Annotated in this window: 50 protein-coding genes (2 of these 50 cut by a window edge); 37 read left to right on the forward strand and 13 right to left on the reverse strand. The window is 72.6% G+C overall.

The window, feature by feature from the left end; translation table 11 throughout:
• A protein-coding gene (locus tag ABFX55_RS02265) for an aminotransferase-like domain-containing protein (RefSeq protein WP_346117103.1) crosses the window boundary here: on the forward strand, positions 1–480 show its 3' portion. It extends 933 nt beyond the left edge of the window; the window shows 480 of its 1,413 coding nt (coding positions 934–1,413); the start codon falls outside the window, past its left edge; it ends in the stop codon at positions 478–480.
• 108 nt (positions 481–588) lie between these two features.
• Here ABFX55_RS02265 and ABFX55_RS02270 read toward each other — a convergent pair whose 3' ends face one another.
• The gene (locus ABFX55_RS02270; RefSeq protein ID WP_346117105.1) at positions 589–1,350 is read right to left on the reverse strand and encodes a class I SAM-dependent methyltransferase; all 762 of its coding nucleotides are present in this window, start codon (positions 1,348–1,350) and stop codon (positions 589–591) included.
• Positions 1,351–1,516: 166 nt separating this feature from the next.
• On the opposite strand from ABFX55_RS02270, the gene ABFX55_RS02275 reads away from it, so the two are divergent.
• The 5 genes from ABFX55_RS02275 (at position 1,517) to ABFX55_RS02295 (ending at position 6,576) form a co-directional block, all read left to right on the forward strand.
• Positions 1,517–2,161, forward strand: coding sequence for a Type 1 glutamine amidotransferase-like domain-containing protein (locus tag ABFX55_RS02275; protein ID WP_346118279.1), 645 nt, complete (start codon positions 1,517–1,519; stop codon positions 2,159–2,161).
• A 221-nt stretch (positions 2,162–2,382) separates the two neighbouring features.
• Entirely contained in the window at positions 2,383–5,145 is a 2,763-nt protein-coding gene (locus tag ABFX55_RS02280) for a glycoside hydrolase family 2 TIM barrel-domain containing protein (protein WP_346117107.1), read from the forward strand.
• Positions 5,146–5,213: 68 nt separating this feature from the next.
• Positions 5,214–5,651, forward strand: coding sequence for a hypothetical protein (locus tag ABFX55_RS02285; protein ID WP_346117109.1), 438 nt, complete (start codon positions 5,214–5,216; stop codon positions 5,649–5,651).
• Positions 5,648–5,977, forward strand: a complete 330-nt coding sequence (locus ABFX55_RS02290) for a transcriptional regulator (RefSeq protein WP_346117111.1) — start codon at positions 5,648–5,650, stop codon at positions 5,975–5,977. The genes ABFX55_RS02285 and ABFX55_RS02290 overlap by 4 nt, the downstream gene beginning before the upstream one ends.
• Positions 5,978–6,054: 77 nt before the next feature.
• A complete protein-coding gene (locus ABFX55_RS02295) occupies positions 6,055–6,576 on the forward strand; it encodes a snapalysin family zinc-dependent metalloprotease (RefSeq protein ID WP_346117113.1) in 522 nt (173 codons plus the stop codon).
• 58 nt (positions 6,577–6,634) lie between these two features.
• Here ABFX55_RS02295 and ABFX55_RS02300 read toward each other — a convergent pair whose 3' ends face one another.
• Together ABFX55_RS02300 and ABFX55_RS02305 are read right to left on the reverse strand one after the other, a co-directional pair.
• Entirely contained in the window at positions 6,635–7,279 is a 645-nt protein-coding gene (locus ABFX55_RS02300; RefSeq protein ID WP_346117115.1) for a hypothetical protein, read from the reverse strand.
• 67 nt (positions 7,280–7,346) lie between these two features.
• Positions 7,347–7,688: a DUF5713 family protein gene (locus tag ABFX55_RS02305; protein ID WP_346117117.1), complete on the reverse strand. Its 342-nt coding sequence runs from the start codon at positions 7,686–7,688 to the stop codon at positions 7,347–7,349.
• 164 nt (positions 7,689–7,852) lie between these two features.
• Between ABFX55_RS02305 and ABFX55_RS02310 the strand changes: the two genes are divergently transcribed.
• Positions 7,853–11,197 carry a protein kinase domain-containing protein gene (locus tag ABFX55_RS02310; protein ID WP_346117119.1) on the forward strand — a complete coding sequence of 1,115 codons (3,345 nt, stop codon included), beginning with the start codon at positions 7,853–7,855 and terminating at the stop codon, positions 11,195–11,197.
• 111 nt (positions 11,198–11,308) lie between these two features.
• The gene (locus tag ABFX55_RS02315) at positions 11,309–12,217 is read left to right on the forward strand and encodes an SMP-30/gluconolactonase/LRE family protein (protein WP_346117121.1); all 909 of its coding nucleotides are present in this window, start codon (positions 11,309–11,311) and stop codon (positions 12,215–12,217) included.
• On the opposite strand, the gene ABFX55_RS02320 is transcribed toward ABFX55_RS02315, so the two are convergent.
• Complete coding sequence (locus ABFX55_RS02320) at positions 12,214–15,405, reverse strand: GH92 family glycosyl hydrolase (protein ID WP_346117123.1); 3,192 nt, start codon at positions 15,403–15,405, stop codon at positions 12,214–12,216. The two genes, ABFX55_RS02315 and ABFX55_RS02320, sit on opposite strands and share 4 nt — an antisense overlap.
• Before the next feature lie 185 nt (positions 15,406–15,590).
• On the opposite strand from ABFX55_RS02320, the gene ABFX55_RS02325 reads away from it, so the two are divergent.
• Positions 15,591–17,021, forward strand: a complete 1,431-nt coding sequence (locus ABFX55_RS02325; RefSeq protein ID WP_346117125.1) for an acyl-CoA carboxylase subunit beta — start codon at positions 15,591–15,593, stop codon at positions 17,019–17,021.
• Between the two features lie 51 nt (positions 17,022–17,072).
• Here the strand turns inward: ABFX55_RS02325 and ABFX55_RS02330 are convergent, their stop codons facing one another.
• The gene (locus ABFX55_RS02330; protein ID WP_346117127.1) at positions 17,073–19,784 is read right to left on the reverse strand and encodes an AAA family ATPase; all 2,712 of its coding nucleotides are present in this window, start codon (positions 19,782–19,784) and stop codon (positions 17,073–17,075) included.
• A gap of 131 nt (positions 19,785–19,915) precedes the next feature.
• Positions 19,916–21,664: a 2-isopropylmalate synthase gene (locus ABFX55_RS02335; RefSeq protein WP_346117129.1), complete on the reverse strand. Its 1,749-nt coding sequence runs from the start codon at positions 21,662–21,664 to the stop codon at positions 19,916–19,918.
• Between the two features lie 283 nt (positions 21,665–21,947).
• Between ABFX55_RS02335 and ABFX55_RS02340 the strand changes: the two genes are divergently transcribed.
• The 3 genes from ABFX55_RS02340 (at position 21,948) to ABFX55_RS02350 (ending at position 24,675) form a co-directional block, all read left to right on the forward strand.
• Positions 21,948–22,850, forward strand: coding sequence for a UbiA family prenyltransferase (locus ABFX55_RS02340; RefSeq protein ID WP_346117130.1), 903 nt, complete (start codon positions 21,948–21,950; stop codon positions 22,848–22,850).
• A 321-nt stretch (positions 22,851–23,171) separates the two neighbouring features.
• A complete protein-coding gene (locus tag ABFX55_RS02345; RefSeq protein ID WP_346117132.1) occupies positions 23,172–24,017 on the forward strand; it encodes a sensor histidine kinase in 846 nt (281 codons plus the stop codon).
• Positions 24,007–24,675 carry a response regulator transcription factor gene (locus ABFX55_RS02350; protein ID WP_346117134.1) on the forward strand — a complete coding sequence of 223 codons (669 nt, stop codon included), beginning with the start codon at positions 24,007–24,009 and terminating at the stop codon, positions 24,673–24,675. Before ABFX55_RS02345 ends, ABFX55_RS02350 begins: the two co-directional genes overlap by 11 nt.
• Here ABFX55_RS02350 and ABFX55_RS02355 read toward each other — a convergent pair.
• On the reverse strand, positions 24,651–25,613 hold the full coding sequence (locus tag ABFX55_RS02355; protein WP_346117135.1) for an aldo/keto reductase: 963 nt from the start codon (positions 25,611–25,613) through the stop codon (positions 24,651–24,653). The two genes, ABFX55_RS02350 and ABFX55_RS02355, sit on opposite strands and share 25 nt — an antisense overlap.
• Positions 25,614–25,891: 278 nt before the next feature.
• Here ABFX55_RS02355 and ABFX55_RS02360 point away from each other — a divergent pair, with 278 nt between their 5' ends.
• Both ABFX55_RS02360 and ABFX55_RS02365 read left to right on the forward strand, forming a co-directional pair.
• On the forward strand, positions 25,892–26,590 hold the full coding sequence (locus ABFX55_RS02360) for a 4'-phosphopantetheinyl transferase family protein (RefSeq protein ID WP_346117137.1): 699 nt from the start codon (positions 25,892–25,894) through the stop codon (positions 26,588–26,590).
• A complete protein-coding gene (locus ABFX55_RS02365; protein WP_346117139.1) occupies positions 26,587–27,426 on the forward strand; it encodes a TIGR03621 family F420-dependent LLM class oxidoreductase in 840 nt (279 codons plus the stop codon). The genes ABFX55_RS02360 and ABFX55_RS02365 overlap by 4 nt, the downstream gene beginning before the upstream one ends.
• On the opposite strand, the gene ABFX55_RS02370 is transcribed toward ABFX55_RS02365, so the two are convergent.
• Positions 27,407–28,762, reverse strand: a complete 1,356-nt coding sequence (locus ABFX55_RS02370) for an NDP-hexose 2,3-dehydratase family protein (RefSeq protein ID WP_346118281.1) — start codon at positions 28,760–28,762, stop codon at positions 27,407–27,409. The two genes, ABFX55_RS02365 and ABFX55_RS02370, sit on opposite strands and share 20 nt — an antisense overlap.
• Before the next feature lie 160 nt (positions 28,763–28,922).
• Here ABFX55_RS02370 and ABFX55_RS02375 point away from each other — a divergent pair, with 160 nt between their 5' ends.
• From ABFX55_RS02375 to ABFX55_RS02385, 3 genes are read left to right on the forward strand one after another with little or no spacing between them, the layout of a single operon-like run.
• The gene (locus ABFX55_RS02375; protein ID WP_346117140.1) at positions 28,923–29,519 is read left to right on the forward strand and encodes a DUF1707 SHOCT-like domain-containing protein; all 597 of its coding nucleotides are present in this window, start codon (positions 28,923–28,925) and stop codon (positions 29,517–29,519) included.
• Positions 29,520–29,529: 10 nt separating this feature from the next.
• Positions 29,530–30,750, forward strand: a complete 1,221-nt coding sequence (locus ABFX55_RS02380; RefSeq protein WP_346117141.1) for a methyltransferase domain-containing protein — start codon at positions 29,530–29,532, stop codon at positions 30,748–30,750.
• Between the two features lie 4 nt (positions 30,751–30,754).
• Positions 30,755–31,351, forward strand: coding sequence for a dTDP-4-dehydrorhamnose 3,5-epimerase family protein (locus ABFX55_RS02385; RefSeq protein WP_346117143.1), 597 nt, complete (start codon positions 30,755–30,757; stop codon positions 31,349–31,351).
• Here the strand turns inward: ABFX55_RS02385 and ABFX55_RS02390 are convergent.
• Complete coding sequence (locus ABFX55_RS02390; protein WP_346117145.1) at positions 31,326–32,426, reverse strand: DegT/DnrJ/EryC1/StrS family aminotransferase; 1,101 nt, start codon at positions 32,424–32,426, stop codon at positions 31,326–31,328. The two genes, ABFX55_RS02385 and ABFX55_RS02390, sit on opposite strands and share 26 nt — an antisense overlap.
• A gap of 190 nt (positions 32,427–32,616) precedes the next feature.
• Between ABFX55_RS02390 and ABFX55_RS02395 the strand changes: the two genes are divergently transcribed.
• On the forward strand, positions 32,617–33,777 hold the full coding sequence (locus tag ABFX55_RS02395; protein WP_346118283.1) for a macrolide family glycosyltransferase: 1,161 nt from the start codon (positions 32,617–32,619) through the stop codon (positions 33,775–33,777).
• The gene (locus tag ABFX55_RS02400) at positions 33,777–35,216 is read left to right on the forward strand and encodes an AfsR/SARP family transcriptional regulator (RefSeq protein ID WP_346117147.1); all 1,440 of its coding nucleotides are present in this window, start codon (positions 33,777–33,779) and stop codon (positions 35,214–35,216) included. Before ABFX55_RS02395 ends, ABFX55_RS02400 begins: the two co-directional genes overlap by 1 nt.
• Before the next feature lie 51 nt (positions 35,217–35,267).
• On the opposite strand, the gene ABFX55_RS02405 is transcribed toward ABFX55_RS02400, so the two are convergent.
• Positions 35,268–37,007, reverse strand: a complete 1,740-nt coding sequence (locus ABFX55_RS02405; RefSeq protein ID WP_346117149.1) for an FAD-dependent oxidoreductase — start codon at positions 37,005–37,007, stop codon at positions 35,268–35,270.
• Between the two features lie 137 nt (positions 37,008–37,144).
• Between ABFX55_RS02405 and fabG the strand changes: the two genes are divergently transcribed.
• The 18 genes from fabG to ABFX55_RS02495 are packed head-to-tail and all read left to right on the forward strand — an operon-like array spanning position 37,145 to position 54,640.
• Positions 37,145–37,897: a 3-oxoacyl-ACP reductase FabG gene (fabG, locus tag ABFX55_RS02410; RefSeq protein WP_346117151.1), complete on the forward strand. Its 753-nt coding sequence runs from the start codon at positions 37,145–37,147 to the stop codon at positions 37,895–37,897.
• A 38-nt stretch (positions 37,898–37,935) separates the two neighbouring features.
• Positions 37,936–38,226 carry an acyl carrier protein gene (locus ABFX55_RS02415; protein WP_183644419.1) on the forward strand — a complete coding sequence of 97 codons (291 nt, stop codon included), beginning with the start codon at positions 37,936–37,938 and terminating at the stop codon, positions 38,224–38,226.
• Complete coding sequence (gene fabZ / locus ABFX55_RS02420; protein ID WP_346117153.1) at positions 38,223–38,699, forward strand: 3-hydroxyacyl-ACP dehydratase FabZ; 477 nt, start codon at positions 38,223–38,225, stop codon at positions 38,697–38,699. The genes ABFX55_RS02415 and fabZ overlap by 4 nt, the downstream gene beginning before the upstream one ends.
• Before the next feature lie 3 nt (positions 38,700–38,702).
• Positions 38,703–39,767: an aminomethyl transferase family protein gene (locus tag ABFX55_RS02425; protein ID WP_346117155.1), complete on the forward strand. Its 1,065-nt coding sequence runs from the start codon at positions 38,703–38,705 to the stop codon at positions 39,765–39,767.
• Between the two features lie 31 nt (positions 39,768–39,798).
• Entirely contained in the window at positions 39,799–42,075 is a 2,277-nt protein-coding gene (locus ABFX55_RS02430) for a beta-ketoacyl synthase N-terminal-like domain-containing protein (protein ID WP_346117157.1), read from the forward strand.
• A 5-nt stretch (positions 42,076–42,080) separates the two neighbouring features.
• Positions 42,081–42,800, forward strand: a complete 720-nt coding sequence (locus ABFX55_RS02435; protein WP_346118285.1) for a nitroreductase family protein — start codon at positions 42,081–42,083, stop codon at positions 42,798–42,800.
• Positions 42,797–44,041 (forward strand): FAD-dependent oxidoreductase, encoded by a 1,245-nt coding sequence (locus tag ABFX55_RS02440; RefSeq protein WP_346117159.1) that lies wholly within the window; start codon positions 42,797–42,799, stop codon positions 44,039–44,041. Before ABFX55_RS02435 ends, ABFX55_RS02440 begins: the two co-directional genes overlap by 4 nt.
• The gene (locus tag ABFX55_RS02445; protein ID WP_346117161.1) at positions 44,038–44,907 is read left to right on the forward strand and encodes an alpha/beta fold hydrolase; all 870 of its coding nucleotides are present in this window, start codon (positions 44,038–44,040) and stop codon (positions 44,905–44,907) included. Before ABFX55_RS02440 ends, ABFX55_RS02445 begins: the two co-directional genes overlap by 4 nt.
• An 18-nt stretch (positions 44,908–44,925) precedes the next feature.
• On the forward strand, positions 44,926–46,320 hold the full coding sequence (locus tag ABFX55_RS02450; protein ID WP_346117163.1) for an acyltransferase domain-containing protein: 1,395 nt from the start codon (positions 44,926–44,928) through the stop codon (positions 46,318–46,320).
• On the forward strand, positions 46,320–47,162 hold the full coding sequence (locus ABFX55_RS02455) for an ester cyclase (protein ID WP_346117165.1): 843 nt from the start codon (positions 46,320–46,322) through the stop codon (positions 47,160–47,162). Before ABFX55_RS02450 ends, ABFX55_RS02455 begins: the two co-directional genes overlap by 1 nt.
• Positions 47,163–47,181: 19 nt before the next feature.
• Positions 47,182–47,961 (forward strand): alpha/beta fold hydrolase, encoded by a 780-nt coding sequence (locus ABFX55_RS02460; protein ID WP_346117167.1) that lies wholly within the window; start codon positions 47,182–47,184, stop codon positions 47,959–47,961.
• Positions 47,958–48,437 carry a 4'-phosphopantetheinyl transferase superfamily protein gene (locus ABFX55_RS02465; RefSeq protein ID WP_346117169.1) on the forward strand — a complete coding sequence of 160 codons (480 nt, stop codon included), beginning with the start codon at positions 47,958–47,960 and terminating at the stop codon, positions 48,435–48,437. Before ABFX55_RS02460 ends, ABFX55_RS02465 begins: the two co-directional genes overlap by 4 nt.
• Complete coding sequence (locus ABFX55_RS02470; RefSeq protein ID WP_346117171.1) at positions 48,437–49,453, forward strand: right-handed parallel beta-helix repeat-containing protein; 1,017 nt, start codon at positions 48,437–48,439, stop codon at positions 49,451–49,453. Before ABFX55_RS02465 ends, ABFX55_RS02470 begins: the two co-directional genes overlap by 1 nt.
• Positions 49,450–50,388, forward strand: a complete 939-nt coding sequence (locus ABFX55_RS02475; protein ID WP_346117173.1) for an ABC transporter ATP-binding protein — start codon at positions 49,450–49,452, stop codon at positions 50,386–50,388. The genes ABFX55_RS02470 and ABFX55_RS02475 overlap by 4 nt, the downstream gene beginning before the upstream one ends.
• Positions 50,389–50,402: 14 nt before the next feature.
• Positions 50,403–51,569, forward strand: a complete 1,167-nt coding sequence (locus ABFX55_RS02480; protein ID WP_346117174.1) for an ABC transporter permease — start codon at positions 50,403–50,405, stop codon at positions 51,567–51,569.
• Entirely contained in the window at positions 51,566–52,717 is a 1,152-nt protein-coding gene (locus ABFX55_RS02485; protein ID WP_346117176.1) for an ABC transporter permease, read from the forward strand. Before ABFX55_RS02480 ends, ABFX55_RS02485 begins: the two co-directional genes overlap by 4 nt.
• Before the next feature lie 26 nt (positions 52,718–52,743).
• The gene (rfbA, locus tag ABFX55_RS02490) at positions 52,744–53,622 is read left to right on the forward strand and encodes a glucose-1-phosphate thymidylyltransferase RfbA (protein ID WP_346117178.1); all 879 of its coding nucleotides are present in this window, start codon (positions 52,744–52,746) and stop codon (positions 53,620–53,622) included.
• A gap of 16 nt (positions 53,623–53,638) precedes the next feature.
• Positions 53,639–54,640, forward strand: a complete 1,002-nt coding sequence (locus tag ABFX55_RS02495; RefSeq protein WP_346117180.1) for a hypothetical protein — start codon at positions 53,639–53,641, stop codon at positions 54,638–54,640.
• On the opposite strand, the gene ABFX55_RS02500 is transcribed toward ABFX55_RS02495, so the two are convergent.
• The 3 genes in view from ABFX55_RS02500 to ABFX55_RS02510 are tightly spaced (at most 7 nt apart) and all read right to left on the reverse strand, a layout consistent with a single transcriptional unit that may run on beyond the window.
• A complete protein-coding gene (locus ABFX55_RS02500; protein WP_346117182.1) occupies positions 54,627–55,808 on the reverse strand; it encodes a cysteine desulfurase family protein in 1,182 nt (393 codons plus the stop codon). The two genes, ABFX55_RS02495 and ABFX55_RS02500, sit on opposite strands and share 14 nt — an antisense overlap.
• Before the next feature lie 4 nt (positions 55,809–55,812).
• Positions 55,813–56,703, reverse strand: coding sequence for a hypothetical protein (locus ABFX55_RS02505; RefSeq protein WP_346117184.1), 891 nt, complete (start codon positions 56,701–56,703; stop codon positions 55,813–55,815).
• 7 nt (positions 56,704–56,710) lie between these two features.
• On the reverse strand, positions 56,711–57,034 hold the 3' end of the coding sequence (locus ABFX55_RS02510) for a condensation domain-containing protein (protein WP_346117186.1). 1,308 nt of this gene lie beyond the right edge of the window; the window shows 324 of its 1,632 coding nt (coding positions 1,309–1,632); its start codon lies beyond the right edge, outside the window; its stop codon occupies positions 56,711–56,713.

Below are 57,034 nucleotides of genomic sequence, written 5' to 3' on the forward strand. Positions count from 1 at the left end.
GCGCCGAGCCTGCGCATCGGCGCACTGGTGGCCCGAGGCCCGGTGATGGAACGCCTGCGCGCCACCCGCCTGGTCGACGACTTCTTCGTCACGCGCCCGCTCCAGGAAACAGCGCTCGAACTCCTCAGCTCTCCCACGTGGGAACGGCATGTCCGTTCTCTGGCCGCAGCCCTGCGGGAGCGGTGCGGAGCGCTGGCGGCCGCCGTCGCGCACGAACTTCCTGACTGGACCCTCGCCCGCGTCCCCACGGGCGGACTGCACCTGTGGGTCCGCCTGCCGTACGGCACGGACGACACCGTGATCGCCGACACGGCCCGTCAGCACGGCGTCGCCGTCAGCGCCGGCAACCGCTACTTCGCCACCGAACTCCCGGCGGCCTACCTACGCCTCGGCTTCGCCGCCACCGCCGACCGCACCGAGCTGATCGAAGCCGCACGCCGACTCGCATCCGTCCACGAGCACGCCGCCGGCACGCGCTGATCGAAGCCCCAGCACCACCCACACCGCCCGCAGACCTCCTGGCACTCCGCACGCTTCGCACGTGCAGGGGAGTTCGTCGCCACGCAGGTCAACGAGGCGCCGTTGGCATTACCCGCGCCGTTCGAGCGTGAGCAGCGGCTCGGACAACACGGGCGCCGGTGCGCCGGGATCTGCGGCAACCGCCTGCTCCAGGCGGCGGAAGCCGACCTCCAGCTCGTCGGGACCGAGCTGAGCGAAGAACGAAAGCGTGCGCAGGCGCAGCCGTTCGAGCATGTCACCGCGGGTCCCGGAGGACGGCTGGGTAACCGTGCCGAAGCTGGTGACGCGCCAGCCGTCCGACGTGAACATCGCGATGACCTCGTGCAGCGGCTGAAACAGCGAGACGTCCACCTCAAGGCCGCGGGGGAAGTGCTCCAGCCACCACGGCATGGGATGGTGGTCGCTGAAATTGGCGCGCAGGAGCAGCCGCCCGCCGGGCCTGAGCACCCTGGCCAGCTCCCGGGCCGCCCGCGGCTTGTCCTGGACGTGGTGCCAGGACAAGAACATGAGAGCGTAGTCGGCGCTGCCGGACGGCACCGGCATGTCCTCGGCGGAGCCTGCCAGATACCGCACACCGGGATGCGGGGACTGCGTCTGCGCTGTCTCGCGCATGCGGACCGACGGCTCGACGCCGGTCACCGGCCCGAACGCTCGCGCCAGCGCGGGGGTGAACCTGCCCGTCCCTGAGCCGACGTCCAGCCCCGCCAGAGGACGCCGCTCGGGCAGCGCCGCTCCGAAGGCGCTGATCCATGCCCGCAGCTGCTGCTCGGTGAGCGCACGGCCGCGCGCGTAGTCCTGGTACTGCTCCGTGTCGTAGTCGATCCGCCTCATCACAGCTCCCGTGTCAGCCGGGCTAGGGCAAACCATCGTTCCGATATATCAGCCGGATACATCGGGACGATATGCGCAGTCGCGTCATGCCGCAAGGGACCGCATCGACGCGCTCCCGCCGCACCGCAAGTTGAGAGCACCCACCGGCTAGGGTTCTTCGGTGCGCATGTATCTCTCCTCCTTCCGAATGGGCGATCGTCCAGACCAGTTGCTTGCCCTGCTGGACGGGCAGGGTTCGGCCGAAGTCGCCGTGATCGCCAACGCCACGGACGCCCAGCCCAAGGACGAACGCGCAGCCGGGGTCGAGCGTGAGACGAGCGCGCTCACCGCACTGGGGCTGCAGCCGACCGAGCTTGACCTGCGCCCGTTCTTCGACCGGCCTCACCAGGCCGTCGCGGCCGTGCTGGCCCGCTTTCCCATGGTGTGGGTGCGTGGCGGAAATGTGTTCATGCTGCGTTACGCGCTCGCCCGCAGTGGCGCCGACACCGCACTGACAGCCTTGATCCGACGGGACGCAGTGGTCTACGCCGGATACAGCGCCGGCCCGTGTGTGCTGGCGCCGAGCCTGCGCGGACTGGAGCGCTGCGACGACCCGCACGTCGTCCCCGCGACCTACGGCGAGCCGGTGATCTGGGACGGGCTGGGCATCCTCGACTACGCGGTGGTGCCACACATCGACTCTCCTGGCCATCCTGAGTCGCAGGCTCTGGGGGTCGTCGCGGCCACCTACGATGCGGACGGCATCGCGCACCGCACCCTGCGCGACGGGCAGGCCCTCGTCATCAACGGCGAGGACACGCACATCTGCTGACCGGCACATGCCGACGAACGACGACACCGCACCGATGACACCGCACCGATGACCTGGCTGACGTGACGGCGTTCCCGCCGACACCCCTGCAAGGGTTCCGGAGAGGAGCGCCGTAGTCATGCCGAGCGCGGGGTATCACGCGGGTGGCCGCCGAGCGCTGAGGCCATGGACACTGGCTAGCCCATGGACATGTTCGGTTTATTGGGAAAACATTGGTTTCTGTGTACTTTGCTGATTTCGCCCCCGGTTCCGGACGCCTCGAACCGCGCGCCGCGCTCCGCTCCGACGCCCCCTCCCTCGACCTCACAGGCGACTGGCGCTTCCGCCTGTCACCCGTCGCCGACCTGCCCGACGACTTCGCCGCCCCCTCCTTCGACGACTCGGCCTGGGACGTGCTGGCGGTGCCGTCCCACTGGCCGCTCCACGGTCATGGCGCGCCCGCCTACACCAACGTCGTCTACCCCTTCCCTGTGGACCCGCCGCGCGTTCCCGACGAGAACCCGACAGGCGACTACCGGCGCGTCTTCGACCTGCCCGAGGGCTGGAGCGGGGGACGGCTGCGCTTCGAGGGCGTGGACTCCACGTTCAAGGTCTGGCTGAACGGCCACGAGCTGGGCTTCTCCACGGGCAGCAGGCTGCCCGCCGAGTTCGACGCCGGGCCCTACCTGGTGGAGGGCGCGAACGTCCTCGCGGTACGGGTGCACCAGTGGTCGGCCGCCAGCTACCTCGAGGACCAGGACATGTGGTGGCTGCCTGGCATCTTCCGCGAGGTGGAGCTGACCCGGTCGAGCGCCGACCTGTTCGTGCGCGCCGCGGCCGACGGCACGCTCAGCTTCGAGGGCGACGGCCTGCTGTCCATCCCCGAACTGGGCGTCGCCGATCTGGCTCCGGGCACCGAGGTGCGGGTGGCGGCCGAGCCGTGGTCGGCCGAGCATCCCCGGCTGTACGAGGCGAGCTTCGTCACCGCCGAGGAGACCGTACGGCTGCGCGTGGGCTTCCGCACGATCACCATCGAGGACGGCGTGCTCAGGGCCAACGGCGTGCCGCTGGTCTTCAAGGGCGTCAACAGGCACGAGTTCCACCCCGACCACGGGCGCGCCGTGCCCTACGAGACGATGGTCGAGGACGTGCTGCTGATGAAGCGGCACAACGTGAACGCCGTCCGCACCAGCCACTACCCGCCGCATCCGGCCTTCCTCGACCTGTGCGACGAGTACGGCCTGTGGGTGGTCGACGAGTGCGACCTGGAGACGCACGGGTTCGGCCATACGGACTGGCGCGGCAATCCCACCGACGACCCGAGCTGGACGCAGGCGCTGCTCGACCGGATGAGGCGCATGGTCGAGCGAGACAAGAACCACCCGAGCGTGGTCATGTGGTCGCTCGGCAACGAGGCGGGCGTCGGCTCCAACCTGAAGGTCATGGCGGACTGGACGCGTGAGAGGGACCCCTCGCGGCCGATCCACTACGAGGGCGACCCGTCGTGCGCGAACGTCGACGTCTACAGCAGGATGTACGCCTCCCACGCCGAGGTGGAGGCCATCGGCAGGGGCGAGGAGGCTCCCCTCGACGACCTCGAGCTGGACACGCGGCGCAGGGCGATGCCGTTCGTGCAGTGCGAGTACGCGCACGCGATGGGCAACGGGCCCGGCGGCCTCGCGGAGTACCAGGAGCTGTTCGAGGCCTACCCGAGGCTGGCGGGCGGGTTCATCTGGGAGTGGATCGACCACGGCCTGACCCACCAGGAGTACGGCTACGCCTACGGCGGCGACTTCGGTGAGCCGCTGCACGACGCGAACTTCGTGGTCGACGGGCTGGTCTTCCCCGACAGGACGCCCTCGCCCGGACTGCTGGACCTGAAGAAGGTCTTCGAACCGGTCAGGTTCGCCTTCGACGAGGGGACGGTGACGGTGACACGGGCGGTGCCGTACCCGCTGGCGTTCCCCTGGGCGCTGACGGCGGACGGCACGGTGGTGGCGGAGGGCGTCCTGGAGGTGCCCGAGAGCCCCGGCGCCGAGGTGAAGCTGCCCGCGCTGCCCGAGGTCGCGGAGCCGGGCGAGCTGTGGCTGACCGTGCGGGCGGTCCTCGCCGCCGACCTGCCGTGGGCCGAGGCCGGCCACGAGGTGGCCTGGGGCCAGGCGAAGGTCGGCGAGGGACGGCGGGAGCCGGTCGTGACCCGCGGCAGGGCGGGCGCCGAGCTCGCCGGCGCCACCTTCGACTCCAGGACGGGAAGGCTGACCGGGCTGTTCGGGCTCGACGTCGAGGGGCCGAGGCTCGAGCTGTGGCGCGCGCCCGTCGACAACGAGCGCTTCGGCGGCCTTGAGTGGAACTGGCGCACGCTCGGCCTGCACCGCCTCACCCACAGGATCGACACCGTCTCCCGCGAGGACGGCGTGCTGACCGTCAGGTCACGCGTCGCGCCCGCCGCCACCGACCTCGGCATGAGCGTCACCTACCGGTGGAGCGACGTGGGGGAGGGGATCGGCCTCGACGTGCATGTGGTGCCCGAAGGGGAGTGGACCCTGCCGCTGCCCAGGCTCGGCCTGTCCATGACGCTGCCGGCGAGCTTCGAGGAGGTCGTCTGGTTCGGGCGCGGGCCTGGCGAGGCCTATCCCGACACGGGGATGGCGGCCGCGGTGGGCGGCTGGGGCGCCTCGATCGAGGAACTGCAGACGCCGTACGTCTATCCGCAGGAGAACGGGCAGCGCGCCGACGTCAGGTGGGCGCGGCTGACCGGAGGCGACGGGCCGGGGCTGCGGATCGAGGGCGAGCCGGTGTTCGGCCTGACCGTGCGCAGGTGGAGCACGGAGGAGCTGGCCGCGGCCGGCCACCTGACCGACCTGCGGAAGGGGGAGCGGGTGCATGTCCACCTCGACCACGCCCAGCACGGCGTCGGCTCCGCGGCCTGCGGTCCTGGCGTGCTGCCGCGCTACGAGCTGCGGGCGGGGGAGGTGCGCTTCGCCTTCCGCTTCACCGCGGTGTAGCTCCTACTGTTTCCATAGCGGAAAGTCGACTGTTGACAACCTGGAAAGGCTGAGCGAGTCTTTCCAGTATGGAAACAGACGAGAGTCGTCCTTCGCCCGCTGAGGCCGCCGCCGCGCTGGCGGCGGCCCAGCAGGCGCGCGCTGCCGGGTACACCCCGATTCCCGGCTGGTTCTTCCCTGTCGTCGGCGCGCTCGTCGCCGTGGCCTTCGGACTGCAGGCCCTGCACGAGCTCGCCGTCCTGCCCGTGGTCGCCGTGCTGGTGGCGGGCTACGTCCTGACCGAACGCGTCTACAACAGGCGGGTCGCCAGGACCGGCGTCGAGCCGCGGCAGCTCACGCTGCGCCAGCAGCTCGTCCTGGTGACGCCGCTGCTGGCGCTCTGGATCGCCGGAGAGCTCCTCGACTCCAGGGGTGCGTGGATCTGGCTGGTCGTGTGCGCGCTGGCCGCCTGCTGGACGGCCGGCTACGGCCTGGTCCACAACAGGCGGGCGCGGGCCTCGGCATGAAGGTGAGAGACAGGGCCGAGGACGGCTTCGACGCGACGATCCACGCCCCGAACAGGCTGCGGATCTGCGCGCTGCTAGAGCCGGCCGAGCAGGTCGAGTTCGGCCAGGTGCGCGAGCGCCTGGGGGTCAGCGACTCGGTCCTGAGCAAGCACGTGAGCGTGCTGATGGAGGCAGGGTACGTCGAGCAGACGAAGGCGGTGCGCGACACCCGGCAGCGCGTCTGGCTCTCCCTCACCAAGAAGGGCCGCACGGCCTACCACGCCCACGTCGCCGCCCTCCGCGCGATCGTCGGCTCGGTGAACATCGATCCATCCATACCACCGTAATAGGGGCAAACTGGCTTATCCCCGGACGGAGCTGTCGCGCCTACCGTGACAGCACCCCCACTGTCCGAGGAGACACGATGCCCCGACCCCTCCGTCTCGCGCTCTCTCTCGTCCTCACCCTCGCGTTCCTGCTGGCCACCTCGCCCGCGCAGGCCGCGTCCCTGGTCAGGGTCCTCCGGTACGACGCCGGCAGGGCTGCGGAGTTCCGCGGCGCGGTGGACCAGGCCGCGCAGATCTGGAACGCCAGCGCCACGAACGTCCGCCTCGTCGCCGGCACCCCCGCCCACTTCGTCGTCGTCGCCGACAACGGCTGGCCCCGCGCCCTGCCCACCAGCCTGGGCAGGGGCACGATCTGGATGGGCAGGCAAGCCACCTCACAGGGCTACCACCCGGTGCGCATCGCCGCACACGAGATCGGCCACATCTTAGGTCTGCCCGACCGTCGCACCGGCCTCTGCTCCGACCTGATGTCCGGCTCCAGCGCCCCTGTGAGCTGCACGAACGCCTACCCGAGCGCGGCCGAGCGGGCCGAGGTGGACCGCAACTTCGCCGGCAGCACCCCGCTGGTCGAGTTCGGCCGGCTGCACGTGGACCGCTGAGGCCAGGCGCACGCGACCCGAGTCCGGGCCGCGGCGTCATGGGCGGGAACCATGGAGATCAGCTCTGGCGAGGCCCTCGGCACCTGTCCATCCACCACCAGCCGTCGCCCAGGTGAGTGGTGGGGCAGACGCGCATGCCGTACGCGTCGAAGCTCCCGGTGGCCTCGCCGGTGAAGTGCGCGTAGCCGAGGGCGTCGTCGGGGATGCCTAGCCAGTCGGGCAGGAACAGGACCGGCCGGCCGCCGCTGGTGCCGAGGGTGGAGACGCGGCAGTTGGCCGAGACGAAGCACAGATGCGACGGCAGTTCGGCGCCCAGGTAGCTGTGGAGCCGCTCGGCGGGCAGCCTCCCTTCGCGGGCCAGCTCCGCCACCTGGGTGAAGGCGAAGCGCTCCAGGTGGAAGCGGAGGGGGACGCGCAGCTCGGGGGTGAACTGGAGAGTGACGGGCGCGGCGAGGCCGGTGACCGTCAGCACCAGGCCGGCGGCGCAGGCGGCGACCCCGCGCCGCCGGACGAGGACCGTCATCACGGGCAGGTAGACGGCGAGCGCCACCAGGTAGGCGAGCCCCTCGGCCAGGGGGGCCAGCAGCCAGAGCGCGGTCACCAACTGGCCGATGTGCAGTCCCACGGCCAGCATCGCGACCGTCACCGCGCCCATGACGGACAGGAGGATCGTCGTGGGAAGGCGTCGCCGGTAGGTCGTCACGGGCACACCGTAGGAGCTCGGGGTGCAGGGCCGGCCCGCGTCGTGTGGAGATTGTGTGAAGATCGGGTCACCAGTCTCGGGCGGCGATCAACTCCTCCCTGTCGGCCTCCACGAACCCGTAGGCCGACGCCACGAACCAGAAGTCCTCGGCGATCGCCTCCCTGGCCACGGTCTCGATCTCACTGCCTGCCGCCTCGAACTCCGCCCCCAGCGCGTTGAACTCCTCCGTCGCAGCCTCCGTGAGCTGGTACAGCGCCGCCAGGTCCGACGGCTGCCCTGCCTCGATCCGCTCGCACAGCCTCACCAGGATCGCTCTGCCCTTGTCGACGAGGTGGTCAGGGAAGTACCCGTCCTCGTACATGTCGCTGAGAAACGCATGGCCGGCCACGTGTTCATGTGTGGATGACATCGCAGTCCTTCGGTTCTCGCCGTCAGGTCGTGTCCCGATACTGCACTGCCCCACCGACAACGCCGGCCCCTGATGGCCGCCCGGCAGCGGGCGGTCGAGGGCCGGCCGATCAGAAACGGTGCGCCATCGCCAACTTTCCGGCTCCCGAGGGCATCCAACACGCCATGGGGGATGCGCTGATCGACGGAGACCCGCAGAGGCTCGGCGGTTACTGGCTGGCAGGCCGGGTCGGAGAGGGCGGCCAGGGGGTCGTCTACGAGGGCTACGACGCCGAGGGCGAGCGCGTCGCGATCAAGGTGTTGCGCGGCGACCCCTCGACCCAGCCGCGCCTGGCCAAGGAGGCCGCCGCGGCCCGCCGCGTCCCGGCCTTCTGCACCGCCAGGGTGCTCGACGCCGACCTGGAGGGACCGCGGCCCTACATCGTCTCGGAGTACGTCGAGGGGCCCAGCCTGCGGCAGGTGGCCAAGGTGTTCCTAGGAGACGAGCTGCACCGGCTGGCCACCGCCATGGCCACCGCGCTGACGGCGATCCATGACGCGGGCGTCGTCCATCGCGACCTCAAACCGGACAACGTGCTGCTCGGCCCTGACGGTCCGAGGGTCATCGACTTCGGGGTGGCCCGCACGATGGAGATGTCGCTCACCTCGGCGGGGGTGGTGGCGGGCACACCCAGCTACATGGCGCCTGAGGTCTTCTCGGGGGAGCGGGCGGGCATGCCCGCCGATGTGTTCGCCTGGGGCGCCACCGTGCTGTTCGCCGCCACGGGGCTGGACCCGTTCAGGGCCGACTCGCTGGGCGCGGTCATGCACCGTGTGCTGTCCCACGAGCCCGACCTGTCGCCGCTGCCCGGCCAGGTGAAGGAGCTGGTGGCCGCCGCGCTGGCCAAGGACCCGAGCCAGCGGCCGACCTCGAGGGAGCTGCTGCTCGCGCTGGTCAGCGGCGACGGTCTCGACACCGCCAGGCTGCTGGCCCAGGGCGCGGGTTCGGCCGCCGCCATGGCGCCCGGCGCCGGCGAGCCGGCCCGCGACCCCGCCCTCGGCACGCTCGCCGAGGACGCCTACGCCGCGCTCGGCCCTGCCGAGCGCGAGCTGGTGCCCGAGCTGTTCCTGCGCCTGGTGACCGTCACCGACCATGGCGACCTCACCGTACGCCAGGCCGCCCGCGCCGAGCTTCCCTCCGGCATCGAGCCCGTCCTCGAGGCGTTCGCCTACCTGGTGTCCTGCGGTGACCCGGTCAGGCTGCTGCGTCCCGCCCTCCCGATGGCCTGGCCGCGGCTGCGCGCCTGGATCCAGGCGGAGAGGGACGGCCTGGCCGTGCACCGGCGGATCGCCGCCGCCGCCACCAGCTGGGCCGGAGGCGGGCGCAGGGAGAGCGACCTCTTCCAGGGCAGCACGCTCGACGCCGCCCAGCGCTGGGCGGCCACGGGCCGCAGGAACATCACGCTCACCCCCGCCGAGCGCGACTTCCTCGAGGCCGGCGTCGCCCTGGTCAGGCGGAGGAGCCGCAGGGTGCGGGCGATCTCGGTGGCGCTGGCCGTCATGCTGGCGCTCGCGCTGGCCGCGGGTGGCTTCGCCGTCCAGCAGAGCAGGCAGGTGGCCGAGCAGCGCGACGTCGCCGAGTCGGGACGGCTGGCGGCTCTGGCCGACTCCGTCCGCGCCAAGGACCCGGTGCTGGGCATGCTGCTCGGCGTCGCGGCGCACGACATCGCCGCCACCCCGCAGGCCATGGCGGCGATGTACCGCGCTCTCACCTCGGCGGCCACCAGGTCGTTCACCGATCCCGCCGCCGTCGCCGTCAGGGCGCTCAGCAAGGACGGCCGTCGGCTGTTCAGCGCGTCCGACGGCGAGGTGAGGGTGTGGGACACGCACACGGGACGCAGGACGGCCGCCTTCCGCCACCAGCAGGGCAAGCTGCTCGGGATGGCGCCGAGCCCGTCCGGCCGCACGCTCGCGATCGCCACCGAAGGGGGCGGGATCCGGCTGTGGGACCCGGCGAAGGGCGCCGCTCTCGAACCCCGGTACCCGGTGGCCGAGGGCGCGGGTCAGTTCGACTTCGACGTGTCGTACAGCATGTCGGAGGATGTTCTGGTGGTGCGCGGAGGACAGGGCGCCACCTACTGGAACTCCCGCACGGGAGAGAAGACCGAGGTCCCCACGCTCGGCGGGGATCTGGAAGTGACGGCCGACGGCAGGACGGCCGTGTACACGCTGCTGGGCTCCGCTCTGCGCCGCCAGCCGTTGCCCGATGGACGAGCGACGACGTGGTGGGAGTGCCCGTGGCTGTGCCAGACGTACGCGCTGAGTCCGGACGGCACGAGACTGGCCGTCCCCGGACCCGACCAGAGTGTCCAGATCCTCTCCGTCCGCTCGGGCAAGAAGTCGGACAAGCGCATGGACGGCTGGAAGGGCGGCGACATCTCCTGGAGCCCGGACGGCAGATTCATCGCCGCGCTGGACGACAGGGGACTGCAGGTGTGGTGGGCCCACGACGCCTCGCCGGTGCTCGACGAGCCCGTCGCCCCCGGCGCGGACGGCCTCGCGTTCGACCCCGACGGTCACACCCTGCGCTACCTCGCGGGAGACACCGTGGTCAGCGTGCGGCTCGACCTCCAGCCGCGCCGAGGCGCGAGGGGCGACCTGCTCAGCCGCGACGGCCGCCTCCTGCTGAGCGGCGGCAAGCTCCACCACCTCACCACGGACAGGACGATCACCCTGCAGGAGGAGCCCCAGTACCCGCGCGTCTTCAGCGGGGACGGCTCGGCCGTCGCCGTGGGCGGCGACACCGCCGTCCACGTCCTCGACACGGCGACGGGCAGGCGAATGACCGAGCTGCCGATGAGTGACGAGTCGCCCCAGGGCCTGGCCTTCAGCCCCGACGGCGCGCGTCTGGCCGTCTCGGGCCAGACCTTCGTCAGCATGGTCGAGCTACCCGGTGGCAGGCAGGTCTGGCGGGCGCCGGGCGACATGGCCGACGAGCTGGCCTTCACACCCGACGGGCGCTACCTGTCCATCGGTGAGAGCTTCCTGGACGCGACGACCGGGCGGCCGGCCGTCGCCCGTCCTCTCGGGGCGGAGGTGCGGGGGCTGGGCTTCTCCACCGACGGCACCGTCTTCGGCTGGCCCGAGGGCGCGGCCCGGATGGCCTTCTGGCGACGGGGGGCGGCGCGGCCGTCCTCCGGGCCGCTGCGCGACCTGCCCGCCGACCAGAAGCTGACGTTCTCGCCCGACGGCTCCCTCGTCGCGGCCGTCAACTTCGAGGGCATGTGGGTCTACGACGTCGCCTCCGGGGTCGTGATCGCCGCCGTCGAGGACCCGTCGATCGCCCACGTCGGCTTCTCGGGGGGCCGGCTGCTGGCCCTCTCCAGCGGGCGGCTGACCGAGTACCCGATGGATCCCGCCCTGGTGACGGCGCGGGCGTGCGAGAGGGCGGGACGCTCGTTGAGCGAGGCGGAGTGGGCGGCGTACGTGCCGGGCCTGCCGTACAGGGAGGTCTGCGCGACAGCGCCATGACCGGCACGGGGTGGGGCGGAGGCGACGGTCACGGGCGGACCGGAGCAGAGACGGGGCCCTGGCCCGGCAGGGCAGATCTTGGTAGGAAGGTGGGCACCAAGGAGGTGCCCGGTGGAACTCATCCCCGTGGAGTTCGAAGCGTTCGACCGCCGCATCGCGGGGGTCGCAGGCGACCGTCACATCGAGCGGCTCCACCGGGGCACGCGCTGGGCCGAAGGGCCCGTCTACGTCCCCGCGGGCCGCTATCTGGCCTGGAGCGACATCCCGAACGACCGCATGCTGAGGTGGGACGAGATGACCGGCCAGGTGGGTCCGTTCCGGCAGCCCGCCGGCTACGTCAACGGCAACACCCTCGACCGCGAGGGCAGGCTCGTCTCCTGCGAGCACGGCGCGCGCCGGGTGACCAGGACCGAGCACGACGGCTCGCTCACCGTGCTCGCCGACCGGTGGCGCGGCAAGCGGCTCAACAGCCCCAACGACGTGGTGGTGAGGTCCGACGCGTCCGTCTGGTTCACCGACCCGCCGTACGGCATCGAGGGCGACTACGAGGGACACCGGGCCGAGCAGGAGATCGACGGCTGTCACGTCTACCGGGCCGATCCCGGCACCGGCGAGGTCCGCGTGGTGGCCGACGACTTCGCCCGGCCCAACGGCCTGGCCTTCTCCCCGGACGAGAGCCTGCTCTACGTCGCCGACACCGAGCGCGGCCACCTGCGGGTCTTCGAGGTCACCGGCGACGGCGCGCTCACGGGCGGCAAGGTGTTCGCCGAGCACGAGGGCGAGGGCGGCTTCGACGGCATGCGCCTGGACGAGACCGGCCGCATCTGGGCCGCCGTCGGCCCGGCGATCCACGCCTACCACCCGGACGGGACGCTCCTCGGCAGGCTGCGCCTGCCGGAGAGCGCCTCGAACCTCGTCTTCGGCGGTCCCAAGCGCAACCGCGTCTTCATCACCGCGACCACGTCCCTGTACTCGGTGATGCTGAGCATCCGGGGCGCCGAGCCGGTGTGGGCACGCTAGGCGAACGCCCAGGTGAACAGGTGCAGCCGGCCGTCACGCGGGGTGGAGAACGTCAGGCTCCGCACCTTCTTGCCCGGGTCCAGGGCGATGGGCTGCGAGGCGTAGACGTGGGCGGGCACGGGCTGGAAGGCCCATGAGCCCCAGAACAACCGGTGCGGGGTCCGGGCCACGACCTCGTTGCCGAACCGCGGCTCGGCCGACCCGAAGTCCAGGATCCAGTCGCTGAAGCCGAGCCGGCCCGAGCTGGTCGTGCCGTCGGTGTAGGTGACGGTGACGTCCGCCTCCGGCCAGCCGTTCACGCCCGTCCCCAGGAAGGAGAGGCGGGTGGCGCCGTCAGGCGCGGCCACCTCCAGCGGTCCCTCGCCGGTGCGAACGTTGTCCCATTCGCCGCGCTTCCTGTCCGGCCAGGTGAAGGTGAAGTCCCGCCACTTGACCCGGGCGCCCGGGGTGAGCCCCGCCTCGGCCAGGGCCTGCGCCGAGAGGCTGAAGCCCGGCCCGTCGATGTTGGCCTCGCCGGGTGCGTCCGCGTCGCCGATGCCGGCGTTGTTGTGGTGCCACTCCGGAGTGCCGCGCGCGGCCACGTTGAGCCGCACCGAGGCGGTGAGGTCGCCCACGACGACCGGCACGGTCAGCACGCCGCGCGGCACGTCGCCGGACACGGAGATCTCGACCGCCTGGCGGGCCTGGCCTCCGGCGGCCAGGCTGAGCGTGCCGCGTGCGGGCGACACGGTCACGCCGGCCGGCGGCCTGGCCTCCCAGGTGATCGTGGCGGCCTGGCCGAGCGACCGGACCGCGAGCTCCGTCGCGAGCGCGCCGCCCGGCTCGACCGGGCCGCTGCCGCGGCTGAACCCGGCCAGGTACGGCTTCGTCCCGCCACCGAACGACGGCGGTGCGTCCTCGGGGTCGGCGCCGAAGCCCAGGTCAGGGGAGGTGCCGCGGACGAAGTCCAGCCGCCCGCCGCCGGTCGCGAACGACTCCGGCAGCCACGCCCGGTCCGTCGCCGCGCCGTTCATCCGGAGCGACCTGATGTACGGGCCTGCGCCCCGGGCGTTCACGACGATGTCCCCGCCCGGTCGGTCGATCGTGATCCGCTCGAACAACGGAGTGTTCACCAACAGCTCGGCACGGCCGGGGATGGCGGGGAAGAGCCCCATGGCCGACCACACGTACCACGACCCCATCGCGCCCAGGTCGTCGTTGCCGACCAGCCCGTCCGGTCCCGGCTTGAACAGTTCCTGCTGCACCCGGCGCACCAGCGCCTGCGTCTTGTACGGCTGGCCCGTCCACGCGTACAGCCACGGCGACGGCAGCGCGACCTCGTTGCCGAGATAGGCGTGTGCCTCGGCGGGCCCGGCGTTGAGCTTGGCGAAGTACGTGTCGAGCCGGGGGACGACCTCACGAGGGCCGCCCATCGCTGTGAACAGCCCTGCCGGGTTGTGCGGCACCATCCAGTGGTACTGCGCCCCGTTGCCCTCCATGTACACGTCAGGGCTGGCCGGATCGAAGGGCGAGGTGAACGCGCCGTCGCCCTGGCGCGGCTGGATCCATCCGGTGCCGGGGTTGTAGATGTGCTGCCAGGCCTGAGCGCGCCGCATGAACTCCGCGGCCGTGGCCCGGTCGCCGAGCCGGGAGGCGAGCTGGGCGATCCCGAAGTCGGCCACGCCGTACTCCAGCGTCGCCGACGGATCGTTGGGCACGTGCCCCTCACGCATGAACGCGGCGTTTCCCGGCCGCTCGTCGTAGCCGAGCAGCGGATGGCCGATGTCCCTGGGCCCGGTCCGCCTGGCCGCCTCGGCCATCGCCCGCAGCGCCGCCTTCGCGTCGAAGCCGCGCGCGCCGAACGCGTACATGGTGGACACGATCGCGTGGTACGGGTCGCCGACCATGACGCCGGTGACCGCCGTCTGGTGCGACCACCGGTCCCACACGTTGCCGACGGCCTGCGCGTTGTCGTACATCGACTGCGCGATGTCGGCGCCCACGTCCGGCGCCAGCAGGGCGAGGAGCTGCACCTGGCTGCGGTAGATGTCCCACCCGGAGAAGGTCGCGTAGTGGTGGCGGCCCGGCCGCACCTGGTGCGGCTTCTGGTCGAACCCGGTGTACGCGCCGTCCACGTCCTCCGAGACGTGCGGCTGCAGCATCGTGTGGTAGAGGTTGCTGTAGAAGGTGCGCCGCTGGTCCTCGGTGCCGCCGCCGATCCGCACCCGGCCGAGGCGCTCGCGCCACACACCGCTCGCCTCGCGGGCCACCTCGTCCAGGCCCTTGGCGGCGATCTCGGCCTGGAGGTTGCGCCGGGCGCCGTCGATGCCGACGTACGACAGCCCGACCCGCATCTGCACCGGCCGTGCCGCGTCGAACTGCAGGTAGGCCCCCGAGCCAGGCCCGTTGACGGTCACGTCCCCCGGCGTGACCAGGTCGCCCCTGACCTTCGCGGGGGCGGCGTTGGCGACCGTGCTCCCGCCGGGGCGCACCTCGCCGTCCTTCCAGGTGCCGAACGCGGTGACCGGCTGGTCGAACGTGGCATGGAAGTAGATCTTGTATCGGGTCGGCGGGCCGCAGAACCCGCCGGTCTGCACCCAGCCCTCGACGGTGTTCCCGCTGACCCTGGTCTCGCCGTCGTCGACGCCGTTGACCGAGCCGCTGGTGTTCAACAGAACCGTGCCGGGCTTGCCCTGCGGGAAGGTGAAGCGGGCCACGCCCGCCCGCATGCTGGCGGACAGCTCCGCCTTGACCCCGCTGTCGAGCGTGGTGCCGTAGAAACCAGGGGAGGCCCGCTCGTTGTCGTGTTTGAACGTCTGGACGTAGTCCTCGCCGTGCGTGGCGGGCGAGCGGCCGATCGCTCCCGAGTACGGGATCACCGGGAAGTCCTGTGCGCCCGTGCACCCGGGCCCGGAGATGTGCGTCATGGAGAAGCCGCGCAGCCGGTCGTCCTCCCACCGGTAGCCGCCGCCGGCGTTGGCCACCGTGTCGGGGCTCCACTGCATCATCCCGAACGGCAGGACGGCCCCTGGGAAGGTCATGCCTCCGCCTCCGCCGTGGTCGAAGTCGGGCGCCGCCTCCTTTGTGCCGTGGAAGACGTTGACCAGGGAAACGGGGTCGCGCTCCACGGCCACGTCAGGTGGGGCGCCGTACGGGAAGGCCGTCGCCGCGAGCAGGGCGGTGACGATCGGCAGGGACCAGTGAGACACGACCGTCCTCCAGAGGTGAGATCGCCGTATCGAACCTCGGCCCCGCACGGCCGGTCAACGGACGGAAACCACGGCCACAACCGGCCACCGGCCCCGCCAGGGAACAGGGGTTGGCAGGTGGCGGGGGCCGTTGACACATTCGCCGTGACCCCGTCTCCGTGACGAGCATGTGAGGGATGCCAGCGATGACCGTCGTGTCCACGGTTCCGATCGAAAGCTCCGCAGCCCCCGTCGCCGATCCCCGCGCGCCGGCCGTCCGGTTCTCTCGCCTGCTCGATCCCGGCTCCGCCGTGCCGCTCCACGAGGACGACGACAGCGGCGTGTCAGCCGTGCGCGGCCTGGTCGACGGAGCTCCGGCCGTCGCCTTCTGCACCGACGCGAGGCTGATGGGCGGCGCGCTGGGCGCGGCGGGCGCGGGCCGGATCGTCCAGGCCGTCGAGGCCGCCGTGCGCCGGGACTGCCCGGTCATCGGCCTGTGGCATTCGGGAGGCGCCAGGCTCGCCGACGGCGTGGAGTCCATGGACGGCGTGGGCCGCATGTTCGCGGCCATGACCAGGGCGTCCGGCGTCGTGCCGCAGATCTCGGTCATCCTCGGCCCCGCCGCGGGGGCGGCCGCGTACGGGCCCGCGCTCACCGACGTCGTCGTCATGTCCGACGCCGGTCGCGTGTTCGTGACCGGCCCGGAGATCGTGCGGAGCGTCACCGGCGAGCGGATCGACATGGCGGGGCTGGGCGGGCCCGAGGCGCACGGCAGGAAGTCGGGGGTGGCGCACGTCCTGGCCGCCGACGAGGCCGACGCCTTCGCCAGGACGCGCCGCCTCACCGGGCTCTTCGCCCGGCACGGCGCCTGCGACCCCGCCGCGCTGCGCGATCCCGGGGACCCGCGCGCCCTGCTGCCCTCCTCGCCCCGGCGCGCCTACGACGTTCGACCCCTGGTGCGCGCCCTCCTGGACGGCGACGGCCAGATGGAGGAGCTCCAGCCGCGCTGGGCCGCCAACATGCTCGTCGCGCTCGGCCGGCTCGGCGGGGGCACCGTCGGCGTGCTGGCCAACAACCCGATCCACAAGGGCGGCTGCCTCGACTCGCTCTCCGCCGAGAAGGCCGCCCGGTTCGTCCGCATGTGCGACTCGCATGGCATCCCGCTCGTCGTGCTCGTGGACGTCCCCGGTTACCTGCCCGGCGTCGGCCAGGAGTGGGGAGGAGTGGTGCGGCGCGGCGCCAAGCTGCTGCACGCCTTCGCCGAATCGGTCGTCCCCCGGGTCACGCTGATCACCCGCAAGGCCTATGGCGGCGCCTACATCGCGATGAACTCCCGCTCGCTCGGCGCCACCACGACGTTCGCCTGGCCGGGAGCCGAGGTGGCGGTCATGGGCGCGGAGTCGGCCGTCGGCGTCCTGCACCGCAAGGCCCTGGCCGCGGCCCCGGAGGAGGAGCGCCAGGAACTGCGCGCCCGCCTCGCCGAGGACCACCGGCGCACGGCCGGTGGCCTGCGGCGGGCCGTGGCCCTCGGCGTCGTGGACGAGGTCATCACCCCCGAGACCACCCGGTTCCGGCTCGCCGACGCGCTCGCCCGCGCGCCGCGCGCACGCGGCGGTCACACGAACATCCCCCTGTGACCGACACTGTCAGAGCCCCCTCCCGGCCGGGGCGGGTACGACCCGCCCGGGTCAGCGCCGCTCCCCGGTCAGGCTTTCGGGCAGGTCGGCGCGGCGCGTCACGCTGAGCTTGCGGTAGACGCGGGTCAGGTGCTGCTCCACCGTGCTCACCGTGATGAACAGCTTGGCGGCGATCTCCCGGTTGGAGTAGCCGTCGGCCGCCAGCGCAGCCACCCGCCGCTCGGCGTCGCTGAGCACCGGCCGCGCGCCGGGGTCCTCGCCCACCCACGCGCCGTCACCGCCGTCCGGCAGCGCCCGGCTCAGCACGCCGGCCTGGCACTCCTGGGCCAGGGCGCGGGCCCGGCGGCTCAGCACCGCGGCCCTGCGGAACTCGCCGACCTCGTGGTACGCCTCGGTGAGGCCGGTCAGCGACCTGGCCAGCTCGTACTTGTCGCCGCCGTCCTGCAGCAGCTCGGCCGACTGGCGCAGCAGCATCACGCGGTGGCGCTTCTCGGCGGTGGCGGCCAGCACGCGCAGCGCCATGCCCTGCACCCGCCTGGACCCGCCGGAGCGCGCCAGCTGCTCCTCCACGAGCAGGCGTGCCTCCTCCGCCTCGCCGAGGGCGATCAGGGCCTGAGCCGCGTCCAGCCGCCAGGCGATGAACTCGGCGCTGTCGAGCTCCCACGCGCCCATGAGCTCGCCGCACAGCCGCAGATCGCGCAGCGCCTGCCGGGCCTGACCGGCCGCCAGATGGAAGCGGCCCTTGCCGTACAGGTACTGCAGCCCGAACCTGGTCTCGAGCATGGCCTCCGGCACCGGCCGGGTGGCCGGCGGCAGGAACTCCTCGTGCCGGCCCATCGCCGCGCCGGCCAGCAGCAGGCTGCCCAGCGGCCCGCCGACGGCGACCCCCCAGCTGTCCGGCGGGATGAGCTCCAGAGCGCGCCGGGCGTCGGCCGCCGCCGCGGCGGGGTCGCCCCTGCGCAGGCCGATCTCGGCGCGGATGGCCGACAGGCGGGCCTGCCGGCTCGGGGCCCTGCGCGAGGCCGCCTCGGCGATGAAGGAGTCGCACCAGGGCGCGGCCAGGTCGGCCCTGCCTGTGTACGTCAGGGCCAGCAGCGCGCTCTCCACCGTGTCCATCGACATCTCGTCCAGCCGCGAGCCGCGCAGGATGCGCTCGGCCGTCACCGCCGTCTCCGGGAGCGGGCCCTGCGTCAGCGCGCGCACCAGCGCGTCCGCCGACTCCGTCCGGCGGTCCGCGCTGAGGGAGTGGGCGGCGCCGCCCGTCTGCTCGTCGGTCAGCTCGGGCAGGTGCTGCAGGAACGAGGGGCAGCTGCTGCGGAACCAGGCGTGCGCCACGGCCAGCTCCGCCACCGCGTCCCGGTCCAGCTCGTCCAGCTTCCTCAGGTGACCGAGGACGTCCCTGGCGTCCTCGGCGTGGCCGTGCCACAGCAGCGCCTTGGCCAGCACCACGGCGTCGCCGCCCGTCAGGTGGCCCTGTCGCAGCGCCTCGGTCAGGTCGGCCAGATGCCCGGCGGGGGTGCCGGGGTCGATCCGCCACTTGGCCCGCACCAGAGTGGTGGCGATCCTGGCGCGCCGCCGCTCGTCCGGGCAGGAGCGCAGGGCCAGCATGAGGTACTCGATCGCGGACTCCACGCCGTCGTCCCGCAAGGCCCGCGCCGCGGCCTCCTCCAGGATCGGCAGCGCCCACGGCTCGCTCGCGTGCCCTGCCCGCAGCAGGTGCCCGGCCACCACCGGGGCAGGCGCGCCGTCGCGGTAGGTCAGCTCGGCGGCCCGGCGATACAGCTCGACGCGCTCATGCTCGTCCAGCCCGGCCAGCACGGCGGACCTGGCGGCCTCGTCGCGGAACCTGCCGCCGTCCAGCAGCCCGGCACGGGTCAGCTCCTGGATCGCCTTGGCGGTGGCCGTGTCGTTCTGGCCGAGCAGCCGGGAGACCGGCCCTGCCTCGCCGAGCACGGCCAGCGCCCGAGCCACCCGGGACGTGCCGTCCCCCGCGCGGTGCAGGCAGGCGAGCACGGCCTCGGCGTACCGCTCGCCCCTGCCGTCCCCCGCCCTGTGATCCTCGAGGAGCGCGTCCACCAGCAGCCGGTTGCCGCCGGTCAGCGCATGCCAGCGCGCCGGCGCGGCGCCGGTGTCTCCGGAGGCCAGCCGCGTCACCTCTCCAGGGGACAGGTGCCCGAGGCGGACCGCGCGGCAGTGCGGTTGCCGCAGCATCTCCGCGTACAGGCTGCCGAGGGCGTGCGGGTCCGGCACGCTGAAGACCAGCATGACCTTGGCGTACGCGATCCGCCGCGCCAGGTGCGACAGGCACTGCTGCGAGGCGGGGTCGGCGTGGTGCAGGTCGTCCACGACGATGAGCAGCGGGCACCGCTCCGACAGCTCCAGCAGCACGGTGCAGAGCGCGTCCACGATCAGCACGTCCACCTGCTCGCCGGCGGGCACGCCCGCCTGGCCGGTCGGCAGGTGCCCGCTGGCCCCTTCGCGGAGCAGACCGATGGCGGTGGCGCGGTTCCGCTCGGTCATCGGCGCGCCGAGCACGAGCTGCGACAGCACGCCGAGCGGAAGCGCGCTCTCGGCGCGCGAGCCGGTGGCGGTGAGCGGGAGGGCGCCATGGTCGAAGGTGTGCTCGGCGAGGCCGTACAGGAGCGCGCTCTTACCGGTGGCGATCGTGCCGGTCACCATCGCGACGCGGCCCCTGCCCGCCACCGCCTCGTTCAGGAGTTCCCGCAGCGTGGCCATCTCGTGCCGCTGGACGTCCTCGGCCATGACGGCCCTCCTTCGTTCAGTAGGGGAGCGGTCGACCTGATGGAGTGCGCAGGTCGGGGTCAGGGCCGGGGCGGCGGTTCGGCCGCGGCCTCCTTCTGGTGACGCGGGTCATCTCGGTCTCCTCCCGGACGTCAGCCCGCCGCCGCCAGGCGGCGCGGCTCGGGCAGGGGGCGGGACGGCCGCAGCCGCGTGTGGCCCGCCAGCCGGGCGCTTCCGGCGCGTACGGCGGAGAACGCGGCCGCGACCGCGTCGGCGCCGATGCCCACGCCCCACGCGACTCCCTCCGTCCCGGTCCCGCCAGGTCCGCCTGTGGTGCATTCCGCATAGACCACGACGTCGCGCGGGGAGCGACGGGGGAGGGCGGCGCGTTCCGGCGTCATCGCCGGCTCGTCCAGCGGGGGAGCGGTCCTGTGCACGGCGCGCACGTCGATCCCCCACGGGCCGAGCGCCGCGCGGAGGTCGCGCTGCCCTTCGAGGGCGCAGGCGCCGTCGACCCAGAGCGTGACGGTGACCGGCTCGCCCCCGGGCTCGCCCGGCGCGCCGTGGTACACGTACTCCTTGCGGAACAGCTCGCCGATCCGGCTCGGGGACAGCTCGCCGCCTTCCGCGTCGGCCTGCGCCTGTACCCGGGCCGCCAGGTCGGCCTGGAGACCGCGGGGCAGGTCGAGCCCGTGCCAGGCGCTCATCACGTACGCGACCCCGCCCTTGCCGGACTGACTGTTGACCCGCACGACCGCCTCGTAGGTCCGCCCCACGTCCTTGGGGTCCACCGGCAGGTACGGCGTCCGCCACGGGAGCTCGCCGACCGGCACCCCGGCACGGGCAGCGAGCCGCTCGCGCTCGTCGAACCCCTTCTTGATCGCGTCCTGGTGCGATCCCGAGAAGGCGGTGTACACCAGGTCGCCCGCGTACGGATGCCGCGGGTGGACGGGCATCTGGTTGCACTCCTCCACGGTGCGCCGGACGGCGTTGATGTCGGACAGGTCGATGCCCGGGTCGATGCCGTGCACGAACAGGTTCATGCAGAGCGTCACCAGGCAGACGTTGCCGGCCCGCTCGCCGTTGCCGAACAGGCAGCCCTCGATCCGCTCGGCTCCGGCCAGGAGGGCCAGCTCGGCCGCGGCGACTCCGGTCCCGCGGTCGTTGTGCGGGTGGACGGACAGGCACACGTGCTCGCGGCGGGACAGATGGCGGTCGAGCCACTCGATCTGGTCGGCGAAGACGTTGGGCAGCGACCGCTCGACGGTGGTCGGGAAGTTGAGGATGATCCCCCGGCCCGCCTCCGGCTGCCAGACGTCCATGACCGCCTCGCACACCTCCAGGGCGAAGTCCGGCTCGGTCTCGTTGAACAGCTCAGGGGAGTACTGGTAGCTCAGGTCGCAGCCGCCGAGCACGTGCTCCGCACGGTCCATCATCACCTGCGTGGCCCGCACCGCCATGTCGCGGCAGCCGGCGCGGTCGAGGCCGAACACCAACTCCCTGAAGAGCGGCGACGTGGCGTTGTAGATGTGGATCATCGCGCGGGACGCGCCCCTGAGGCAGTCCACGGTGGCCCTGACGAGCTCCTCGCGGGCCTGGGTGAGCACGGTGATGCGCACGTCGTCGGGGATGAGGTCCCGTTCGATGAGCAGCCGGACGAAGTCGTGGTCGTCCTGGCTGGCGACGGGGAAACCGACCTCGATCTCCTTGAAGCCCGTGTTCACCAGCAGGTCGAACATCATGAGCTTGCGTTCGGGGGACATCGGGCGGGGCAGCGACTGGTTGCCGTCCCGCAGGTCGGTGGAGAGCCACCGGGGAGCCGAATGGATGCGCCTGCCCGGCCAGGTGCGATCGGGCAGATCGAGGGGCGTGAATGCGGTGTAACGTCCGGCACCCTGCATGGTGGATTTTCCTTTCGTGGGTGACCCTCGTTTTCCTGAAGTGCTCGGAACAGGGGTTGGAAATCCGCAGCGACGTTTCTAAGGTGGAGGATCCCCACCCCGCGTTCATGTACCGGTGTTATGGCCGGACGTTATAGGGGCTCCGGCGGCCGAGCAATACGGGCATCAGGAGTTCGGCGGGAATAACCCGTGGAAGCCTGCCGCGTATCGAAAGGAGCAGGGCCCGCTACAACCTTCGGATCGCTCCTTATCAGTGGCGCCGCCCGCGATCACAATGCGAGTCATGGCAGCCTTCCCCCCGCGCGCCCTCGCCTTCTGCGTCGCCGAGGCTCGTCCCATGGTGCTGGCCATCTCGGCCATGCGCTACCTGACCGGCGTCGCGCTCGCACTGCCCGCCGCCACAGCCGCCGCCTCCCTCCCGCAGATCTCCCAGGGGGCGGTCGCCTGGGTGCTGTCCATCTTCGCGGTCTACCTCTACAACGGCGTCACCGACGTCATGGAGGACCGGATCAACGGTTCCGGCAGGCCCATCGCAAGGGGCGACCTGGACGCGCGGGTGGCCGCCGCCGTGGCCGCCGGCGCGGGCTGTCTGGCGCTCGTCGCGACGTCGGGCCTGCCGGCGCCGATGTTCTGGATCGTCGCGGCCAACCTGGTGCTGGGCTACCTGTACTCAGGGCCGCCATTGCCGCTGAAGGCCAGTTCGGGCGGCACGGTGGCGGTGCTGTGCCTGTCGGGCATGCTGTCCTATCTGGCGGGCTTCACCGTCGCGACGGCGGGCGGGGGCGTGGCCGCGCCGACCGCGCTCGTGTTGTTCGCGGGCGTGGCCATCTGCTGGATGGTGTTCGTCGGCGTGCCCGCCAAGGATCTGTCCGACATCGCGGGGGACGCGGCGGCCGGCCGGCGCACGCTCGGCGTGCGGCTCGGGGAGCGGATGTCGCGGCAGGTCATGGTGGGCGCGGCGGTCGTGCTCCTGGCGGGGTTCGGCGTGGCGGTCTCGCTGCTGCGGGTGCGGCTGGGGGGCGTCGTGCTGGTCCTTGCCGTGGGGGTCGTCGCGGTGGCGGTCGCGGGACTGCTGGCGGCCCCGCGACCCGGGGGCGAGGACCGCCGCCGGACCCGCCGTCCGTATGGGGCGTTCATGGGGACGCAACATCTCCTTCATCTGACCGCGTTTTTGTCCTGGATCTGACCGAAATGTTGCATGCGTCTCCTGGTCGCGCGATAGTTTGGGGAACGCTAAACGCTCGACGGCGGAGGGGGGACATTGGAGGCCGCACACGGGGCCACGGGGGACCCTGCGGAATTAGTCGAATCGTGTCGTGATGAAATCCTCAACGAATTCGAATCGGCCCTGCAGTCCGCCGGAAACGCCGTCTTCGCAGATCAGAGCGCTCGTGAGCAGGCACTGCGCACCGCCCGCCACGTGCTGGACGACGTCACCGCTACGCTACGCGCTGGAAAGGTACAGATAGGTGAGCTCTATCAATTCCAGGCACGAGAGCTGGGAAACGTGCGTGCGGCCGGAGGGGTGCATCCCAAGTCTTCACTTGAGGCGGGCTCACTTTTCTTTCGCTCGGCGCTGCGCCATCTGACCCGCCGGATCGCGGCCGCGTACGAATCTCCCGCCGACGTCATCGCGCTGGCCATCGGCGGCCTGGAGGAGAGCCTGTCCCAGCGGGTCAGGGAGTCCGCCGACGGCTACCACAGCTTCCTGCTCAACCAGGTCCACGAGGCGCAGGAGGACGAGCGCCGCCGCATCGCCCGCGAACTGCACGATCGCATCGGGCACGGCGTCAGCGTCGCCCACCAGCAGCTCGCGCTGTCCGAGGTCTACCGGCCCGTCGACGCCGCCCGCGCCGGCGCCAAGATCAGCCTCGCCCAGCAGGCCATTCAGGAGACCATGGAGAACCTCCGGCAGATCACCTCCGAGCTGCACCCGCAGGTCCCCGTCAAGAGCCTGGAGAAGTCCCTGATCGGGTTCCTCGAGACCGTTGAGGACGACGTGGGCTCCGTCAGGCTGGAGGTGAGCGGCGACGAGTCGTGGGCCAGGCCGCGCGTGCTCGACGAGGCGTTCCTCATCGTCCGCGAGGCCGTGCGCAACGCGCTCGGCCACGGCCGGCCGAAGATCGTCCTGGTCCGGGTGGACATCGCGCCGCACGAGCTGTCGGCGTCCATCCAGGACAACGGGCGCGGCTTCGACCCCTCGCGGGCGCGCGAGCGCGGCGGCGTGGGCCTCACGTCCATGCGCGAGCGGGCCGAGCTGCTGGGCGGCCGGGTGCTCATCTCCAGCGAGCCCGGGAGCGGGTGCCTGGTCGAGCTCTTCGTCCCCCTCAAGAGGCGGGCCGGTGAACAGTAGGACGACCAGCGCCGAGATCTCCGTGGTCCTCGTGGACGATCACGCCCTGTTCAGGGAGGGTTTGCGGGAGATCCTGGAGTCGGCAGGCGGCATCAGCGTGGCAGGCGAGGCCGGCGACTCCGCCACCGCCGTGCGCGTGGTGGCCGAGACCCGGCCGGACGTGGTGCTGCTCGACGTGGAGATCCCAGGCGACGAGGTCACCGAGACCGTCGGCCGCATCCGCGAGCTCTCACCACACAGCGGGATCATCATCCTCAGCATGTACGACGGGCCCCACCTGCTCACCCGGCTGCTGTCCGCGGGCATCCGCGGCTACCTGCTCAAGAGCGTGCACCGGCACGAGCTGATCTCAGCGGTGCGCAGCGTCCACGAGGAGCCCTCCCGCCTGGTGCTCGCCGTCTCCCGCAGCAGCCTGGCCCGGGTGGAGGCGCCCTCGGCGGGAGTGCTGTCGGACAAGGAGCTGGAGGTGCTGCAGCTGGCGGCGCAGGCGCTGAGCAACAACCAGATCGCTCGACGCCTCGGGCTGGCGGAGGCGACGGTCAAGCGCCACATGCGCAACATCTTCGTCAAGCTCAACGCCGCCTCCAGGATCGACGCCGTCAACAAGGCTCTGGCCGCCTCGCTGATCCCGCCTCAGAGCAGGGGCGGCGAGGACTGACCCGCGGGGCAGGCGGGGAAGAGCTCGGACAGCGCCTCGCGGGTCTCGGCCGGCAGTTCGACCGACGAGGCGGCGAGGTTCATCTCCAGGTGGACCGGGTCACGCGTGCTCGGGACTGGCACGACGCCGTCGTCCTGGGCCAGGAGCCAGCTCAGCGCGAGCCGCCCTGCGCCCACGTCGAGCCGTGCGGCCATGGCCTCCAGCGCCTTCAGCCGGGGCGCGCCCGAGTTCCGCTCCGCCGGACCGAAACGGGGATCGGCGTGCCGCCAGTCGCCGGGCTCGAAGCCGGGGTGCGGACCCACCCGGCCGGTGAGGAACCCCCGGCCCAGTGGGCGGGCGGCGACCACGGCGATGCCCAGCTCGCGCACCGTGGCCAGCAGGCCGGGCGCGGGCCGGCGGCCCCACAGGGAGTACTCCACGGCGAGCGCCGTGATCGGGTGCACCGCGTGCGCCCTGCGCACCTGCTGAGGCGTGCCGCCGGTCAGCCCCAGGTGGCCGATCTTCCCTGCCGCCACCAGCTCCGAAAGGCGCGCCACGCTCGGCTCGACGGCCAGGCGCTCGTCCTGGCAGTCCAGATAGAACAGGTCGATGCGGCCGGTGCGCAGGCGCCGGAGCGAGGCGTCGCAGTCCCGATCCAGCGAGCCGGGCCGCCCGTCGAACTCCTCCGTCCCCCGTGGGCCGTGGCGGCGCACCCCGCCGCGCGTGGCCACCACCACCTCCTCGCGCCCGGCGACGGCCCTGCCGATCAGGCTCTCCACCTGGCCCCCTGCGTAGAAGCCGGCCGTGTCGAGCAGGGTCACACCAGCGTCGAGCGCCGACCGGATCAGCCGGTCTGCGTCGGCGGCTCCGGCATGCCCGTAGACGCCCGTCAGGGCGAGCGACCCGAGCCCGACACTGGAGATAACCGGCCCCGACGGGCCGAGCCTCGTGTACCGCACGAATCCCCTTTCATTCCGCCGATTTCCGGTGCGCCTCTCCAGTGAAAAGGAGCGCCAAATCCCAGGGCAAGCCCCCACTTCACAAATAACGGGATTCGGTCGTTAACCCCCGGCGGCCCCCTGCGCATGATAGGGGGCCACCCGTGTACGCGGCCACGCCGGAACCCCTATCCGTACCCCTGATATACCGATGACACCCATAAAGATGATTGCGCTTCCTTTCGGGGGTCGTGGACGGTGGCTAATGTGCCGGTTATGCGGGGTGCGAGGAGGTTTAGGTGATCGAGGAGATCCTGCCCGTGACGGTCAAGGCTTTCGACACCTTCACCGACCCGTCCGATGTCGTCCTCTTCCCCGAGGAGGCCGCGCTGGTGCGCCTGGTGGCCGGCAAGCGGCGCGCGGAGTTCACCACCGCCCGCGACTGCGCCCACCGGGCCATGCGCCGGCTCGGCGTCGCCCCCGTCCCGATCCTGAGCGGCCCTTACGGCGAGCCGCTCTGGCCCCCTGGCGTCATCGGCAGCATCACCCACTGCGCCGGCTACCGCGCCGCCGCCGTCAGCGTGCAGCCGGGCGCCGTCGGGATCGACGCCGAGCCCGACGCCCCGCTGCCCCCCGGAGTGCTGGAGGTCGTCTCCCTTCCCCGCGAGCGCGAGATGCTGCTCGGGCTGGCCGCCCTGTATCCCCGCACGAGCTGGGACCGGCTCCTGTTCAGCGCCAAGGAGTCGGTCTACAAGGCATGGTTCCCCCTGGCCGGGCGCTGGCTCGACTTCCAGGACGCGGTGGTCAGCGTCGATCCTGAGCGCGGCACGTTCAGGGCCGAACTGCTCGTGCCGGGGCCGCGCTGGATGGGCAGGCCGCTGACCGGCTTCAGCGGTCGATGGCGAACCGGCGCAGGCCTGATCGTCACCGCCGTCGCCGCGGTGGCGGCCCCGCACGCCGTCCCGCCCGCCCGCCAGCCGGAAGGAAACCTCAGATGACCAGGTTCGGCGTCGTGCTCATCGCCGAGGACTGCTCCAGGAACGAGTGGGCAGCCAGGTGCCGGCGCGCCGAGGCGCTCGGCTACGACGTGATCGCCGTGCCCGACCACCTGAACCTGCTCGCGCCGTTCCCCACCGCGCTGCTGGCCGCGGAGGTCACCGAGCGGGCGCTGATCGGCACCTACGTGCTCAACGCCGCCTTCCACCGGCCTGCCCTGCTCGCCAGGGACGTCGCCACCCTCAACCGGCTCATGGACGGACGCCTGGAGCTGGGGCTCGGCACCGGCTACGTGCGGGCCGAGTTCGAGGCGGCAGGGCTGCCCTTCGGCGCGGGAACCCGTACCAGCACGCTGGAAAGGCTCGTCGCCGAGCTCGACCGCCTCCTGGAGCACAGGCGGCCACCTCTCATGATCGGCGGGCACGGCGACCGGGTGCTGAGCCTCGCCGCCCGCAACGCCGAGATCGTCAGTTTCACCGGCGCGCCGTTCCGCCCGGAGTACGGCAGGACCGCGCTCGTCGACGCGGGCACGCTGCTCGGGCGCGTCGCGCACGTGCGCGCGGCGGCCGGCGCACGGTCCTCGCAGCCGGAGCTCAACGTGCTGTCCAAGGCAACTGTACTGACGCGCGACCGCCGTGCGGGGGTGCGGAGCCTGCGCCGCTACGCCCCCGACCTCACCACGGAGCAGCTCCTGGAGGTGCCGACGATCTTCGCGGGCACCCCCGTGCAGATCGCCGAGCAGATCCGCAGGGATCGCGAACGGTACGGGTTCACGTACTTCACCGTGATGGACTCCGCCATGGAGGACTTCGGGAAGGTCATCGAACACCTCCGCTGACGGGCCGGTCGAGCGCGCCCGCCAGGCTGTGCAGGCAGGCGTTCAGGCTGCGCGCCTGCACGTTCAGGTAGTAGCTGTGCCGCAGCAGCGCGTCGAGCTGGTGCAGGGCGAGCCAGCGGAAGGCCGGATGGCCGGGCAGCGGATCCTCGTCCGTCTCGACGACGAGGTAGCGGTTGCGCGCGTGGTAGAAGCGGCCGCCCTCCTCCGACAGGACGGTGTCGAAGCGAATCCGCTCCGGCGGGGCGTCCAGCACCTGCGCGAGCAGCGCCGGCCGAGCCGGCGCCGGCAGGTGGTCGTAGTTGCCCGGCGTGCACTGCACGGTCGGGGCCAGCTCCACCACGTCGGTGTAGCCGGGCTCGACGCGGGCGTGCACCAGCGCGTGCAGCACCCCGCGGATCGGCCTGACCAGGAAGGCGACGAGCCCTGTGCCCACCGGCTCGATCATCGGCTGCGTCCACCGGTTCACCTCGCGGCCGTGCGCCTCCACCCGCACGCCGACGACGTCGAAGAACCTGCCGCTCTCGTGAGAGATCCGGCCGCCGGAGCGGTGCCAGCGGCGCAGCCGGTTGAGCGGCAGCGGCCTGGCCTGGATGTCCACCGTGGAGCGGACGCCGCTGAGCCAGCTCAGGATCTCGTGCACGCCGTGCGCGGCGTCCGCGCGCGGGTCGCGCGAGCGCGCCAGCATGGCGCCGAACTCGTCGCCGCCCACCGCCCCGTCCTGAAGCGGCAGGCACGCCAGCACCGTCCGGGCGTCCATGTTGACCAGATCGGGCACCGACAGCAGGTCCCGCACCCCGTGCAGCGGCAGCCACCGGAACCCCTCGGCCGCCGCCACCTCCTCGCCGACCTCCACGACCATGTTGCGGTTGCGCTTGCGATAGAACCAGGCGCCCTGCTCCGACTGGCGCACGTCGGCCAGCACCCGCCCGCGCGGCTCCCTGAAGAAGTCCAGGTACGGCACCGGCCGTCCCCTGTGCACCCCCGTGTAGTTGCTCCTGGTCGCCTGCACGGTGGGGGAGAGCTGCGGCCCGTCGACGTTGCCCGGCTCGTTCTTGGCCTGCATCAGCAGGTGCGGCACGCCGCCGACGCGCTTGAGCAGGATGCCGAGGATGCCCGCCTCGGGCTGGTTGATGATCGGCTGGGTCCAGGCCTCCACCGCCCATCCTGGCCGGCGCACGTCGAGACCCTCGACAGTGAAGAACCGGCCGCTGCGGTGGTGGATGTTGCCCGTCTCCGGGTCCTCGTGCCAGCCGGCCAACTCCTCCAGGGGCAGCCGGGTCACGCTCATGAACGTGTGCCCGGCCATCTCGCGCAGCCACTCCTGTACGTCGGTGATGGCAAGCTCCTTACAGCGCGGTCCGTCACCGGCGACGCTGCCACGGGCCGCCGGAGCCGCTCAACCCCTGCTCCCGCGCCCGACCCCTGTCCCGCGCGGGCCGGGAGGATAGGGGTTCTGCTCTGGGCCGCGGCATTCCTACTCTTCTAGGGTGGACGCCATGACCGATCACCGGGAAGTGCGGGCCAGTGACCACGACCGCGACAGGGTCGCCGAGGTGCTCCGCGTGGCCGTCGGCGAGGGGCGCATCACCCTGGAGGAGTTCAACGAGCGCGTCGACCGCACCTACACGGCCCGCACGCTGGGCGAGCTGGACGAGGTCGTGGCCGACCTGCCGGGGCCCGGAGCGCTGTCCGAGCCCACACGCGCCGCGCCGCTGCCCGTCCCGGTGGGCGGTGACACGCTGCTGCTGCACACCACCAGCGGCAGGGTCGGCCAGGTGGGCCGCTGGAGCGTGCCCCCGTACCTGAGCGCCAAGGCAGGCCGGTGGGGCAAGGTGCGGATCGACTTCACTTCGGCCGACTGCCCGCACCGGGAGGTCCTGCTCGACATCGAGATCACCTCCTGGTTCGGCGACATCGTCGTGGTGGTGCCGCGCGGCTGGGTGGTCCGCGACGAGGAGGTCGTCCGGCGATGGATGGGCGCCGTGTACAACCGCCCGCCGGTCCCGCTCGCGCCCGACGGCGTCACCGTGCGGCTCACCGGCTACGTCCAGACCGGCGACGTCTGGGTGAGGTACCGCAGGGCCACTACCTGAGGAGGATCGCATGGCGTGCCGGATCTGTTCGGGCCGTCTCCACCGTTTCGCCGACTTCGGCCGTCAGCCGGTCTCCGACGCCTTCGTCCTGCCCGGCGACACGGGCGAGGAGTTCTTCTTCGATCTGGCCGTGGGGGTGTGCGAGAGCTGCGCGATGGTGCAGCTCCTGCAGGAAGTGCCCAGGGAGCGCATGTTCCACGAGGGATACCCGTACCTGTCGTCGGGCTCGGCGGTGATGCGCGAGCACTTCCGCTCGCTGGCCGGGCGGTTGCTCGCCACCGAGCTGGCCGGGCCCGACCCGTTCATCGTCGAGCTGGGGTGCAACGACGGCACCATGCTGGCGACGATCGCCGCCGCCGGCGTCAGGCACCTCGGCGTCGAGCCGTCGGGTGGGGTGGCCGACCTGGCCGCGGCCAGGGGCGTGCGGGTGCGCAAGGACTTCTTCGAGGCCGCCACCGCGGCGAGCATCCTGGCCTTCGACGGGCCCGCCGACGTCGTCTACGCCGCCAACACGCTGTGCCACATCCCCTATCTGGACTCGATCATGAAGGGCGTCGCCACGCTGCTGCGGCCCGGCGGCGTCTTCGTCTTCGAGGACCCCTACCTGGGCGACATCCTGGAGCGCGCCTCCTTCGACCAGATCTACGACGAGCACTTCTACCTCTTCTCCGCCACCTCCGTGCGGGAGCTGGCCCGCCGCCACGGGTTCGAGCTGGTGGACGTGGAGCGGCTGCCCGTGCACGGCGGAGAGGTCCGCTACACGCTGGCCAGGCGCGGCGCCAGGACGCCGAGCCCGGCGGTGGGCGAGCTCCTGGCCGCCGAGGAGGCCGGCGCCCTGGCCGGCCCGCAGACGCTGAGGGACTTCGCGGGCCGGGTGGAAGGCATCCGCGACCGCCTCGTGGACCTGCTCACCGGCCTGCGCGCGCGAGGGGCCATGGTGTACGGCTACGGCGCGACGGCCAAGAGCGCCACGGTGCTCAACTACTGCGGCATCGGCCCCGGCCTCGTCTCGCGCATCTGCGACAGCACCCCTGCCAAGCAGGGCAGACTCACGCCCGGCTCGCACATCCCGGTCCGCGGCCCTGAGGCGTTCGCGGCCCCTTACCCGGACTACGCGCTGCTGTTCGCGTGGAACCACGCAGAGGAGATCATGGCCAAGGAGACGGCGTTCCGCGACGCGGGAGGCACGTGGATCCTGTACGTCCCCGACGTCCACCTGGTGCGGGGCTGACCCGGTGGAACACCGCGAGCTGGCCGTGGCCGGCGCCTTCGTGTTCGACCCCGAGGTCCACCCCGACCGGCGCGGCAGCTTCGCCTCGCCCTACCAGGAGAGCGTGTTCGCCGCCGCGGTGGGCCGCCCGCTCTTCCCCGTCGCGCAGGCCAGCCGGAACGTCTCCCGGCGCGGGGTGGTGCGCGGCGTGCACTACACCCTGGTCCCGCCCGGCACCGCCAAGTACGTCTTCTGCGCGGGAGGCCGGGCCCTCGACATGGTCGTCGACCTGCGGGTGGGCTCGCCGACGTTCGGCCGCTGGGAGGCTGTGGAGCTGACGGCAGGCAACGGCCGCGCGGTCTACCTCCCGCCGGGCGCAGGCCACGCGTTCGCCGCGCTCGAGGACGACACCGTGATGTGTTACCTGCTGTCCGCCGAGTACCGCAAGCAGGACGACCTCACCCTGTCGGTCCTCGACGAGGACCTCGGGCTGCCGCTGCCGGGCGGGAGGCCGCCGGCGCTGTCGGAGCGCGACGCCGCCGCGCCCACCCTGGCCGAGGCGGCGGCGCGCGGGCTGCTCCCGAGCTACGCGCCCGCTACAGCACCTTCAGCAGCGCGGTGATGATCCGCTCCTGTGACTCCACCGGCAGCGACGGGTACATCGGCAGGGAGAAGATCTCCCCGGCCAGCGCCTCGGTCACCGGCAGGCTGCCCGGCGCGTAGCCCAGATGGGCGAAGCCCGACATGGTGTGCACCGGCCACGGATAGCTGACGTTGAGATGGATGTCGAAGGCCTGCAGCGCCTGGATGATCTCGTCCCGGCGCGGGTGGCGCACGACGTACAGGTAGTAGACGTGCTCGTTGCCCGTGGCGGTCGCCGGCAGCACCAGGTCGGTGCCGGCCAGGCCCTCGGCGTAGCGGGCGGCCACCGCCCTGCGGCCGGCGATGTAGCGGTCGAGCCTGCTCAGCTTGCGGCGCAGGATCTCCGCCTGCACCTCGTCCAGCCGCGCGTTGTGGCCGGGTGTCTGGACCACGTAGTACGTCTGTTCCATCCCGTAATAGCGCAGCCGCCGCAGCGCGCGCTCCACGTCCCCGTCGGAAGTGATCGTCGCGCCCCCGTCGCCGTATGCCCCCAGCACCTTCGTCGGGTAGAAGGAGAAGGCGGCGGCGTGGCCCATCGAGCCGGCCGTCCTGCCGTGGTGGCGGGCGCCGTGGGCCTGCGCGCAGTCCTCCAGGATCACCAGCCCGTGCGCTGCGGCCAGCCGCTCCAGCGGCGCCATGTCCACGCACTGCCCGTACAGGTGGACCGGCAGCAGGCAGCGGGTGCGCGGCGTGATCGCCGCCTCCACCCGCTCCACGTCCATCAGGTACGTGTCCGCGCGTATGTCGGTGAAGACCGGGGTGGCGCCCACGGCGTCGATGGCCACCACCGTCGGCGCGGCCGTGTTGGACACCGTGATCACCTCGTCGCCCTGGCCGACGCCCAGCGCCTGCAGGCCCAGCTTGACGGCGTTGGTTCCGTTGTCGACGCCGACGCAGTGGCGCACGCCGTGATAAGCGGCGAACTCCTCCTCGAAGGAGCGGACGCTCTCGCCCAGGACGAGCCGTCCGGAGCGGAACACGGTCTCGACGGCGTCCAGGATGTCGGCTCGTTCGGATTCGTATTCGGGCAGATAATCCCATACGCGCGTGGCCATTCGTCCTCCTCGGGCTCCGGCGGCCCCAGGATAAACACCCCGAGCGGGAGCGGGGGAACCCCTAAAGGGGGAGGCGAATATGAGGGGCACGGTAGGGGTGACCGTTTCTCGCCGCCGTCCCTAGATTGGGCACCGCACGTAATGCGAAAAAATTGCCGGGAGGCTCCACATGACGGGGCGTTTTCTTTTCATGTGCCAGCCCGACCACGGTCACGTCATTCCCAGTCTCGCCGTGGTCGCTGAACTGGTCCGCCGGGGAAATCAGGTCACCTACCTCACCTCGCCCGCGATGGCCGGGCTGGTGACGGGAGCCGGCGCCACCGTGCTCCCGTACGACTCGATCTACCAGCACGTGGACCTGCGGAAGCTGGAGGACGATCCGCTCGGCCTGCTCTCGCTCTTCCTCGACGAGAGCGCGGCGATGCTCGCCGCGGCCGGCCCCGAGCACCGGCCGGACGTGATCGTCTACGACGTCTCCGTCCTGCACGCTGGGCGCATCCTGGCCAGGAAGTGGGGGCTGCCCGCCACGCAGCTCATCCCGGTCTTCGCCGCCAACGCCCACTTCTCCTTCCTCGCCGCCGTCTATGCCGAGGAGGGCGGCGAGTCCCCCGAGCTGCCGGGCTGGGTGGACGGCATGCTCGCCAGGACCCGGGAGCTGGCCGAGGCCCACGGCGTGAGCGCCGACCCCGCCGAGCTCTGGTGGGAGGTGCAGGACTCCAACCTGGTCGCCCTGCCGCGTGCCTTCCAGTTCGCCGGGGACACCTTCGACGAGCGGTTCGCCTTCGTCGGGCCCTGCCTGGGGGAGCGCCGCTTCCTCACCGGATGGGAGCCGCCGGGAGACGGGCTGCCGATCGCGCTGCTGTCCTTCGGCACCGTGCTCACCAGCCGCCCTGATCTGGTCCGCACCTGCGTGCAGGCCTTCGCCGAGCTGCCCTGGCGGGCCGTGGTGACGCTGGGCGACGGCATGGACCCTGCCGACCTCGGTCCGCTGCCGCCCACCGTCGAGGCCCGCCGGTGGGTGTCGCACCTGAGCGTGCTGCGCCACGCGTCGGTGGCGGTCACCCACGGTGGCATGGGCACCGCCATGGAGGCGCTCTACTGGGGCTGTCCCGCGGTCGTGCTCCCCGCCACCGCCATCGACAGGCTCAACGCCCGCCGCATCGAGGAGCTCGCACTCGGCCGGGCGCTCGACCCCGCGGGGCTCACCCCCGATCGCCTGGTGGAGGCGGTGCTCGCCGTCGCCTCCGACGAGCGCGTGCGGCGGGCCGCGGGCGAGATGCGGCGGGAGATCGAGTCGGCGGGCGGCACCGCCCGCGCAGCCGACGTGCTCGAACGCCGTCTGGCCGCCTGATGGAGCGGGTCGCGCCCGGGCGGGCGCCCGCCTTCGAGTTCCAGGTGCTGGGCCCGCTCACCGTGGTCAAGGACGGTGCCGAGCTGGCCATGAGCGCCAACAGGGAGCTGGTCATCCTGGCCAGCCTGCTGCTCAACGCCAACCGGGTGATGAGCGTGGAACGGCTGGTCGAAGCGGTGTGGGCGGGCTCGGCGCCCCGGAGCGCCTGGCGGCAGGTGGCCATCTGCGTGTCACGGCTGCGCCGCACGCTCGGCGCGGGCCTGATCGAGACCTCCAGCCCCGGCTACCTGCTGCGCGCCTCCCCTGCCAGCATCGACTGGCTCCGGTTCAGGGAACTGGTGGCGCGCTCGCGCGGCCATGCCGCCGCCGGCGAGCGGGAGGAGGCCGTCCTCCTGCTGCGCGACGCGCTCGCGCTCTGGCGCGGCCAGCCGTTCGAGGACATCCGCGGGCTGCGCTTCGACGCGGCGCGGATGGCCGAGTCACGGCTCGAGGCCCTGGAGACCTGCCTGGAGCTGGAGATCGAGCTCGGCCGCCACCACCAGGTGATCCCCGAGCTGCTCGCCCTCGTGGCCGAGTCGCCCTTCAGGGAGCGGGTGCGGGCGCAGCTCATGCTGGCGCAGTACCGAGCGGGCCGCCGCGCCGACGCGCTGCGGACCTACCAGGAGACCCGCCGCTACCTTCTGGAGCAGATCGGCCTCGAACCAGGCCCTGCCCTGCGGCGGCTGCACGAGCAGATCCTGCGGGACGAGTCGGCCCTCATGCGCCCGCCCGCCCCACGTCCCGCCACCGGCAGGCCCGTGCCCTCCCAGCTTCCGCCGCAGGTCCTGCCTTTCGTGGGCCGCGACAGGGAGCTGGCCACGCTCGACACCATCCTGGGCTCGGCCAGGGCGCCGGGCGCCATGGTGCTGTGCGGGGCGGCGGGCGTCGGCAAGACCACGCTGGCGGTGCACTGGGCGCACCGCCAGGCGGACCGGTTCCCCGACGGGCAGCTCTACGCCGACATGAGCGCCACCGGGCCCGCGCCGGTGATGGACCGCTTCCTGCGCGCGCTCGGTGTGCAGGAGGAGATACCGGCCGACCCCGCCGAGAAGCTCGCCCTCTACAGGAGTTGCACGGCGCGCACCCGGCTACTGGTCGTGCTGGACGGCGCTGAGGACAGCGACCAGGTGCTACCGCTGCTGCCGGGCGGGCCGGACTGCCGCGTCATCGTCACCAGCGCCAACCCGCTCGACGACCTGGTGGCCCGGCAGGGGGCCAACAGGGCGTTCCTGCAGCCCCTGGCCGACGACGCGGCCAGGCACCTGGCGGACCTGCTGGTCGGCGGGGCGCTCGGCCCCCAGGCGGTGGCCGACCTCGTGGTCACCTCACGCGGCAACCCGCTGTCGCTGCGGCTCGGCGCCGCCCGCCTGCGCTCCCGCGCGGGGCAGCCAGCCGCCTGACACCGCCGCGGGCGTTCCTGGCCGGGCGGCCCGCATCCCGGCTCCGCCGTGTCAGCGCCTGGACAGGACCAGTTCGATGGCCTTCGTGAGCGCCCGCGCCGAGGCGGGGCCGTCCGGGGAGCGCCAGGCGACGTGACCGTCAGGACGGATGAGGACGGCGCCCTCAGGTCCGAGCCCGTACTCCTTGGCCCAGGTGGGCGAGACGAACGGGCCGGAGGGACAGCGGCCCGCGGCGGTGAACGGGCCCCCGGGGACGTGCGGGGAGGACTCCTCGGACGTGGGCAGGTCGTCGGCGGTGACCTCCTCGGCGGTGACCTCCACAGCGGCGGTCACCTCGGCGGCGATCTCCTCGGCGGCGATCTCCACGGTGGTGAGCGAGACACCGGTGCGGCGGGCCGCCTCCGCGGCCGGTCCCGGCCAGCCGGCGCCGGCGGGAGCGAGCAGCGTGAAGCGCGGGCCGAGCAGGTCCAGTGTGGAGACACGTCCGTCCTGGCCATGGAGCCACACGTGCGGGGCCCGATGCCCTGGCCGGGCGGTGGGGACGTACGTCCGGTACGGGTCGGCGGGCGCGGGGGGCGCGGTGCCGTCGGACAGCACGGCGCGGGAGTCGTAGCCGAACCCCAGCACCAGACCCTCGCAGCTGCGCCGCCCTGCCTGCCGCTCGATCGCCTCCCGCATGGACAGCCTGCCCTCCATCATGTCGAAGGTGATCAGCGCGTTGTTCAGGCTCTCGTCCACCGTGCGGGCGGCGATGGGCCGGCGTTCCGCCTCGTACGTGTCCAGCAGCTCCTCACCCGCCGTGCCGCGCAGCACGGCGGCCAGCTTCCAGGCCAGGTTGTGCGCGTCCTGGATGCCGCAGTTCATGCCGAACCCGCCCTGCGGCGTCGCCACGTGCGCGGCGTCGCCCGCCAGGAAGACCGGCCCGGCCCTGAAGGCGGCGGCCACCATGGCCTGCTGCAGCCACGGCATCACGCCGAGGATGGTGACGGGCAGGCCGGGCACACCCACGGCGGCGCGCACGGCCGCCAGGCACGCCTCCTCGGTGAAGTCCGCAGGGCTGCCGCCGAGCTCGGGCTCGTAGCCGGTCTGCACCATCCAGCGCCGCTCGTGGTCGACCGCCTCCACGGCACAGGGCGGGTCGCGCAGGAAGGACAGCGCGGCCCGCCGGTCGGGGGGCAGGAAGCCGAGGTCCGCTTCGAACATGATGCTGATCATGTGGCCGAGCGGCGGCGGACCCTCGGCCGCGATGCCGAGGCCCTCGCGCACGCCGCTGCGGCTGCCGTCGGCGGCCACCAGGTAGCGGCAGCGCACCAGCGTCTCGCCGTCCGCGCGGTTCACGGTCGCCGTCACGCCGCCGGCGGTGGCGCGCATGCCGGTCATGGTGGCGCCGAACCACACCTCCGCCTCAGGCCGGGACTCGGTCAGTCGCCGGAGGATCACCTCCAGGCGGTCCTGCGCGCACAGGAAGGTGTAGGTGGGGCTCTGCGGTGCGTCCCGGTCCAGCTCCGCGGCGGACCTGACGAAGTCGCCGGCGGTCAGGGAGCTGCCGACCCCCACCGCGAGGTACTCCTCCCGGGGCATGCCGGCGCGCTCCACCTCCTCCTGGATGCCCCAGCCGCGCAGCAGCTCCATCGTCCTGGTGGTGATCAGGCGCGCCTTCGGGAAAATCGACGTGTCCGCACGCCTTTCCACCAGCAGCACCGATATTCCGTGACGGGCGAGCTCAATGGCGGCGCAGAGCCCGACAGGCCCGCCTCCGACGACCAGAACTTCTACATCGAGCTCATTCATGGGCCAAGAGTCATATATCGCGAATATTCAGGTCAATGCCGGGATATCTGGGTGATGCAGGCGTGATATCGCGGCTTAGTAGCTTATGCGTAAAGATCCAGATTGATCGATGCGGTGATTATCGAATTCCTGGAGAGATGATGCTCTTTGCCCCCGGCTCCGTGGCCGTGGTGACGGGCGGGTCCCGCGGGATCGGCCGGGCCGTCGCGCTCGACCTGGCCCGGGAGGGCGCCCACGTCATCGTCAACTACGCCCAGTCCGAGCGCGACGCCAAGGAAGTGGCCGACCAGATCGCGCAGGAGGGCGGCAGCGCGAGCGCCGTGCAGGCCGACGTCACCGACGAGGACGCGGTCAAGCGCCTCTTCCGCACCGTGCGGGCCGACCACGGGCGGCTCGACGTGCTGGTGACCAGCGCCGGCGTCACCAGGGACCGCTACCTCATCGCGATGAGCCTGGAGCAGTTCCGCGCTCCCGTGGACACCAACCTCGTCGGCACCTTCCTCGCCTGCAGGGAGGCGCTGAAGTTGATGCAGCACCAGCGGAGCGGGTCGATCGTGACCATCTCCTCCTCCAGCGGGCTCGACGGCGGCTTTCCCGGCCAGACCAACTACGTGGCGTCCAAGGGCGCGATCATCGCCTTCACCCACGCGCTGTCGAACGAGGCGGCCCCGCACGGGGTGCGGGCCAACGTGGTCGCCCCCGGCTTCGTCGCCACCGACATGACCCGCAAGGTGCCTGCCGACATCAAGAAGCGCTACGAGTCGCGCATCCGGCTGGGCCGGATGGGCCGGCCGGAGGAGATCGCCTCCATCGTCAGCTTCCTCGCCTCGGACAAGGCCTCGTACATGTCCGGCTCGGTGGTCGTCGCGCACGGCGGTGGCCTCCAGTGACCGGCCCCGACCATCAGCCTGGCGCACAAGGAGAACCCATGACCATCGACGAACTGCGGGCGAAGGCCGCCCAGCGGCAGCAGACCTGCAGCCAGATCAAGAAGATGATCGTGTCGAGGCTCGACCTGGAGATCGAGCCCGGCTGGATCACCGACGACCAGCCGCTGTTCGGCCGCGGCCTCGAACTGGACAGCCTCGACGTGCTGGAGCTCTACGTCGCCATCGAGGCCGAGTTCGGCGTCGCGCTCTACGACAGCGACATGGCGGTGTTCGGCTCGGTGTCGCGACTGGCGGACGAGGTCGACCCCACGCTGAGGGCGCCGGCATGACGGTGGCACAGCAGGCGCCGCCCGTCTCCGGGCTGACCCACGACCAGGTCCGCGCCGTCCTGCCGCACCGCTGGCCGATGCTGCTGCTCGACAGGGTCGTCAAGGTGGTGCCCGGCGTCAAGGGAACGGCGACCAAGAACGTCACCGGCACCGAGCTGTGGTTCCAGGGACACTTCCCCGGCCAGGCGGTGCTGCCCGGGGTCGTCGTCGTCGAGGCCATGGCCCAGCTCGCCGGCGTGGTCTTCGCCCTGGCGGGCGCCAGCGAGATCAGCTACCTGGCGGGCGTCAGGTCGATGCGCTTCCGCCGCCCGGTCGTGCCCGGCGACCAGCTCGTGCTGACGGCCGAGCAGACCGGTGGCGGCTCAGGGTTCGCCGAGTACCGGGTCTCGGCCCGGGTGGACGGCCAGGTCGCCGCCGAAGGAAACCTCACGATCGCCGATCCGGCGACCCAACGTTCTGTGCGAAAGGTGTGAACCATGGCTAGCGTCCTCGCGTCCCGGCATCCGGAGGACACCGTCTACGGCGACGTGGGCGACGCCACCGTCCCGCTGCGCTTCTCCTCCTTCTCGCAGGAGTACCAGGTGCTCAGGGAGCGCGCGGCCGTGCTCGACCTCGGCGGGCACCGGCTCATCGAGATCACCGGCCCCGCCGCCGTGGACTTCGCCCAGCGGGTGCTGGCCCGCGACGTGGAGTACCTCACCTCCGACCGCTGCATGATGAGCCTCGTCCTCGACGAGTCCGGCCAGGTCGTGGACCAGGTCATCGCCTTCGGCCGGGAGGAGGGGCTGCTCCTGGAGAGCTCCTGCGGCGCCGGCGCCCGCCTGCTGGACCATCTGCTGGCGCACGCCGAGGAGGGCGCCGAGATCGCCGACCGCTCCGCGGACCTGACGGTCATCGGACTGGAGGGCCCGTACGCGTGGGGCGTGGTCGGCCGGCTGATCGACGGCGAACTCGCCTCGCTGCCGTTCGAGTCCGTGGTGGACACCACCTGGAACGGCGTGGACATCGTCTTCGCCAGGACCGGCTACACCGGCGAGTACGGCTACCAGATGATCGTCCCGCGGGAGGCCGCGCCCGGCCTGTGGGCGGGCGCGCTGGAGCACGCGCAGGCCGCAGGGCAGGAGGCGCTGGAGCTGGCGATGCTGGAGGTGCGCCAGCCGATCCCGCGCCACGAGGCCACCCCGGGCGCCTCGGTGATCGAGATCGGCGCCAACTGGCTGGTCGACATCACCAAGGACGACTTCGTCGGCCGCGCCGCCGTGCTGGAGGCCTTCGAGACCGGAGGCGGGCGGCGCACGGTCGGGTTCACCGGCTGCGAAGGCGTCCCGGCGCCTGGCACCCGCGTGCTCGCCGGCGGCCAGGATGTGGGCGAGGTCGTCTACGCCGTGCACAGCGCCGGCCTCGGCGCCACCCTCGGCCTGGCCCGCGTGGACCCCGAACTGGCGGCGGCAGGCCTCGGCCTCACCGTCGGCGGCGTCGGCGTCACCACGCTGACCAGCCCGTACATCGTGCCCAAGAGCTGGAGCATCCCGATCATCTGATCGGCAGGTCACGCTGAGAAGGAGGCAGAGCATGGCGCTGCGGCCCGTCGTCGTCACCGGCCTGGGCATCATCTGCGCGGCCGGCAGGGACCCCGCGGAGTTCTGGACGCGGCTCACCACGGCCAGGGGCGGGCTCGCCCCGATCGAGGACGAGGCGTTCGCCGTGTTCACGGCCAGGCACGCGGGTCAGGTGCCCGACGAGTGGATCGACGCCCAGCTGCCCGCCGGCGAGCAGGCAGGGGACCGTACCGCGCGGCTCGCGCTCGTCGCCGCCCGCCAGGCGGTCGAGCAGGCGGGGCCGGCACGGGCGGCGCCCGCCCCCGACCGGTTCGGCATCATCCTCGGCAAGTGCCAGGCGACCCCCGGGCCCGCTGGGCGCTACCAGCCCATGCACCACACCGCCGACGTGGTCGCGGAGCGGCTCGGCCTGCGCGGGCCGCGGATCCTCGTCTCGACCGCCTGCGCCGCCGGTGGCAACGCGGTCGGCCTGGCCAGGGACAAGATCCTCACCGGGGAGGCCGACGCGGTCCTGGCAGGCGGCGTCGACCCGCTGCTGTTCGGCACCTACGCGGGCTTCGCCGGGCTGCAGGCACTGAGCACCGGCCCGTGCCGGCCCTACAGCCGCTCCGACGGGCTCAACCTCGGCGAGGGCGCCGCGTTCCTGCTGCTGGAGCCGCTGGACCTGGCGCTCGCCAGAGGGGTTACGCCGCTGGCGGAGGTCGCCGGCTACGGGCTGTCCGCCGACGCCTACCACGCCACCGCCCCCGACCCCACCGGGCGCGGCGGGGCCAGCGCCGTGCGCCGCGCACTGGCCGAAGCCGGGCTCACGCCCGGCGACGTCCACTACGTCAGCGGGCACGGCACCGGCACCCCGGCCAACGACGCCATGGAGGCCAAGGTCATGCGCCTGGTCTTCGGCGAGCGGGCCGCCCGGGTACCCACCAGCAGCATCAAGTCCTTCGTCGGCCACACCCTCGGCGCCGCCGGTGCGGTCGAGGCCGTGGCCAGCGTGCTGGCCCTGCGCCACGGCGTGGCGCCGCCCACGATCGGCTTCGACGACGGCGCGCAGGCCGACCTGGACTACGTGCCGAACCAGGCCAGGGCGATGCCCATCGACACCGTGGTCTCCAACAACTACGCCTTCGGCGGCAACAACGTCTCGCTCGTGCTGGCCAGGCCCAGGGACCCGGTTCCGTACGAGCCCGCGCCCCGCAGGGAGGCGGTGATCAGCGGGCTGGGGCCGGTCACCGGCGCAGGCACCGGCATCGCCGAGACGGCCGCGGCGATCGCAGCCGGCCGCCGCGCGGCAGGGCAGGCCCCGTCGCTCGAAGGCCGGACGTTCGCGCCGCGGTCGCTGTGGCGGCACATGAACCGCCTGTCCCGCCTGGCGATCGCGGCTTCCCGCCTGGCCTGGGAGGACGCCGAGCTCAAGCTGCCGCGCAAAGCGCTGGACGACGTCGCGCTGGTCTTCGCCACAGGGGCAGGATCGGCCGAGAGCACCGGCGGCTTCGACGACAGCATCGCGCTCAACCCGAACAAGCCGGCCGTGCTGAGCTTCTCCAACGTCGTGCTGAACGCCACCGGCGGCGCGGTCTGCCAGACGCTCGGGCTGCGCGGCCCCACCACGACCCTCTGTAACGGCGCGGCGTCGGCGTCCATCGCCCTGGACTGCGCGCTGGAGATGATCGACGCGGGCAAGGCCGAGGTGGTCCTGGTCGTCGCCGCCGACGAGACGCCCGCCCGGCCCGCCCCCGGCGGCGCTTCCGCGCCGTTCGAGGACGACGGGCCGGTGCCGTACGGGGCGGAGGCGCTGGAGCCGGTGACCGGATCGGGGGCCGTGGCCTTCGTGGTGGAGTCCGCCGACCACTGCGCGGCGCGCGGCGGCAGGCCGTACGCCCGTGTGGCAGGCACCAGGCACGCGGCAGGAGAGGGAGCCGAGCCGGTGGCGCGCAGCCTCGCACTGCCCGGAGCGGCGCCCGGCCTGGTGGTCGGCGCGGCCACCGGGCTGCCCCGCGACGGCGAGGAGGCGGCGGCGGTCCTGGCCCGCATGCCGGGCGCGCTGCTCACCGCCTCGGCGGCGCTGACCGGCGACTGTCAGGCGGCCACCGGCGCGATGAACATCGCGCTGGCCGCGCTCGCCGTCCGCGACGGCCTCGCCCCCGCACTGACCGGGCTCACCGCGCCGCTCGCAGGCGACAGGGGCTCGTACGTGACCCGCCCCGAACTCGCGGGGCCGATGGCGAGCGCGCTGGCGCTGACCGCGGCGCACGACTCGGTCCGCGGCGCCGTCCTGCTGGAGGCGGTGTGAGCCAGATGCCCTTCGACGTGGCCGAGACCGACCGGCTGCTGACCACCACCCGGTCGGTGCGCCGCAGGCTGGACCTGGACAGGCCCGTGCCCCGGGAGATCGTGGAGCAGGCACTGGAGGTCGCCGTCCAGGCGCCCACCGCCAACAACCACCAGAACTGGCGCTGGCTGGTGATCACCGAGGCGGGCGTCAAGGAGAAGCTCGCCGAGATGATCCGCTCGTCCTGGGCCTTCCACCGCAACGACATGTGGACCAACGCGGGCCGGCGGCGCAACGACGCGCAGGCCCGCCGCAACTACGACTCAGCGCAGGCGCTCACCGAGACGATCGCGGCGGTGCCGGTGCTGGTCATCCCCTGCGTGCTGGGCCGGCCGCCGGACATCGCCGCCATCAACGCCCGCTGGCGCGCGCGGATGGCGGACAAGATCGCCGACGACCCCGGCCACCTCGTCCAGCACGGCGAGACGCGGGCCAGCATCTTCTACGGCTCCATCTTCCCCGCCATCTGGTCCTTCCAGCTCGCCCTGCGCAGCAGGGGGCTCGGCAGCACGATCACGTGCCTGCACGTGCCGCACGAACGCGAGACCGGGCGCCTGCTCGGCATACCCACAGGGGTCACGCAGGTCTGCATGATCCCCGTCGCCTACACGCTGGGCACCGGCTTCCGCCCGGCCGACCGCTACCGAGCCAAGGAACGCACCTACTGGGAGAGGTGGGGGCAGTGACCCGACCCGAGCCGCCCGACGTCGTCATCGTCGGCGGCGGCATCGCCGGCGCGTCCGCCGCCTGCAAGCTGACCGCCGGCGGGCTTTCCGTGGTGCTGCTGGAGAAGCAGGACACCTACCAGGACCTGGTCCGCGGCGAGTGGCTCGCGCCATGGGGGATCAGGGAGGCGCAGCGCCTGGGCGTCTACGACTGTTTCTCGGCCGGCGGCGCCTGGGAGATCCGCGAGTGGATGACCTGGGACGAAGCCGTCACGGACGACGAGGTCGAGGCGGTGGACATGACCAGGTTCATCCCCGGCGTCGGCGGCCCCATGTCCTTCCCGCACCACGCCGTGTGCGCGCTGATGGCGGAGCAGGCCGCCGCCTCGGGCGCCCGCCTGGTGATGAACGCCTCCAAGATCGTCGTCGTTCCCGGCGAGCGGCCCGCCGTCACCTACCGGACCCCCGAGGGCGCGTTCGAGCTGCGGCCCCGCCTCGTGCTCGGCGCCACCGGCCGCGGTTGCACGGTCGGCCGCCAGGTCGGCATCACCATGCGCAACTCCATGCACCACTGGGGCGGCGGCATGATGGTCGAGGACATGGCCGGCTGGCCGCCCGACGTGCAGGCCATGGGCACCGAGGGCGACGTCATGTTCATGGTCTTCCCCCAGGGCTACGGCAGGGCCCGCCTCTACCTCAACTTCCCCACCGCCAACAAGCACCGCTACAGGGGACCTGGCGGCGTCGAGCGGTTCATGGCCGCGTTCGAGCTGGAGTGCCTGCCGGACCGGGGCAAGGCGGTGACCGAGGCGACGCCCGCGGGCCCGCTGTCGGTGTGGCCGTCGGTGTCCAGCGTCCCCGAGGGGCCGCCGCTGACCGAGGGCGTCGTGCTGATCGGCGACGAGGCGGGCAACGCCGACACTGTGCTCGGCACCGGCCTGTCCTGCGCCATGCGCGACTCCCGCACGGTCTGCGACATCCTGCTGGCCTCCTCCGACTGGTCGCCCGCGGCGTTCGCGCCGTACGTGGAGGAGCGTGACTTCCGCCTGGAGCGCCTGGACTTCGGCGCCTCCATCATCAGCAGGCTGCACGTGGAGTTCGGGCCCGCCGCCGTCGAGCGCAGGCGCCGGGTCCGCAAGCTCATGGCGCGCAACTTCGCTGCGCAGGTGACCGGGCTGCTCAACATGGTCGCCCCGGAGGACGTACCGGAGTTCGGCTTCAGCGAGTTCTTCGCTGAGCGGCTGTTCAGGGAGACGGCATGACCGAGAAGCAAACCGTACGCGTCAACGACGTGGAACTCGCCTACGTGGACGAGGGCGAGGGCGACCCCGTGATCCTGCTGCACGGCTTCCCCGACTCCTCCTACCTGTGGCGTCATCAGATCCCGGCGCTCGTCGAGGGCGGTTTCCGGGTCATCGCGCCCGACCTGCGCGGCTTCGGCGACTCCGGCAAGCCGCAGGAGGCCGCCGCCTACGGCATGCAGACCATCGTCAACGACGTCGTGGCCCTCACCCTCCACCTCGGCATCAAACGCCCGCATCTGGTCGGCCACGACTGGGGGGCGGCGATCGCCTGGATGTACGCGTTCCTGATGCCGCGCAGGCTCGACCACCTGGTGGTCATGTCGGTCGGCCACCCCGGCGTCTTCGCCACGCCCTCGCTGGAGCAGCGGGCTGCCTCCTGGTACATGCTCTTCTACCAGTTCCCCGGAGTGAGCGAGGAACTGCTGCGGCGCAACGGCTGGCGGCTGTTCAAGGAGATCATGGGCCGCGAAGGCGACCACGACCGCTACCTGCGCGACCTGGCCAGACCCGGCGCGCTCACCGCCGGGCTCAACTGGTACAGGGCCAACCGCTCGCCCGAGGCCGAGCTGCGCCCTGCCCGGCCGTTCCCGCCGGTATACGCGCCGACGCTCGGCATCTGGGGCGCGGGCGACAAGGCGCTCCTGGAGGAGGGCATGGCCGCCTCCGGCAAGTACGTCAAGGGCCCGTGGCGCTACGAGCGGATCGAGGACGCCGGCCACTGGCTCCCTCTGGACGCCCCCGACGAGGTCAACAAGCTGCTGCTCGGCTTCCTCGGCACGGAACGGCCCGCGCACCAGGAGCGGCGCCCCAGGCGCCGGCTCTAGTCGGCGAAGGGAGACGACATGCTGGGCTATCTCTTCCCCGGACAGGGAACGGTCCGCGTCGGCATGGGCGCATGGCTGCGCCGCAGCCCGGCGGCCAGGCGACGCCTCGACCAGGTCGACGCGATGCTCACCCGGCCGATCTCGCCGCTGTGCGCCAGGGGGCCGCTCGACCGGCTGGTCGCCACCGAGCACGCCCAGATCGCGGTCACGGCCTGCAACCTGGCGGCGCTGGCCGTCCTCGGCGAGGAGGGGTACGAGCCCGCCGTCGTGGCCGGGCACAGCGTGGGCGAGCTGAGCGCGTTGCACGCGGCCGGCGTGCTGGACCTGGCCGGCACGGTCCGGCTGGTGGAGCTGCGCGCCAGGCTCATGGCCGGCGTGGCCGTCCGCGGCGGTATGCGGGCGGTGATGGGCCTGCCGGTGGAGCGGGTCGAGCAGCTCGCCGAGGCCGCGTCCGCGCCCGGGGAGCCAGTCGTGGTGGGACTGGAGAACGCGCCCGGGCACGTGGTGGTGTCGGGCTCGCCTCCCGCGCTCGACCGGCTCGCGGAGCTCGCCGCCGACGCCGACAAGATCGTTCCCTTGCGGGTGGGCAACGCCTTCCACTCGCCGCTGATGGCCGGCGCCGAACGCGCCTGGGCGGCGGCGGTCGAGGCGGCCCCCCATGCGCGAGCCCCGCGTTCCCGTCGTCCCCAACGTCACCGGCGAGCCCACCACAGACCTCGCCGTCCTGCGCCGCGCACTGGTCGTCCAGCTCACGGGCCGCGTCCGCTGGACCCGCACCATGGAGGCGATCGCGCCCACCCCGTCGGCCGGCATGCAGGAGACGACGACGCTCGCGCCGGTGTCCGTCGTCGAGGTGGGCGACAGCAAGGTACTCACCGGGCTGGCCCGCCGCACCGGCGTCCGCTGCCTGAGCATGACCGACCCCGCGACCCTCAGACGGCTGGCGAAGGCGGTGGCGGCGTGAAACGGTGGGGCAGCGCGATCGTCGGCCACGCGGGGCTCACCAGCCCCCGCGAGCTCGTCGGCGACATGCCGCTGGAGGTCGTCTACACGCGCGCCGAGCGCCTCAGGTCGGCGGGCGGGCGCACGCTGCAGCACTGGGCGGGACGGCTGGCCGCCAAGCGCGCCGTCCTGCGCCTGCTCGGCCTGCCGCCGACCCCCGAACGCCTCGGCCAGGTCGAGATCCTGCCGCTCCCCACCACGGCCTGCCGGGCGAGCAGCGCCTGCCTCGACGGGCACCCGCCCGCCGTACGCCTGCACGGCGACCTGGCGGCGCTCCCGTCCTGCCCCGCAGGGCCCGCGGCGCCCGACGGCGGTGCCGGGTGGATCCGGGTGTCGATCAGCCACACCGATGTCCGGGCGATGGCCCTGGCGGTGCGTACGCGGCGGTTGCCGGAAGACGGGGGCGGCTGATGGACGCCAGGAAGACGGCCGAGGCGCACCTGGAGGCGTGGCAGGCCGGCGACGCCGCGGCGGTCGCGGCCACCGCCGGCACCTATGCCGACCCCGACTGCCCAGGCCCGCTGGCCGGCGAGGCGCTGGCCGCGCACGCCGCCGCCACGCTGGCCCGCTTCAGGAACCTGAGCTTCGAGGTGGACCGCGTCACAGGGGACGGGGACGCCGCCGCCGTGTCCTGGCGGCTCACGGCCGATCACCGCGAGGCGTACCTGGGCATGCCCGCGGCCGGCGGCGCCGTCACCGTGTCCGGGCTCGACCTGGTGACCGCCGGCGCCGGCGGCGTGCACGTCCAACGCGTGTTCGACCGGCTCGCGGTCGCCGAGGCGCTCGGGTACACGGCGCGGTTCGTGCCCGCCGCCGACGGGACCCGCGAGTTCGGCGTGAGCGCCAGAGCCGCTACCGGCCGCACCGAGCGCCCCGGCGCGCTCGTCCTGACCTGGCTGGAGATCCGCGACGACGCCGAATCCGCCGACGTGGACCTGCTCAGCGTGGAGATCGTCAAGTCGCTGCGCGCCTCGCGCGGCTTCCTCGGCGTGACCACGTTCGACGTCGGCGGGCGCAAGTTCACGCTCAGCGCCTTCGACAGGCCCGAGTCGCTGCGCGCGGTCCACGCCCGGCCGCACCAGCGGGCCATGCGCCGCTTCTTCAAGGGCGGGCTGTGCACCCGCGTCCACACCAGCGTCTGGTATCCCGCCACCGTGCGCGACTACGCCCGCTGCCCCGGCTGCGCGCAGGTCGTGGCGGCGGGCTCGGCCTGCGGCTGCGGATGGACCCCCGACGACGCCTCGACGCTGTGACCGAGTGACTGGAGCCTTGATGAGGGAATTCACCACCGAGCACCGGCCCGGTGACGGAGCGCCGGCTGTGGTGTTCATGTCCGCGCTGTTCGCCGGCGGCTGGATCTGGGACCACCCCTACCACAGCCTGGCGCGGGCCGGCCGTGCCGTGCTGCGCACGAACGAGGCGATCTGCGCGATGGACCGCCAGGTGGCAGGCTCCATCGAGCGGCTCGGCGACGCGCTGCTGAGCGCCTGCGACGCCGCCGGCCTGGGCGAGATCGTCGTCTGCGCCAACTCGCTCGGCGGCCTGGTCGCCATCGACCTGGCGGGCCGCCGCCCCGACCGGGTCCGTGGCATCGTGGTGAGCGGCGCGCCCGGCCTCACCGCCGACCCGGACGTCGGGCTGAGCTTCGACCGGCGGGGCAGTGTGCGGCCCTCCGGCGACGACTTCGGCCGCCGCATGGTGGCGGCGCTCTTCCACCGCGGCTGCCACTTCTCCGCCGAGCGCATGGCGGAGGCGGGCGAGCTGATCAGCCGCCCCGACTCGATGGTGTCCATGGCCCGCAGCCTCAAGGCCACCCGCGCCTACCGCGTCGGCCCCGCCCTGGACAAGGTGGCCTGCCCCGCCCTGTACGTATGGGGACGGCACGACCGGATGACGCCGGTGGCCCCCTGGCTGGAGGCCCTCGCAGGGCGGGACGGACACGAGACGCTCCTGGTCGAGGAGAGCGGCCACATCCCGATGGTGGAGTGCGCCGAGGAGTACACCGCGGCGCTGGAGCCGTTCGTCGCCCGATGCGCGGGAGCTCTCGCGTGAGCCCGCCCGCCGTCCTCGTGGGCGTGGACATCGTGGAGTCCGGCCGGCTGGCCAGGGCCGCGGACCGGGGCGGGGAGCTCCTCGCCCGCCACGTCGCCACCGCGGCCGAGCGGCGCACGGGAGCGGGGCGCGTCGCCTTCTCGGTCAAGGAGAGCCTCATCAAGGCGGTCGGGGGCCGGCCGCCCGGCTTCACCTGGCACGACTTCGAGGCCGTGGCCACGCCCCCTGCCGCGTGGACCATGCCGCTGCTGGACGAGGCCGCCGACGAGCTGACCGCCTCCACCGGGCTGCCGCTGACCGGCGGGACGGCGTACGCGGTCCGCGGCGCCAGCGCCGGCGCGGCGCTGCTGCGGCTGAGTCCCGGCGCGCGGGGAACGGTCGAGGCCGCCGCCCGCTGGGGCGAGGGCGGCGGAGTGCTCGTGTCGCTGGCGATCGTCTACGCCGGAGCGCCGGCTGCGCAGGGGAAGGAACGCTGATGTCCGTGACGAGAACGGTCTTACCGGGGGAGTCGATCCAGCGGGCGCTGGACGAGAGCGGACCCGGCGCCAGGATCCTGCTGGAGGAGGGGACGTACGCGCAGAGTGTGTGGATCAGGCATCCCGGCGTGACGCTGAGCGGCGCAGGGGCGGGGCGCACGGTGCTGGTGCCGGGCGGCGGCGGGCCGCCCGACGTCCCCCGGCTGCACGACGCCGCCGAGGACGTGGTCAGCGGCCTGACCGTGCACGGCGAGCTCGCGGGCGCCGTGCGCGTGGAGGCGCTGACGGTGCGGGGCTTCTCCGGCGCCGGCGTCTACGCCCACTCGGCCGCCGGCGTGACCGTGCACGAGGTGGAGGTGCGCGACAACGCCGTCTGGGGGATCTACCTGCGCGAGTCCACCGGTTGCCGGGTCGTGCGCTGCCGAGCCTCGGGCAGCCAGTACGGCGGCGTCGCCCTGAGCTTCTGCCCGCGCTCCGGCGCGGAGATCGCCGCCAACGAGTGCTCCGCCAACGCCTTCGGCGTCTTCGTGGACAACTCCTCCGAGGCCAGGGTGCTGGGCAACGCCTGCCACGGCAACGCGATCGGCATCCTGCTGCTCAACCAGGTGTACGAGGGCGAGCCCGAGGGCGGCGTACGAGACTGCCTGGTGGCCGGCAACGACCTGTACGGCAACGTGCTGGCCGCGGGCGCCGAGCAGGACGGCCTGGGCGCGGCAGGCCCGCCGATCTCGGGCGTCGGCCTCGCCCTGATCGGCACGCACCGGGTCGCCGTCGTGGACAACCACATCCACGACAACCATCCCGGCGGCGAGTCGGTGATGGGCGCCGGGTTCGTCATGGGCTCCTCCAAGGACTTCGGCGGCGACGACGTCCTCGACTGCCACGTGCTGTGGAACCGGGTCACCGGCAACACCCCGCTGGACTACCAGCTCGGCGCCGACCCCGCCCGGCAGGTGTTCGCCGCCAACACCGCCGCCAAGGGCGACCCGCAGGACGTGCAGGGGTGGCGGCGATGACGGCCGCCCTGTCCTGCAGGGGACTCGGCAAGCGCTACGGCGACCTGGTCGCCGTGCACGACGTCGGCTTCTCCATCGCCCCCGGCCAGGCGTACGGCCTGCTCGGCCCCAACGGCGCGGGCAAGACCACCACGATCTCCATGCTGGTGGGTCTGCTGCGGCCGGACACGGGCACCGTGCTGGTCGGCGGCGTCGACCTGGCCGGCGAGCCGCTGCGCGCCAAGTCCAGGATCGGCTACGTGCCGCAGGAGATCGCCCTCTACCCGGAGCTGACCGGCCGGGAGAACCTGCGCTTCTTCGGCAGGCTCTTCGGCCTGCCCCGCCGCGCCCTGGCCACGCGCATCGCCGAGGTGCTCGACCTGATCGGCCTCGCCGACCGGGCCGACACCAAGCTCGGCACCTACTCGGGCGGCATGAAGCGGCGCATCAACATCGGGGCCGCCCTGCTGCACCGCCCCGAGGTGCTCATCCTCGACGAGCCCACCGTGGGCGTGGACCCGCAGAGCCGCAAGGCCATCCTCGAAGGCCTGGAACGCCTGGTCGGTGACGGCATGGCGCTGCTGTACACCTCCCACTACATGGAGGAGGTCGAGCGGGTCTGCGACCGGGTGGCGATCATCGACCACGGCCGCATCGTCGCCGACGGCACCCGCCGCGAACTGGTCTCCCTGGTCGGCGGCGCCGACACCGTCGAGCTGGTGCTCGACGGCGACGTCGAGGCCGCCTGCGCCAAGCTGCGCGCCGTCGAGGGCGTGGCCGAGGCCGTCAGGACAGGGGCCGCGTCCGTCCGCCTGATGGCTGACGGCGGCAGGTACCTGCTGCCGTCGCTCATCACCGCCGTGGAGGGGCACGCCACCGTGACGGCCACCCAGGTCATCGAACCCGACCTGGAGGCGACCTTCCTGCACCTCACCGGCACCACCCTGCGGGACTGATCATGTGGCGAGCCATGCTCACGGTGAGCGCACTCGAACTGCGCACCCGCCTGCGCGACGGCACCGCGATCGTCATCGCGCTCGTCGTGCCGGTGACCCTGGCCACGCTGTTCGGGCTGGCCCTGGGCGGCGACGACCCGCCGCTGCGCGCCACGGTCGGCTTCGTGGACCTGGACGGCGGAGAGTTCCCCGCCAGCGTGCGGCGCGAGGTGACGGCGGCCGAGGAGCTGAAGGGCAGCGTGACGCTGCGCGACCTGCCGAGCGGCGGGGAGGCGCGGCGGGCGCTCGACGCCGGCGAGATCGGCGCGGCCATCGTCTTCCCCGCCGGGTTCACCCGCAGTGTCGGCGCGGGGGAGGGCGGCGACGTCACCGTCCTGACCTCGCCCCGCTCGCCGCTGGCCGGAGTGGTCGCGGGAGCCGTCGTGGACCGCATCTCGGCGGTCGTGGACGCCAGGACGCTGGCGGTGCGCGCCGCCCTGCTCGCCGGGGTCCCAGGAGAGCGCGTCAAGGAGCTGGTGGAGCGCAACGGCGCGGCAGGGCCCGCGCTCACGCTCACCGGCGACCCGCTGGCCGGCGGCAAGGTGGACCTCGCGGTCTACTACGGCTCCGGCATGGCGGCGCTGTTCGCCTTCTTCGTCGTCGGCGCGTCGTTCAGGAGCCTGCTCACCGAGCGCAAGCTCGGCACCCTCGACCGGATGCGGGCCGGGCCGCTTGCCGCCTGGGTCCCGGTCGCGGGCAAAGCCGTGGTCGGGTTCGCGCTGGCCATGGTCAGCGTGTGCGCCACCTGGGTCTCCGGCACGCTGATCTTCGGCTCCAGCTGGGGCGACCCGCTCGCGGTGCTCGCCGTGCTGACCTCCCACGTGCTGGCCGCCGCCGCGATCACCATGCTGGTGGCCGCCAGGGTCAAGACCGACGCCCAGGCCGACGGGGTGATCATGGTCATCTCGTTCGTGATGGCGTTCCTCGGCGGCAGCCTCGTTCCGCTGCACAGCCTGCCCGGCGTGCTGCAGGCGGTGGCGCTGCTGACGCCGAACGGCTGGACCGCCACGGCGCTGGCGGAGCTGGCCGGGTCCGGCGCGGGCGTGGCCGCCGTCGTGGGGCCGATCGGCGTCCTGCTGGCGATCGCGCTCGGCGCGGGCGGCCTGGCCGTCCTCGGCTTCAGGAAGGGGATGCTGCTGTGACCCTCCGCCCGAGGCCGGTGGCCGCGCTGGTGGCCGCCAACCTGCGCAGGCACACCCGCGACCGCACCGGCCTGTTCTTCATGGTCGTCATGCCGTTCGTGTCCATCCTGTTCGTCGGCATGGCGTTCGGCGGCGGCGCGGGCTCGTCCCGGCTTCCCGTCGGCGTCGTCGCCCCCGGCTCCGACACCGTCACCGCCGCCCTGCTCGCCGAGCTGCGCAAGCATCCCGACCTGGAGGTGCGGCCCTTGGACGCGGCCGAGGACGTACGGTCCGGCGTGCGGGCCGGCTCGCTGGCCGCCGGCCTGGTCATCTCGCCCGGCGCCGGCCGCCTGGACCTCGTCGTGACCCAGACCAACGGCAGCGGCCTGGCCGCCCGCGGCGCCATCGACAGTGCGGTCGCCAAGGTCGCCGCCGTCCTTGAGGCCACCAGGGCCGTCGTGGCCGCGGGCGCCACCCCCGAGCAGGCCGCCGGGTACGTGCGCAGGGCGCAGGCCGAGTCGGGCCGCGTCGGCGTGACCGGCTCGGCCACGGGCGGCGGCGACCCGCGCGGCTTCGCGTACACGGCCCCGGCCAACCTGCTGCTGTTCACCTTCATCAACTCGATGGCCGTGGCGGCCGCCCTGGTGGAGAGTCGCCGGCTCGGCATGCTGCAGCGCGCGCTCACCGCGCCAGTGCGGCGCCGGTCGGTGCTGCTCGGCGAGGCGCTGAGCCGCCTGTTCGTCGCGCTCGCGCAGGCCGCGCTCATCGTGGTGGTCAGTGCGCTGGCGTTCGGCGTCTCGTGGGGCGACCCGCTCGGAGTGGCGGCCGTCGTGGGCGTGTTCGCGCTCGTCGCGACAGGAGCCGCGCTCCTCGTCGGCACGCTGCTGCGTTCGCCCGACCAGGCTCCGGCGATCGGCCCGCCGCTCGGCGTGGTCCTCGGGATGCTCGGCGGCTGCCTGTGGCCGCGCGAGTCCTCGGGAGAGGTGCTCAACGCCATCGGCCACCTCTTCCCGCACGCCTGGGGGATGGACGCGCTGCTGACGCTCGCCGAGCCCGGCACCGGCCTGGACGCGGTGCTGCCCCAGCTCGGCGTGCTCGCAGGGATGGCCGCCCTGCTCCTGGTCACCTCCCTGGTCCTGTTCAGCCGCCGTACCCCGGCCCGCACGTGAGCGCCGGGCAGGAAGGAGGGAACGCGATGAAGGGCATCCTGCTCGCCGGAGGGCGGGGCACCCGCCTGCTGCCCACCACGCTGGCGGTCTCCAAGCAACTCCTGCCGGTCAACGACAAGCCGCTGGTGTACTTCCCGCTGTCGGTGCTCATGCTGGCCGGCATCAGAGACATCCTGATCATCACCACGCCCCGGGACCTGCCGCAACTGCACCGCCTGCTCGGCGACGGCTCCCACCTCGGGCTCCGCCTCGACTACGCCGAACAGCCCGAGCCCAACGGCATCGCAGAGGCCCTGCTGATCGGGGCCGGGCACATCGGCGGCGACCCGGTCGCGCTCGTCCTCGGCGACAACGTCTTCCACGGCCACTCCTTCCAGGAACTGCTCCGTCAGGAGTGCCGCAGCCTGGACGGCTGCGTGCTGTTCGGCTACCCGGTCGGCGACCCCCACCGGTACGGCATCGGCGAGACGGCCGCGGACGGCCGGCTGCTGTCCATCGTGGAGAAGCCGGCGGCGCCCCGCTCCAACCGCGCGATCGTCGGTCTCTACCTGTACGACGGCGACGCGGTCGACATCGCCAAGAACCTCACCCCGTCGGCACGGGGCGAGCTGGAGATCACCGACCTCAACCGCGTCTACCTCGAACGGGGCAAGGCGAAGCTGGTCGACCTCGGTCGCGGCTTCGCCTGGCTGGACGCGGGAACCCCCGAGTCGCTGCTCCAGGCGGGCCAGTACGTCCAGCTCATGGAGCAGCGGCAGGGCGTGCGGATCGCCTGCCTGGAGGAGATCGCTCTGCGCATGGGCTACATCGACGCCGAGACGTGCCACCGGCTCGGCGTCGAACTCGGCACGTCCGCCTACGGCCAGTACGTCATTTCAGTGGCCGAGCGGTTCGCGAACAGGTGAGTAAGGAGTGACCATCATGTCCATGACGGCGCTGTTCACCGGCAGGTCGCCCTCCGGTGGCGAGCATGTGACCGACGTGTACCACTATGCCGCCCGAAAGGGGGCGATCGAGGCGGTCGAAGTCGCCGCCGCCGACCTGGGGATCGACGTCCACCTGGTGAGCGAGGCCGTGCGGCACCTGATGGAGAGCCGCCTGCTGCGCGCCGACGACGGCGCGGGCGGACGGTTCGTGCCCGTCGATCCCGATCTCGCGGTCGCCTCGCTGGTGTCCTCCGTCGAGCGGGAGATCTACCGGCGGCGCGAGCTCATCGACCAGATCCGCGAGCGGGTCGGCGTCTTCGGCGCCAGGACCGGCGGCGATCCTCCGCCCAGCACCGTGGAGTACCTGGTGGGAGCCATGGAGGTGCGCGGCTTCCTGAAGACGGCCGGCGACGCCTGCCGCGACGAGCTGCTCGTCCTGCAGGGCGGCGTGGGCGAGGCCGGCGACCTGTCGCAGATGTTCCTGGTGCTGGTCGCCAGGGGCGTGACCGTGCGGGTCATCTGCCAGCACCGCAGCAGGGCCGACGTGGCCACGCGGCTGGCGATGAAGCGGCTGACCGACGCCGGCGTGGAGGTCTACACCGTCAGCCACGTGCCCCGCTCGGCGATCGTCTTCGACCGGTCACTCGTCGTCCTGTTCGGCGACGGCGAGGGCGGCGAAGGCGGCGACGTCAGCCTCGCCCGGGTGCGCAACCAGGGGATCGCCCAGTTCTTCCTCGACATGTTCAACCATCTGTGGGAGACCGCGACGCCGCTGGAGGGCGTCGAGTTCGGCTACGCCACCGTCGCCGACGACCTCCAGCAGTCCATCGCCGCGCTCATGGCCAAGGGCTACACCGACGAGGTGGTGGCCAGGAAGCTCGGCATGTCGGTGCGCAGCTGCCGCCGGCACATCGCCACCCTCATGCGCGACCTCGACGCCACCAGCCGCTTCCAGGCCGGGGTGGAAGCGGCCAGGAAGTTCCTCAAGACGGGCTGAAGGGGGCGTGGCCGCCCATGGCGACGACCACGCCGGCCAGGTCGCGGGCCCGTTCGACGATCAGGTCGAGGCCGAGCACCAGATCTTCGAACGGCATCCTGGCGTCCAGGCAGATCCGGACCGAGCTGTTGGCGTCCTGTGCGCTCAGGCCGATGGCGGTCAGGACGTGCGAGGGCTCCTGCGAGCCGGAGTTGCACGCCGACCCGGTGGCCAGCGCCACCGTCGACAGGCTGGAGACCAGGCTCTCACCTCGCACGCCGGGCAGGACCACGTTGAGCACGTGCGGCACGCCGTGGCGCGGGTCGCCGTTGACGCGCACGCCCGGCAGTCCCGCGCGCAGCATGTCCAGCGCGGTGGCGCGCAGCTCGACGGCCCGCCGCCGCTCGGCGTCCAGCCGGGCCAGCGCCAGCTCGCACGCCTTGCCCAGCCCGACCACCAGGTGCGTCGGGATCGTCCCGCTGCGCAGCTCGTACTGCCCGCCGCCGAACATGACCGGCCGCAGCCGATGGCGGATCTCCGGCCGGACGTACAACGCGCCGACGCCCTTGGGGCCGCGGATCTTGTGCCCGGACAGCGACATCGTGTCGACCTCGGCCTCCCGCACGCGCAGCGGGACCCGCCCGGCCGCCTGGGCGGCGTCCACGTGCAGCATGGCCCCGACCTCGTGGCAGAGCGCGGCCATCGCCGCCACCGGCTGCACGGTGCCGATCTCGCTGTTGACCCAGGCAGTGGTCGCCACCCTGGAGTGCAGGTCGAGCAGGCCGGCCAGGTGCTGCAGGTCGATCCTGCCATCCGGTCCGACCCGCATCGTCCGGACGTCCACGCCGCGGGCGGCCAGCGCCCTGCCGATCGCCAGCGACGACTTGTGGTCGGTCGGGCAGAACAGCCCGCTGACCGGCGCCCGGTCGTCGTGGCCGAACATGCCGAGCAGCGCCAGATTGTTGCCCTCTGTCGCGCCGGAGGTGAACACCACGTCGGCGGGGTCAGCCCCCATGAGGGCGGCCACCGAGGCGGCCGCCTCGTCCACGGCCCGCCTCGCCCGCTTGCCGAGCACGTGCGGCGACGACGGGTTGCCGTACTCCTCGCGGAGGAACGGCAGCATCGCCTCGAACACCTCGTCGTCCACCCGCGTCGTCGCGCAGCCGTCCAGGTAGATGAGCTTCTTCACGACGTCAGCTCCGGAACGTGCTGACGGTGACGAGCTTGCCGTAGATCTCCTCGGCGGACATCTCGCCGCTGCCGCCGGGATCGGCGATCACCACCCGCATGCCAGGAAGGTCGTACAGGCTCAGCGCGATGTCCACGCCGGTCTGCACGGGCATCAGGCACTCGCCCGGCGCGAAGATCAGGATCGCCCGGTAGCCGGCCCGGTACACCTCGGCGACCATCTCGGTGATCTCGCCTGCGCAGCCGGTGATGCCGCAGCTGATCAGCGTGCGGTAGTTGCCGGCGGCGTCGAGGAAGGCCACCTCGCTGTCCCCGCTCCCGCCGTCGAGGTAGCGCTTCTCCAGACGGCCCTGCTTGACCAGCCGGTCGGCGGCCTTCTGGAAGCGGTACTTCAGCCAGGTCTCGGGGAAGGCCAGCGGATGCTTCCTGCTCGGCAGCACGTCCGCGGCCGACAGCCCGGCCTCGCAGAGGATCTTCTCGTAGGCCGGGGGCAGCGTGGTGAAGCTTTCGAAGAACTCCGCGCGCAGCTCGCTCGCGGGCCGGTCCGCCGCCGGCACGTACTGCCAGTCGTTGACGAGCAGGAGCAGCCGGGAGTCCACCCCTGCCGCGGCGTAGTCGCGCAGCAGGCCGGCCGACAACTCCCAGGTGTAGCCGGGGAAGATGCCGACGCGACCGGCGATGCGGCGGCGCATGGTCTCGTCCGCCTGCTCCTCGATGACGCCGGGGACGAGCCGCCCCGACGCCTCGTCCTCGAACAGCATGAAGTGGCCGCCCATGACGACCAGGCCGCCGAGGTCCTCGCCGGGCAGCTCCTGGGCTATCGCGTCGCGGAGCTCCTGCTCGGAGGCGACCAGCCGGCGTGACCTGGACACCTGGCCGGTGGATACGTGGTTCATGATGGTGTCACTCCGAATTCACGGGGTTCTGGGCAGGGGCGGTCCGCGGGTTCGGGGCCAGCCGGGAGGCCAGCGCGCCCAGCGGCGCAGGACCGGCGAGCTGGTTGAGGGTCAGGCCCTCCCAGCCGCGCCTGGTGAGCTCGGCCAGCACCTGCGGGATGCGCAGGGCCTGACCTCCGGCGAGGGTGTAGCTGTCGGACAGGTCGAGGTCGCCGAGGCCGTGCGCCTGCCGCACGGCCTCGGCCAGCGCCCGGGCGGCAGGGCCCGCCTCGCCGTCCCAGACCTCGATCGGGGCGGCGGCGGGCGCGCAGCGGGGCGGTTCGAACCCGGC

It is taken from the genome of Nonomuraea roseola, from assembly GCF_039535395.1.
Taxonomy (GTDB): domain Bacteria; phylum Actinomycetota; class Actinomycetes; order Streptosporangiales; family Streptosporangiaceae; genus Nonomuraea; species Nonomuraea roseola.

Coding starts and splice junctions, on each gene's coding strand:
- ABFX55_RS02470 (WP_346117171.1), top strand. CDS start 48,437: ATGTCCGTGACGAGAACGGTCTTACCGGGGGAGTCGATCCAGCGGGCG.
- ABFX55_RS02290 (WP_346117111.1), top strand. CDS start 5,648: ATGAAGGTGAGAGACAGGGCCGAGGACGGCTTCGACGCGACGATCCAC.
- ABFX55_RS02400 (WP_346117147.1), top strand. CDS start 33,777: ATGGAGCGGGTCGCGCCCGGGCGGGCGCCCGCCTTCGAGTTCCAGGTG.
- ABFX55_RS02455 (WP_346117165.1), top strand. CDS start 46,320: ATGGACGCCAGGAAGACGGCCGAGGCGCACCTGGAGGCGTGGCAGGCC.
- ABFX55_RS02450 (WP_346117163.1), top strand. CDS start 44,926: ATGCTGGGCTATCTCTTCCCCGGACAGGGAACGGTCCGCGTCGGCATG.
- ABFX55_RS02310 (WP_346117119.1), top strand. CDS start 7,853: ATGGGGGATGCGCTGATCGACGGAGACCCGCAGAGGCTCGGCGGTTAC.
- ABFX55_RS02395 (WP_346118283.1), top strand. CDS start 32,617: ATGTGCCAGCCCGACCACGGTCACGTCATTCCCAGTCTCGCCGTGGTC.
- fabG (WP_346117151.1), top strand. CDS start 37,145: ATGATGCTCTTTGCCCCCGGCTCCGTGGCCGTGGTGACGGGCGGGTCC.
- ABFX55_RS02445 (WP_346117161.1), top strand. CDS start 44,038: ATGACCGAGAAGCAAACCGTACGCGTCAACGACGTGGAACTCGCCTAC.
- ABFX55_RS02335 (WP_346117129.1), bottom strand. CDS start 21,664: ATGCAGGGTGCCGGACGTTACACCGCATTCACGCCCCTCGATCTGCCC.
- ABFX55_RS02285 (WP_346117109.1), top strand. CDS start 5,214: ATGGAAACAGACGAGAGTCGTCCTTCGCCCGCTGAGGCCGCCGCCGCG.
- ABFX55_RS02405 (WP_346117149.1), bottom strand. CDS start 37,007: ATGAATGAGCTCGATGTAGAAGTTCTGGTCGTCGGAGGCGGGCCTGTC.
- ABFX55_RS02495 (WP_346117180.1), top strand. CDS start 53,639: ATGTCCATGACGGCGCTGTTCACCGGCAGGTCGCCCTCCGGTGGCGAG.
- ABFX55_RS02430 (WP_346117157.1), top strand. CDS start 39,799: ATGGCGCTGCGGCCCGTCGTCGTCACCGGCCTGGGCATCATCTGCGCG.
- ABFX55_RS02270 (WP_346117105.1), bottom strand. CDS start 1,350: ATGAGGCGGATCGACTACGACACGGAGCAGTACCAGGACTACGCGCGC.
- ABFX55_RS02325 (WP_346117125.1), top strand. CDS start 15,591: ATGACCGTCGTGTCCACGGTTCCGATCGAAAGCTCCGCAGCCCCCGTC.
- ABFX55_RS02435 (WP_346118285.1), top strand. CDS start 42,081: ATGCCCTTCGACGTGGCCGAGACCGACCGGCTGCTGACCACCACCCGG.
- rfbA (WP_346117178.1), top strand. CDS start 52,744: ATGAAGGGCATCCTGCTCGCCGGAGGGCGGGGCACCCGCCTGCTGCCC.
- ABFX55_RS02375 (WP_346117140.1), top strand. CDS start 28,923: ATGACCGATCACCGGGAAGTGCGGGCCAGTGACCACGACCGCGACAGG.
- fabZ (WP_346117153.1), top strand. CDS start 38,223: ATGACGGTGGCACAGCAGGCGCCGCCCGTCTCCGGGCTGACCCACGAC.
- ABFX55_RS02425 (WP_346117155.1), top strand. CDS start 38,703: ATGGCTAGCGTCCTCGCGTCCCGGCATCCGGAGGACACCGTCTACGGC.
- ABFX55_RS02390 (WP_346117145.1), bottom strand. CDS start 32,426: ATGGCCACGCGCGTATGGGATTATCTGCCCGAATACGAATCCGAACGA.
- ABFX55_RS02340 (WP_346117130.1), top strand. CDS start 21,948: ATGGCAGCCTTCCCCCCGCGCGCCCTCGCCTTCTGCGTCGCCGAGGCT.
- ABFX55_RS02305 (WP_346117117.1), bottom strand. CDS start 7,688: ATGTCATCCACACATGAACACGTGGCCGGCCATGCGTTTCTCAGCGAC.
- ABFX55_RS02460 (WP_346117167.1), top strand. CDS start 47,182: ATGAGGGAATTCACCACCGAGCACCGGCCCGGTGACGGAGCGCCGGCT.
- ABFX55_RS02505 (WP_346117184.1), bottom strand. CDS start 56,703: ATGAACCACGTATCCACCGGCCAGGTGTCCAGGTCACGCCGGCTGGTC.
- ABFX55_RS02475 (WP_346117173.1), top strand. CDS start 49,450: ATGACGGCCGCCCTGTCCTGCAGGGGACTCGGCAAGCGCTACGGCGAC.
- ABFX55_RS02415 (WP_183644419.1), top strand. CDS start 37,936: ATGACCATCGACGAACTGCGGGCGAAGGCCGCCCAGCGGCAGCAGACC.
- ABFX55_RS02295 (WP_346117113.1), top strand. CDS start 6,055: ATGCCCCGACCCCTCCGTCTCGCGCTCTCTCTCGTCCTCACCCTCGCG.
- ABFX55_RS02380 (WP_346117141.1), top strand. CDS start 29,530: ATGGCGTGCCGGATCTGTTCGGGCCGTCTCCACCGTTTCGCCGACTTC.
- ABFX55_RS02480 (WP_346117174.1), top strand. CDS start 50,403: ATGCTCACGGTGAGCGCACTCGAACTGCGCACCCGCCTGCGCGACGGC.
- ABFX55_RS02330 (WP_346117127.1), bottom strand. CDS start 19,784: ATGGCCGAGGACGTCCAGCGGCACGAGATGGCCACGCTGCGGGAACTC.
- ABFX55_RS02275 (WP_346118279.1), top strand. CDS start 1,517: ATGTATCTCTCCTCCTTCCGAATGGGCGATCGTCCAGACCAGTTGCTT.
- ABFX55_RS02365 (WP_346117139.1), top strand. CDS start 26,587: ATGACCAGGTTCGGCGTCGTGCTCATCGCCGAGGACTGCTCCAGGAAC.